Annotated in this window: 58 protein-coding genes and 1 pseudogene (2 of these 59 only partly in view); 15 read left to right on the forward strand and 44 right to left on the reverse strand. The window is 70.4% G+C overall.

Annotation, left to right across the window (positions count from 1 at the left end; genetic code table 11):
- The 15 genes from ACWF82_RS02175 to ACWF82_RS02245 form a co-directional block, all read right to left on the reverse strand.
- Window positions 1-74 carry the start of a cytochrome P450 gene (locus tag ACWF82_RS02175; RefSeq protein ID WP_452497696.1) on the reverse strand. It extends 1108 nt beyond the left edge of the window, so the window shows 74 of its 1182 coding nt (coding positions 1-74); the start codon lies at window positions 72-74; the stop codon falls past the left edge of the window.
- A 100-nt stretch (window positions 75-174) separates the two neighbouring features.
- Window positions 175-369: a ferredoxin gene (locus ACWF82_RS02180; RefSeq protein ID WP_452497089.1), complete on the reverse strand. Its 195-nt coding sequence runs from the start codon at window positions 367-369 to the stop codon at window positions 175-177.
- Complete coding sequence (locus ACWF82_RS02185) at window positions 366-1562, reverse strand: NAD(P)/FAD-dependent oxidoreductase (protein ID WP_452497090.1); 1197 nt, start codon at window positions 1560-1562, stop codon at window positions 366-368. Before ACWF82_RS02185 ends, ACWF82_RS02180 begins: the two co-directional genes overlap by 4 nt.
- Window positions 1559-2386: an SDR family NAD(P)-dependent oxidoreductase gene (locus tag ACWF82_RS02190; protein WP_452497092.1), complete on the reverse strand. Its 828-nt coding sequence runs from the start codon at window positions 2384-2386 to the stop codon at window positions 1559-1561. Before ACWF82_RS02190 ends, ACWF82_RS02185 begins: the two co-directional genes overlap by 4 nt.
- 23 nt (window positions 2387-2409) lie before the next feature.
- Window positions 2410-3276, reverse strand: coding sequence for an alpha/beta fold hydrolase (locus ACWF82_RS02195; RefSeq protein WP_452497094.1), 867 nt, complete (start codon window positions 3274-3276; stop codon window positions 2410-2412).
- Window positions 3273-4409 carry a 3,4-dihydroxy-2-butanone-4-phosphate synthase gene (locus tag ACWF82_RS02200; protein WP_452497096.1) on the reverse strand — a complete coding sequence of 379 codons (1137 nt, stop codon included), beginning with the start codon at window positions 4407-4409 and terminating at the stop codon, window positions 3273-3275. The genes ACWF82_RS02195 and ACWF82_RS02200 overlap by 4 nt, the downstream gene beginning before the upstream one ends.
- Window positions 4406-5020 carry an NADPH-dependent FMN reductase gene (locus ACWF82_RS02205; RefSeq protein WP_452497098.1) on the reverse strand — a complete coding sequence of 205 codons (615 nt, stop codon included), beginning with the start codon at window positions 5018-5020 and terminating at the stop codon, window positions 4406-4408. Before ACWF82_RS02205 ends, ACWF82_RS02200 begins: the two co-directional genes overlap by 4 nt.
- A 15-nt stretch (window positions 5021-5035) precedes the next feature.
- Entirely contained in the window at window positions 5036-6025 is a 990-nt protein-coding gene (locus ACWF82_RS02210) for a cyclase family protein (protein ID WP_452497100.1), read from the reverse strand.
- Between the two features lie 19 nt (window positions 6026-6044).
- On the reverse strand, window positions 6045-6884 hold the full coding sequence (locus ACWF82_RS02215) for a coniferyl-alcohol dehydrogenase (protein ID WP_452497102.1): 840 nt from the start codon (window positions 6882-6884) through the stop codon (window positions 6045-6047).
- Window positions 6885-6888: 4 nt separating this feature from the next.
- On the reverse strand, window positions 6889-8214 hold the full coding sequence (locus tag ACWF82_RS02220; RefSeq protein ID WP_452497104.1) for an LLM class flavin-dependent oxidoreductase: 1326 nt from the start codon (window positions 8212-8214) through the stop codon (window positions 6889-6891).
- Window positions 8211-9968, reverse strand: a complete 1758-nt coding sequence (locus tag ACWF82_RS02225) for an FAD-binding protein (protein WP_452497106.1) — start codon at window positions 9966-9968, stop codon at window positions 8211-8213. The genes ACWF82_RS02220 and ACWF82_RS02225 overlap by 4 nt, the downstream gene beginning before the upstream one ends.
- Window positions 9965-10936, reverse strand: coding sequence for a 3-carboxyethylcatechol 2,3-dioxygenase (locus tag ACWF82_RS02230; RefSeq protein ID WP_452497108.1), 972 nt, complete (start codon window positions 10934-10936; stop codon window positions 9965-9967). The genes ACWF82_RS02225 and ACWF82_RS02230 overlap by 4 nt, the downstream gene beginning before the upstream one ends.
- A complete protein-coding gene (locus ACWF82_RS02235) occupies window positions 10893-12539 on the reverse strand; it encodes a bifunctional 3-(3-hydroxy-phenyl)propionate/3-hydroxycinnamic acid hydroxylase (RefSeq protein WP_452497110.1) in 1647 nt (548 codons plus the stop codon). The genes ACWF82_RS02230 and ACWF82_RS02235 overlap by 44 nt, the downstream gene beginning before the upstream one ends.
- 1 nt (window position 12540) lies before the next feature.
- The gene (locus ACWF82_RS02240) at window positions 12541-13404 is read right to left on the reverse strand and encodes an alpha/beta fold hydrolase (RefSeq protein WP_452497698.1); all 864 of its coding nucleotides are present in this window, start codon (window positions 13402-13404) and stop codon (window positions 12541-12543) included.
- A 38-nt stretch (window positions 13405-13442) separates the two neighbouring features.
- Window positions 13443-15059 carry an FAD-dependent oxidoreductase gene (locus ACWF82_RS02245; protein WP_452497700.1) on the reverse strand — a complete coding sequence of 539 codons (1617 nt, stop codon included), beginning with the start codon at window positions 15057-15059 and terminating at the stop codon, window positions 13443-13445.
- A gap of 288 nt (window positions 15060-15347) precedes the next feature.
- Here ACWF82_RS02245 and ACWF82_RS02250 point away from each other — a divergent pair, with 288 nt between their 5' ends.
- From ACWF82_RS02250 to ACWF82_RS02270, 5 genes are read left to right on the forward strand one after another with little or no spacing between them, the layout of a single operon-like run.
- Entirely contained in the window at window positions 15348-16709 is a 1362-nt protein-coding gene (locus tag ACWF82_RS02250; protein ID WP_452497112.1) for a cytochrome P450, read from the forward strand.
- The gene (locus tag ACWF82_RS02255; protein WP_452497114.1) at window positions 16709-17806 is read left to right on the forward strand and encodes an amidohydrolase family protein; all 1098 of its coding nucleotides are present in this window, start codon (window positions 16709-16711) and stop codon (window positions 17804-17806) included. The genes ACWF82_RS02250 and ACWF82_RS02255 overlap by 1 nt, the downstream gene beginning before the upstream one ends.
- 17 nt (window positions 17807-17823) lie before the next feature.
- A complete protein-coding gene (locus tag ACWF82_RS02260) occupies window positions 17824-18969 on the forward strand; it encodes an amidohydrolase family protein (protein WP_452497116.1) in 1146 nt (381 codons plus the stop codon).
- 1 nt (window position 18970) lies between these two features.
- Window positions 18971-19375, forward strand: coding sequence for a Rieske (2Fe-2S) protein (locus tag ACWF82_RS02265; RefSeq protein WP_452497118.1), 405 nt, complete (start codon window positions 18971-18973; stop codon window positions 19373-19375).
- Between the two features lie 11 nt (window positions 19376-19386).
- On the forward strand, window positions 19387-20256 hold the full coding sequence (locus ACWF82_RS02270) for an alpha/beta fold hydrolase (protein WP_452497120.1): 870 nt from the start codon (window positions 19387-19389) through the stop codon (window positions 20254-20256).
- A 14-nt stretch (window positions 20257-20270) separates the two neighbouring features.
- Here ACWF82_RS02270 and ACWF82_RS02275 read toward each other — a convergent pair whose 3' ends face one another.
- On the reverse strand, window positions 20271-20708 hold the full coding sequence (locus ACWF82_RS02275; RefSeq protein ID WP_452497122.1) for a hypothetical protein: 438 nt from the start codon (window positions 20706-20708) through the stop codon (window positions 20271-20273).
- A 104-nt stretch (window positions 20709-20812) separates the two neighbouring features.
- On the opposite strand from ACWF82_RS02275, the pseudogene ACWF82_RS02280 reads away from it, so the two are divergent.
- Window positions 20813-20989, forward strand: a pseudogene (locus ACWF82_RS02280) (ferredoxin); the annotation flags it as partial.
- Between the two features lie 15 nt (window positions 20990-21004).
- On the opposite strand, the gene ACWF82_RS02285 reads toward ACWF82_RS02280, so the two are convergent.
- Both ACWF82_RS02285 and ACWF82_RS02290 read right to left on the reverse strand, forming a co-directional pair.
- Window positions 21005-21487: a nitroreductase family deazaflavin-dependent oxidoreductase gene (locus tag ACWF82_RS02285; RefSeq protein ID WP_452497123.1), complete on the reverse strand. Its 483-nt coding sequence runs from the start codon at window positions 21485-21487 to the stop codon at window positions 21005-21007.
- Window positions 21488-21518: 31 nt separating this feature from the next.
- Window positions 21519-22691, reverse strand: coding sequence for an aromatic ring-hydroxylating oxygenase subunit alpha (locus ACWF82_RS02290; RefSeq protein ID WP_452497125.1), 1173 nt, complete (start codon window positions 22689-22691; stop codon window positions 21519-21521).
- Window positions 22692-22823: 132 nt separating this feature from the next.
- On the opposite strand from ACWF82_RS02290, the gene ACWF82_RS02295 reads away from it, so the two are divergent.
- Window positions 22824-23429, forward strand: coding sequence for a TetR/AcrR family transcriptional regulator (locus ACWF82_RS02295; protein ID WP_452497127.1), 606 nt, complete (start codon window positions 22824-22826; stop codon window positions 23427-23429).
- A 1-nt stretch (window position 23430) separates the two neighbouring features.
- Here the strand turns inward: ACWF82_RS02295 and ACWF82_RS02300 are convergent, their stop codons facing one another.
- Both ACWF82_RS02300 and ACWF82_RS02305 read right to left on the reverse strand, forming a co-directional pair.
- On the reverse strand, window positions 23431-24606 hold the full coding sequence (locus ACWF82_RS02300; protein ID WP_452497129.1) for an acyl-CoA dehydrogenase family protein: 1176 nt from the start codon (window positions 24604-24606) through the stop codon (window positions 23431-23433).
- Complete coding sequence (locus ACWF82_RS02305) at window positions 24590-25582, reverse strand: acyl-CoA dehydrogenase family protein (RefSeq protein ID WP_452497131.1); 993 nt, start codon at window positions 25580-25582, stop codon at window positions 24590-24592. The genes ACWF82_RS02300 and ACWF82_RS02305 overlap by 17 nt, the downstream gene beginning before the upstream one ends.
- Window positions 25583-25687: 105 nt before the next feature.
- Between ACWF82_RS02305 and ACWF82_RS02310 the strand changes: the two genes are divergently transcribed.
- On the forward strand, window positions 25688-27289 hold the full coding sequence (locus tag ACWF82_RS02310; RefSeq protein ID WP_452497132.1) for an FAD-dependent oxidoreductase: 1602 nt from the start codon (window positions 25688-25690) through the stop codon (window positions 27287-27289).
- On the opposite strand, the gene ACWF82_RS02315 is transcribed toward ACWF82_RS02310, so the two are convergent.
- The 11 genes from ACWF82_RS02315 to ACWF82_RS02365 all read right to left on the reverse strand — a co-directional run bounded on the left by ACWF82_RS02315 (window position 27290) and on the right by ACWF82_RS02365 (window position 36910).
- Complete coding sequence (locus ACWF82_RS02315) at window positions 27290-27613, reverse strand: hypothetical protein (RefSeq protein ID WP_452497134.1); 324 nt, start codon at window positions 27611-27613, stop codon at window positions 27290-27292.
- Between the two features lie 157 nt (window positions 27614-27770).
- Window positions 27771-29213: an MCE family protein gene (locus ACWF82_RS02320; RefSeq protein WP_452497136.1), complete on the reverse strand. Its 1443-nt coding sequence runs from the start codon at window positions 29211-29213 to the stop codon at window positions 27771-27773.
- The gene (locus ACWF82_RS02325) at window positions 29213-30352 is read right to left on the reverse strand and encodes an MCE family protein (protein ID WP_452497138.1); all 1140 of its coding nucleotides are present in this window, start codon (window positions 30350-30352) and stop codon (window positions 29213-29215) included. Before ACWF82_RS02325 ends, ACWF82_RS02320 begins: the two co-directional genes overlap by 1 nt.
- On the reverse strand, window positions 30349-31599 hold the full coding sequence (locus tag ACWF82_RS02330; protein ID WP_452497140.1) for an MCE family protein: 1251 nt from the start codon (window positions 31597-31599) through the stop codon (window positions 30349-30351). The genes ACWF82_RS02325 and ACWF82_RS02330 overlap by 4 nt, the downstream gene beginning before the upstream one ends.
- Entirely contained in the window at window positions 31596-32630 is a 1035-nt protein-coding gene (locus tag ACWF82_RS02335; RefSeq protein WP_452497702.1) for an MCE family protein, read from the reverse strand. Before ACWF82_RS02335 ends, ACWF82_RS02330 begins: the two co-directional genes overlap by 4 nt.
- A 2-nt stretch (window positions 32631-32632) precedes the next feature.
- Window positions 32633-33655, reverse strand: a complete 1023-nt coding sequence (locus tag ACWF82_RS02340; RefSeq protein ID WP_452497142.1) for an MCE family protein — start codon at window positions 33653-33655, stop codon at window positions 32633-32635.
- Window positions 33652-34797: an MCE family protein gene (locus ACWF82_RS02345; RefSeq protein WP_452497144.1), complete on the reverse strand. Its 1146-nt coding sequence runs from the start codon at window positions 34795-34797 to the stop codon at window positions 33652-33654. The genes ACWF82_RS02340 and ACWF82_RS02345 overlap by 4 nt, the downstream gene beginning before the upstream one ends.
- 9 nt (window positions 34798-34806) lie before the next feature.
- Entirely contained in the window at window positions 34807-35622 is an 816-nt protein-coding gene (locus ACWF82_RS02350) for an MlaE family ABC transporter permease (protein ID WP_452497146.1), read from the reverse strand.
- Window positions 35623-35635: 13 nt separating this feature from the next.
- The gene (locus ACWF82_RS02355) at window positions 35636-36433 is read right to left on the reverse strand and encodes an MlaE family ABC transporter permease (RefSeq protein WP_452497148.1); all 798 of its coding nucleotides are present in this window, start codon (window positions 36431-36433) and stop codon (window positions 35636-35638) included.
- Window positions 36430-36606, reverse strand: a complete 177-nt coding sequence (locus tag ACWF82_RS02360; protein WP_452497150.1) for a hypothetical protein — start codon at window positions 36604-36606, stop codon at window positions 36430-36432. Before ACWF82_RS02360 ends, ACWF82_RS02355 begins: the two co-directional genes overlap by 4 nt.
- Window position 36607: 1 nt before the next feature.
- Window positions 36608-36910 (reverse strand): hypothetical protein, encoded by a 303-nt coding sequence (locus tag ACWF82_RS02365; RefSeq protein ID WP_452497151.1) that lies wholly within the window; start codon window positions 36908-36910, stop codon window positions 36608-36610.
- A 160-nt stretch (window positions 36911-37070) separates the two neighbouring features.
- Here ACWF82_RS02365 and ACWF82_RS02370 point away from each other — a divergent pair, with 160 nt between their 5' ends.
- From ACWF82_RS02370 to ACWF82_RS02380, 3 genes are read left to right on the forward strand one after another with little or no spacing between them, the layout of a single operon-like run.
- On the forward strand, window positions 37071-37799 hold the full coding sequence (locus tag ACWF82_RS02370; protein WP_452497153.1) for a hypothetical protein: 729 nt from the start codon (window positions 37071-37073) through the stop codon (window positions 37797-37799).
- A complete protein-coding gene (locus ACWF82_RS02375; protein ID WP_452497155.1) occupies window positions 37796-38362 on the forward strand; it encodes a twin-arginine translocation pathway signal in 567 nt (188 codons plus the stop codon). The genes ACWF82_RS02370 and ACWF82_RS02375 overlap by 4 nt, the downstream gene beginning before the upstream one ends.
- A 27-nt stretch (window positions 38363-38389) precedes the next feature.
- Window positions 38390-39310: a hypothetical protein gene (locus ACWF82_RS02380; RefSeq protein ID WP_452497157.1), complete on the forward strand. Its 921-nt coding sequence runs from the start codon at window positions 38390-38392 to the stop codon at window positions 39308-39310.
- Here ACWF82_RS02380 and ACWF82_RS02385 read toward each other — a convergent pair.
- Window positions 39249-40094, reverse strand: a complete 846-nt coding sequence (locus tag ACWF82_RS02385) for an HpcH/HpaI aldolase/citrate lyase family protein (RefSeq protein ID WP_452497159.1) — start codon at window positions 40092-40094, stop codon at window positions 39249-39251. The two genes, ACWF82_RS02380 and ACWF82_RS02385, sit on opposite strands and share 62 nt — an antisense overlap.
- Before the next feature lie 128 nt (window positions 40095-40222).
- Here ACWF82_RS02385 and ACWF82_RS02390 point away from each other — a divergent pair, with 128 nt between their 5' ends.
- A complete protein-coding gene (locus tag ACWF82_RS02390; protein WP_452497160.1) occupies window positions 40223-40600 on the forward strand; it encodes a hypothetical protein in 378 nt (125 codons plus the stop codon).
- Here the strand turns inward: ACWF82_RS02390 and ACWF82_RS02395 are convergent.
- A complete protein-coding gene (locus ACWF82_RS02395; protein ID WP_452497162.1) occupies window positions 40543-40935 on the reverse strand; it encodes a DUF427 domain-containing protein in 393 nt (130 codons plus the stop codon). The genes ACWF82_RS02390 and ACWF82_RS02395 overlap by 58 nt on opposite strands.
- A gap of 15 nt (window positions 40936-40950) precedes the next feature.
- Window positions 40951-41823, reverse strand: a complete 873-nt coding sequence (locus ACWF82_RS02400; protein ID WP_452497164.1) for an acyl-CoA thioesterase — start codon at window positions 41821-41823, stop codon at window positions 40951-40953.
- Window positions 41824-41923: 100 nt separating this feature from the next.
- Between ACWF82_RS02400 and ACWF82_RS02405 the strand changes: the two genes are divergently transcribed.
- Both ACWF82_RS02405 and ACWF82_RS02410 read left to right on the forward strand, forming a co-directional pair.
- Window positions 41924-42601, forward strand: a complete 678-nt coding sequence (locus ACWF82_RS02405; RefSeq protein WP_452497166.1) for a TetR/AcrR family transcriptional regulator — start codon at window positions 41924-41926, stop codon at window positions 42599-42601.
- A 10-nt stretch (window positions 42602-42611) separates the two neighbouring features.
- Entirely contained in the window at window positions 42612-43418 is an 807-nt protein-coding gene (locus ACWF82_RS02410; protein WP_452497168.1) for an acyl-CoA thioesterase, read from the forward strand.
- Window positions 43419-43457: 39 nt separating this feature from the next.
- Here the strand turns inward: ACWF82_RS02410 and ACWF82_RS02415 are convergent, their stop codons facing one another.
- Window positions 43458-44951 (reverse strand): class I adenylate-forming enzyme family protein, encoded by a 1494-nt coding sequence (locus tag ACWF82_RS02415; RefSeq protein ID WP_452497170.1) that lies wholly within the window; start codon window positions 44949-44951, stop codon window positions 43458-43460.
- A 111-nt stretch (window positions 44952-45062) separates the two neighbouring features.
- Window positions 45063-45647, reverse strand: a complete 585-nt coding sequence (locus tag ACWF82_RS02420; RefSeq protein WP_452497172.1) for a hypothetical protein — start codon at window positions 45645-45647, stop codon at window positions 45063-45065.
- 79 nt (window positions 45648-45726) lie between these two features.
- On the opposite strand from ACWF82_RS02420, the gene ACWF82_RS02425 reads away from it, so the two are divergent.
- The gene (locus ACWF82_RS02425) at window positions 45727-46275 is read left to right on the forward strand and encodes a carboxymuconolactone decarboxylase family protein (protein WP_452497174.1); all 549 of its coding nucleotides are present in this window, start codon (window positions 45727-45729) and stop codon (window positions 46273-46275) included.
- 86 nt (window positions 46276-46361) lie between these two features.
- Here the strand turns inward: ACWF82_RS02425 and ACWF82_RS02430 are convergent, their stop codons facing one another.
- The 8 genes in view from ACWF82_RS02430 to ACWF82_RS02465 are tightly spaced (at most 50 nt apart) and all read right to left on the reverse strand, a layout consistent with a single transcriptional unit that may run on beyond the window.
- Window positions 46362-47537, reverse strand: a complete 1176-nt coding sequence (locus tag ACWF82_RS02430; RefSeq protein WP_452497176.1) for an acyl-CoA dehydrogenase family protein — start codon at window positions 47535-47537, stop codon at window positions 46362-46364.
- Window positions 47521-48519, reverse strand: coding sequence for an acyl-CoA dehydrogenase family protein (locus tag ACWF82_RS02435; RefSeq protein ID WP_452497178.1), 999 nt, complete (start codon window positions 48517-48519; stop codon window positions 47521-47523). Before ACWF82_RS02435 ends, ACWF82_RS02430 begins: the two co-directional genes overlap by 17 nt.
- Window positions 48520-48531: 12 nt before the next feature.
- Complete coding sequence (locus ACWF82_RS02440; protein ID WP_452497180.1) at window positions 48532-49365, reverse strand: mycofactocin-coupled SDR family oxidoreductase; 834 nt, start codon at window positions 49363-49365, stop codon at window positions 48532-48534.
- On the reverse strand, window positions 49362-50651 hold the full coding sequence (locus tag ACWF82_RS02445) for a cytochrome P450 (protein ID WP_452497182.1): 1290 nt from the start codon (window positions 50649-50651) through the stop codon (window positions 49362-49364). The genes ACWF82_RS02440 and ACWF82_RS02445 overlap by 4 nt, the downstream gene beginning before the upstream one ends.
- A 29-nt stretch (window positions 50652-50680) precedes the next feature.
- A complete protein-coding gene (locus ACWF82_RS02450) occupies window positions 50681-51319 on the reverse strand; it encodes a hypothetical protein (protein ID WP_452497184.1) in 639 nt (212 codons plus the stop codon).
- A 50-nt stretch (window positions 51320-51369) separates the two neighbouring features.
- Entirely contained in the window at window positions 51370-52638 is a 1269-nt protein-coding gene (locus tag ACWF82_RS02455; protein WP_452497186.1) for an MlaD family protein, read from the reverse strand.
- 8 nt (window positions 52639-52646) lie between these two features.
- Window positions 52647-53753, reverse strand: a complete 1107-nt coding sequence (locus ACWF82_RS02460) for an MlaD family protein (RefSeq protein WP_452497188.1) — start codon at window positions 53751-53753, stop codon at window positions 52647-52649.
- Window positions 53750-54700, reverse strand: the 3' portion of a protein-coding gene (locus ACWF82_RS02465; protein WP_452497190.1) for an MCE family protein. It continues 153 nt past the right edge of the window; only the last 951 of its 1104 coding nucleotides appear in the window; its start codon lies off the right edge, out of view; it ends in the stop codon at window positions 53750-53752. Before ACWF82_RS02465 ends, ACWF82_RS02460 begins: the two co-directional genes overlap by 4 nt.

Here is a 54700-nt window from a genome sequence, read left to right on the forward strand (position 1 = left end):
TGCAGCGGGTCGGCGCGGCCGAGCCGCAAGGTCTCGGCGGGTGGGGCGAACGGGCAGCCCGGTGCGCGGAGCATGGGGTACTCGGGGGCTGGCGCGGTGGCGGTGGTCTCGGCCGGTGTTTCGGACACGGTTCACTCCTTCGGTGGGCGCCGCGGCGGAACCGCGGGCGCGCGGTCATTCCTCGATGTGGATGGCCATGGCGGGGCACACGGCGGCGGCTGTGCGCACGTCGTCGGCGAGTGCGGCCGGTGGCTCGGCGTCGAGCAGCACGACGACGCCGTCCTCGTCGCGCTGGTCGAACACCTCGTCGGCGTGCATCACGCAGTGGCCCGCGGCCACGCACTTGACCTGGTCGACTGTCACCTTCATCGGGACCTGCTCTCCTGGGGGACGGGGTCAGCCCGCCCGTCGATCAATTCCTGGCGGCGAATCCTGGCCTGTTTCGCCATGTTCCAGCCGAGGATCGCGGTCACCGCGCCCTCCTGCTCGTACCGGACGACAAAGCGCCCGTCGGCCGGGTCGCCGTCCACCACCCGGGCGGATGCCGCACGCGTCACCGTGCCGTGGACCTGGATCTTCGTGCCGAACTGGTCGGTCCAGAAGTAGGAGATCGGCGCGTGCGGGCGCGGGGTGCCCGCGATGGCGGCGGCGACGACCGCGGCCTGTTCGGTGGCGTTGGTGCGGTTCTCCCACCTGACCTCGGTGCCGAGCCAAGGGTGGTGCCAGCGGGCGACGTCACCCGCCGCGTAGATCCCTTCGGCCGCACGGCAATACGCGTCGCAGACGATGCCGTCGCGGATCGGCAGTCCGCTGCCGTCGAGCCAGCCGGTGACCGGTGCCGCGCCGATCGCCACGACGACCAGGTCGGCGGGCAGCACGGTGCCGCCGGCGAGGGCGACTCCGGTGACCGCCCCGTCGCGGTCGGTCAGCCCGTCGACCGCGGCGCCGAGTTCGAGGCGCACACCGTTGTCCCGGTGCAGCGCGCCGAGCCGGGCGCTCACCAGGTCACCGAGCTGACCGGCCATCGGCGCGGACAGCGGCCCGCACAGCGTCACGTCGCGGCCGAGTTCGCGTGCGGTGGCGGCGATCTCGCTGCCGAGGACGCCTTCGCCGACGACCACCACGCGCTGTGCGTCGTTCAGCCCGGCCCGCAGGGCGAGCGCGTCGTCGAGGGTGCGCAGGACGTGGACGCCGCGCAGGCCGGGTGGGCCGGGCAGGGTCCGAGGGGCCGCACCGGTGGTGATCACCACGTGGTCGGCGGTGATCGTTCCACGACCGATGCGCACGGTCCGGTTCGCGGCGTCAAGGGCCAGTGCGGGCGAGCCCAGGATCAGTTCGAGGTCCAGCCCGGCCAGGAGCCGGGGCGGGCGCAACAGCGTGCGTTCGGCACGCCACTGGCCCGACAGGATCTGTTTCGACAGCGGCGGCCGGTCGTAGGGCAGGTGCGGCTCGGCGCCGAGGACGGTGATCCGCCCCGGAAAGCCTTCGCGCCGAAGAGCTTCCGCCGTCGCCAGGCCCGCCGTCGACGCGCCGACCACCAGCACATCGGTGCCACGCTTCATCGCGCACTCCCCTGCTCGGCGGGTGTGCGGCGGCGCAGCGGTTTGCCCGCCACGGTGCCGCCGTCGACCGGCAGGACGGTCCCGGTGACGTAACGGGACAGGTCGCTGCCGAAGTAGACGGCCGCTTCGGCCACGTCTCCGGGCTCACCGTCGCGCCGCAGCGGCCGATCCTCGCGCATGGACTCGCGGACCATGCGGGTGAACTTCTCGCTCACGCCGCTCGGCATCCGGTCGGCCGAGGAGGCCAGCAGCGGTGTCGGGATGCTGCCGGGCGCGATGCAGTTGACCCGGATCCCGTACTGCGCCAGCTCGATCGCCGCGGACTTGGTGAAGTGGATGACCGCGGCCTTGGACGCGCGGTAGCTCTGCACGCCGCCGCCGGCCTGGATGCCGCCGATCGAGGACACGTTGATGATCGACCCGCCCTCGGCCGCGGCCATGTGCGCGGCGGCGAAGCGGGTGCCCGCCATCACGCCGAGCAGGTTCACCCCGAGTACCCGGTGGAAATCGAGCAGGTCGTCGTGCAGGAAGTCCTTGTGCATCACCCCGGAGATGCCCGCGTTGTTGCACATCACATCGAGCCGCCCGAACGTCTCGACACCGCGGTCGACCAGCCGCCGCACCTGCTCGGGGTCGGCGACGTCGATCTGCTCGAACACCGCGGCGCCGCCGTAGCCCGTGATCGAGGCGCGGCCCCGCTCGGTGTCGACGTCACCGACGACCACCCGGGCGCCCGCGGCGACGAAGCGCGCGACGATCGCCCCACCGATGCCGGAGGCGCCGCCCGTGACGACGGCGACCCGGCCTGCCAGTTCGTCGGTCATCCGTTCTCCCTTCTCTGATCCGGTCATCGCGCCACGACCGGCGCACCCGCGAGTGGCTGCACCGAATGGGCGTGGCGGGCAAGGAAATCCAGGAGCAGCGCGTTGAGCACGTCGGGCTGCTCGAGCTGGGGGCAGTGCCCCGCGTCCGGCACCACCGCACTCACACCGTGCGGCACCCGCCGCGCCAGCTCCTGCGCCCAGCCCGCGGGCAGCAGCTTGTCGCGGGCCCCTTCGACGAACAGGGTGGGCACCGTGATGCGGTGGTAGGCGCGATCACCGGACGGCGTAGCCGGCGCGTCGGCGCCGGGACGGCGGAACCGGGCGGCCGCCAGCGCCTCCCAGGCGCCCGGCGCGACACTGGACTCGTAGCGGCGCCGGACGTAGGCGACATCGGCGGGATAGGCGCCCGAATGGAACAGGGCCGCCACGATGCGGCGCATCCCCTCGGTGGTCGCGTCGTAGTCGTAGAGCGCGTCGACGTGTTCGTTGCGCAGGATGTCGCCGCCGCCGCAGATCGCGACCAGGCTGCGCGCCCGCAGCCGGGGTCGCGCGACGGTCTGGTCGACCAGCAGGTTGATCGCGCCCATCGAGTTGCCCACGAAATGCGCGGTGTCGACGCCGAGGACGGCCAGCAGGGCGGCGAGGTGACGGATGCGCAGCCCGCGCCCGTCGGTGAAGTCGACGACCTTGGCCGAACGGCCGAAGCCGAGCATGTCCGGGGCGATCACCCGGTGGTGGCGGGCGAGCGCGTCGACGGCGTGTTCCCACCCGAGTGCGGCGTCGGCGCCGAATTCGCCGCCGTGCAGCAGAACCACCGGTTCGCCGGAACCGGTGTCGAGATAGGCGGTTTCGTGCCCGTCGACAACGAGACGGCGGTAGCCGGCGATCACGAGGCCCGCTCCACCCGCTCGGCCGCCGAGAGCGCGACGCGTTCGACGACACGCACGTGCCCGGGGACGGCGTGGGTCTCGCCGGGTTCGGTGAGCAGCCGGATCTCGCGCATCCCGAGGTCGTCGAGGATGTCGAAGGCGGACTGCAGATCGCTGTGTCCCACCGGATGCGCCTGGGGCACCGCCGATTCCGCACCGTGCGCGCTCGCCCGGAGCGTGGCACCGATGGCGGCCGCGCCGGACCGCACATAGATCAGCACGCCGCAGCCGGCGGCCACGATCCGGGCGAGGGCACCGTGCAGCGCGTCCCGGCAGCCGCACGCCCGTGACCCGAGGACATCGCCGACGAGGCATTCGAAGTGCAACCGGACCAGGGGCGCGCTCGCGCGGGCGGGGTCACCGTGGACGAAGGCGACGTGTTCGCGGTCGAGGCCGTCGGTGAACCCGATGGCCCGGAATTCCCCGAGCGGCACCGGGATACGCGCGGCACCGTGGCGGGTCACCCGGCACAGCTCACGGCGCCGGTAGGCGACCAGCTCGGCGACCGAGATCACCGGGAAACCGTGGGTGCGGCCCAGTTCGGCCAGTTCCGTCCAGGTCGGGTATTCGCCGTCGGCGCCGGTGATCTCGCACAGCACCCCGGCGGGCCGCAGGCCGGCGAGTTCGGTGACATCGACGGCGGCTTCCGGAATCCCGGGTAGCTCGAGCACGCCGTCGGCGGCGGTGCCGATCGGGAAGACGTTGCCCGGCCTGGTGAATTCGGCCGCGTTCGCGTCGGCCGAGGCGAGCGCGCGCACGGTGGCCGCGCGCTGGGAGGCACCGATCCCGGCCGCGCCGGACAGGCCGACCGAGACCCGGTAGCGCGATCGGTCCGGGCCGGTACCCGCCGGGTCGGCCGGTGGGAAGGCGAGGGCGTCGAGGGTCGCGGCGCGCAGGGCGACCTGCACGAGCCCGCAGCCCAGCCTGCTCAGCACGGTGACGGCGGTGGCGGTGACGTGTTCGGCGGCCAGCACCAGATGCCCGCGCACCCCGTCGGCCGCCGGGTCGGCGACGACGATCACGCGGCCCGCCCGCAGCGCGGCCAGGGCGGTGGACACCGCCGGATGCCCGGTCTCCGTGCGGTTCTCACTCATGACAGCCCGCCGCCCGCCGGGACGAAGGACAGCAGCTGCCCGGCGAGCATGTCCAGCTGCGCCTCGATGCCGGTGTCGGTGAGCGCGCCCTCGGCGTCCCAGATCGGTTCGGCCGAGTTGATCGCCACCCCGAGCGGCGTCGGCCAGGCGCGCAGGGCGTGGCCGATGACGCGCAGCTGGCCGAGCGTGCCGACCGCGGCCTGCCACCCGTAGGCGCAGGTGATGCAGCCCCACGGCTTGTTGTCCAGATACACCGTGGTGTCACCGCGCATGTCCTCGATGTAGTCGAGGGCGTTCTTCACCAGGCCGGACACTCCGCCGTGATAGCCGGGTGACCCGACGAGTACGGCGTCGGCCTGTCGCAGTGCGTCGACCAGGGCCGCCGCGCGCGGGGTGCGGTCCGGTTCGTGCGGGCTGTACATCGGCAGGTCGATGTCGGTGCCGCTGAACAGGGCGGTGCGCCCACCGCGCCGCTCGACCGCGGCCAGGCAGTGCCGCAGTGCGCGTTCGGTCGAGGAGTCCTCACGCAGGGTGCCGCCGATACCGACGACGAACGGGCGTCCGTCGGCGACCGGCGTGGCGGTGGGCTCGCTCGTCGTGCTGACAGTCATCGTCTTCGACCTCCGCTACTTGATCGCGAGGGGATTCAGGGGCGACCCGACCGCGCCGATGACGCGCAACGGCGGTGCGACGAGCTGGAATTCGTAGACCCCGTCGGCGGCGCAGTCGGCGGCAAGGGCGGCGAAGTCCCAGTACTCGCCGAGCATCAGGCCCATGTCGCGCAGGCACAGCATGTGCAGCGGCAGGAAGGTGCCGTCGACCCCGGAGGTGGGGTCCTCGACCATCAGGTTGTCGGCGGCGACCGCGGCGACCTCGTGCTCGTGCAACCACAGCGCGCAGGTCCAGTCCAGGCCGGAATAGGGTTCGGCACCGTCGCGGGCCTCGCGGTAGCGGTCCCACCAGCCGGTGCGCACCAGCACGATGTCGCCGGATTCGATGGTGACGCCTTGGCGGGCGGCGCATTCGTCGAGTTCGTCGGCGGTGACGGGCGCGCCCGGTGCGAGGTAGGTGTCCGCGCCGCGGTGTCGCACGAGGTCGAGCAGGACGCCACGGCTGGTGATGCCCTTGCCGTCGACCTTGTCGATGCCGCAGTGGAAGGCGCCCTGGCTGGTCACCGATTCCGCGGGGAAGCCGTTGTAGAGCTGGTCGGCGTAGTAGACATGCGACAGCGCGTCCCACTGGGTGGCGGCCTGCAGCGGCATGATGATCAGGTCGTCGTTGAAGCGGAACGGGTTGTCGGCGAAGAAGCTGCTCAGTTCGCCTGCGACGCTGTTGCGCAACCACTTCGGGCCGTAGTCGGCCAGGGTCCTGGCGTCGCCGCCGTCGACGGTCATCAGGTGCACCGGGTTCTGCCGGAACTGGAAGGCGCCCTGCGGGCCGCTGGCGCCGAAGTCGATCCCGAGCGGGAAGACTTTGCCGTGCCGGACGAGTCCGGCGGCGGCGGCGATCTTGGCCGGGGTGATGAAGTTCAGGGTGCCCAGCTCGTCGCCGGCGCCCCAGCGGCCCCAGTTGCGGACCCGCTCGGCGAGCGAGTGGAAATCGGTGAGAGTTGCCACGGCGGTGGATTCCTTCCAGTTATTGCCGGGTGGCCGGGGCGGGGCCGGCCAGTTCGTTCGCCAGTCGCGCGGCGAGCGTGCCGCCGTCGACCCACAGCACCTGGCCGGTGATGTAGGCGGCCGCCCGGCTGTTGAGGAACAGCAGCGCCGTCGCCTGCTCGGCCGGGTCAGCGGAACGGCCGAGCGGTTTCGGGATGCTGTCGAGGTACTGCGGGCCGTAGGTGGCGCGCAGCTGATCCAGGATGGGGGTGTCGGTGACGCCGGGCCCGGTGCAGTTCATCCGGATGCCCGCGGCGGCCAGGCCCGCCGAACGCCGCATCGTGTAGAGGATCAGCGCTTCCTTGGCCAGGCGGTAGCCGCCGCCGTCGGCGACGATCTCCGGATGCCGTGCGCACCAGGCCAGCCCGTCGGCGAAGGACGCGGTGTCGAGTAATCCGGCGGTGTCCCAACGGTTCTCGTGGTAGGCCGAGGCCGCGAGGGAGGACACCGAGACGACCGCGGCACCGGGCGCCATGCCCGCGACGATCGCCTCGGTGAACTGCCGCAGTCCCAGGAAGTTCACCGCGACCACCTGGTGCGGGTCGCCGATGCCCGAGGACACTCCCGCGACGTTGAACAGCGCGTCGATCGTGCCCCCGATCCGGGCGAGCGCGGCATCGATGGAGGCGGGGTCGCCCTGGTCCATCGCGACGAACTCGTCGAAGACCTCGTCGCGGCCCGGTTCGCGCAGGTCGACACCGACGACGCGCGCACCGAGGCGCGACACCTCGGCGGCGGCACACGCGCCGATGCCCGACGCGCAGCCGGTGACCACCACCCGCTGCCCGTCGAATCGGCACCGCTGCTCGAAGGTCTCCATCGCCTCAGCCCCGGCCGCGTTCTTCCAGCAGCCGCTGCTGCTCTTCGAGCCGGGCCGCGGCCTGCTTCTGACCCTCTTCGATCTCGGCCATCGCCTCGGGGATCTCGCCGGCGGTGAAGGTACCGCCGCGACCGGTCGGCAGTCCGCCGAAGGCGTAGTCCTCGTCGAAGGCGGGCGAGGGCATCGGCACGCGCCGGGCTTCGGCCTTCGCCAGGATCGGCGCCATCCGCTTCGCCTTCTCGGCGACGGCCTTCTCGTCGCGTTCGATGAACTCGGGCAGTACCTCTGTGCCCATGATCTCGAGCGATTCCATGGTGGCCTCGTGGCTGCGCGGGTTGAGCAGCAGGATGATCTCGTCGACGCCGCTGGCCTCGTAGCCGCGCAGGAATTCGCGCACGGTGCCGGGGGAACCGATCGCGCCGCGGCCAGGACCGTAGGCGACCGACGGGTCGTCCCCGACCGCGTCGAGGTAGGACTGCCACACTTGGGTCCGGCCGGGGGTGTGCATGCCGGTCATGTAGTAGTGCATGATCCCGTAGGAGAAGAACCCGCCACCGACACCGAGGCGCTCGATCGCCTGTTCGTCGGTGGGGGCGACCATCATCGACAGGTCGCCGCCGATGGCGAGGATGTTCGGGTTCATCCGCGGCACCATCGGCGCGGCGTGGTCCTCGAATTCCTGGTAATAGCCGCGCACCCGGTCGCCCAGTGCCTCGGGCCCGGTGTAGGCGAAACTCAGTGCGCCGATACCCATCCGGGCGGCCATCTGCACCGACGAGGGCCTGGTGCAGGCCACCCACAGCGGCGGGTGCGGGGTCTGGCGCGGCTTGGGGATGACATTGCGGGCGGGCATCTCGAGGTGGTTGCCCTTGAAACCGGTGAACGGCGCCTCGGTCATGCAGCGCACGGTGACCTGCAGCGCCTCTTCCCACTGCGCGCGCTTGTCGGCCGGGTCGATGGCGAACCCGCCGAGCTCACCGACCGAGGACGATTCGCCGGTACCGAATTCGACGCGGCCGTTGGACAGATGGTCCAGGGTGGCGACCCGTTCGGCGGCGCGGGCCGGATGGTTGATCGCCGGCGGCAGGTGCATGATGCCGAAGCCGAGGCGGATGTTCTCGGTGCGCTGGCTCGCGGCGGCCAGGAACATCTCCGGTGCGGTGGAGTGACAGTACTCCTCCAGGAAGTGGTGCTCGGTGAGCCAGACCGTGGCGAAGCCGGCCTGGTCGGCGAGTTCGACCTCGTCCAAACCGTCTTGGAACATCTGGTATTCGTCGTCGTCGGTCCACGGCCGCGGCAGCGCGAATTCGTAGAAGAGCGAAATTTTCATCGGGTACCTCCAGAGGGGGCGGCGGGTGCCGGGTGCTGCGTCAGGTGCTCGGCCGCGATGTAGCCGAAGGTCATGGCCGGGCCGATGGTCGCGCCCGCGCCCGCGTAGCTGCGGCCCATGACCGCGGCCGAGGTGTTGCCGATCGCGTACAGGCCCGCGATCGCGGTGCCGTCGGCGCGCAGGACCCTGGCGTGTTCGTCGGTGCGCAAGCCGCCCGAGGTGCCGAGATCGCCGAGGATGACGCGGAAGGCGTAGTACGGCGGCTTGCCGATCGGGTGGAGGTTCGGGTTCGGCAGGGTGGGGTCGCCGTAGTAGTTGTCGTAGACGCTGTCACCGCGGCCGAAGTCGTCGTCGTGGCCCGCTTCGGCCAGTGTGTTGAAGCGAGTCGCGGTGTACCGCAACGCTTCCGCGGGGACACCGATCTGCGCGGCGAGCTCGGACCAGCTGCCTGCGGCCTTGACCACGCCCGATTCCAGCCAGGCGGCGGGGATCGTGAAACCGGTGGGTACCGGCGCGAGCGGAATCCTCGGCAGCGGCAGATGGCCGCCGATGACGTAGCGCTTCCAGGAGCGGTGGTCGGTGATCAGCCAGCACGGGATGTGGGTGACGCCGGATTTCTGGCCGTCGATCATGGCGTGGCCGAAGTCCATGTAGGGCGCCGCCTCGTTGATGAAGCGCTCGCCCGCGCCGTTGACCATGAACTGGGCGGGCATCATCCGCTCGTTGAGCAGGAACTGCAGCCTGCCGTCGGGCCACTGGATGGCCGGGAACCACCAGGCCTCGTCCATCAGCGCGGTGTCGCCGCCCGCCTCGCGGCCGAGGCGGATGCCGTCGCCGAGGGCGAGTTTGTTGCCGAAACTCCAGTCCTGGTCCACGGCAGGCTGTTCGGCGGTGCGCCAGGCCATGTCGTGGTCGAAGCCGCCGGTCGCCAGGATCACCCCGCGCCGGGCCCGCACCCGCACCGGGACACCGTCGCGCTCGACAGTCGCGCCGACGACCCGGCCGTCCTCGATGTGCAGGGCGGTGATCGGGGCGTCGAGCCACAGCGGGACACCGTGTTCGCGCAGCGCCAGGCGCAGCCGCGCCACCAGGGACTGGCCGATGGTGACGATGCGGTCGCCGAAGACGTGTGCGCGTACCATCCGCCAGATCAGCTTCAGCAGGATCGCCTTGCCCCGCCAGTTCTGCCGGACCTGGTAGAACAGCCGCAGATCCTTGGGCCCCAGCCAGATGCCCTTGGGAGCCAGGGCTAGTGGCGCGAGCAGGGTGCTCTCGTCCTCGCCGAGTTCGCGCAGGTCGATGGGCGGGACATTGATGGTGCTGCCCTGGGCGGAACCGCCTGGCAGCTCCGGGTAGTAGTCGGCGTAGCCCGGCTTCCAGACGAATTCCAGCCAGCGGCTGCGGTTTTCGAGGAACTCCATCATCTCGGGGGCCTTGGTGACGTAGCCGCGCAGGCGCGCGGTGTCGACCAGACCTTCGGTGATGGTCGCCAGATAGGCGACGACATCGTCGGGGTCGAGGGCGAAGCCCGCGCGCCGCTGCGCGGGGGCGTTGGGCACCCAGATGCCGCCGCCGGACAGCGCGGTCGAGCCGCCGTAGGCGGCGCCCTTCTCGACGATCAGCACCGACAGGCCTTCGGCCTCGGCCTTGAGCGCGGCGGTGAGCCCGCCGCCGCCGGAGCCGGCGATCAGGACGTCGACCTCGTCGTCGAATGCGGTGGCGGACTGTGGGTCCGGTGCGGAGTCGGCGGTCACGCGCGGCCCTCCTTCGTCGTCGGGTCCGGGTCGGCGGGCACGGCGGCGCGCACCGCGAAACCGGCGATGAGCGCGGGGGCGGCCCGGTAGTAGCGCACCGGTGTCCGGTACGGGCCCTGCTGGGCCAGCGCCGCGAATGCCGCGACCCAGGTGCGGATCTCGTGGGCGGAATTGCCTGCGGCGGCGGTGATGGCCGCGTTGTCCCAGTTCGCGACCTCGGCGAGCTTGCCGTCGTCGAGCAGGGTCAGGAATTCGTTGTCCCACCGCGGGTTCAGCGGTCGCAGGGCGCCTTCGCCCGCGGCGAATTCGCGGGCGGCCTCGACCACCGCGGCACTGCGGGCGGCGCGCTGCTCGGGTGACATCGGCCCGCCGTGCACGATCCGGTCGCGGACCGCGCCGGTCGCCGTGGCCAGGCGCGGTACCGGCGGATCGTGGGACAGCCCACCGGATCCGAGCACCAGCACCCGCGCGTCGAGCGTCGACAGGAACGCGCCGACCGCGGTGCCGAGGGCCGCGGCCCGGTGCGGCGGCCCGAGCGGCACGGCGACAGCGTTGACGAAGATCGGGATCACCGGGCGGGCGGTGACCGCGCCGAACAATCGCGCCAAGGGCTGCACGGTGCCGTGGTCGACGTCCATCGCCGTCGATATCGCGACGTCGACACCCGCGGCCAGCACCGCCTCGGCGAGCTCGGTCGCCAGCGCTGCCGGAACGTCGAGCGGCCCGGCGTGGGTGCCGTAGTCGCCGACGCCGCAAGCGGCTGTGCCGATACAGAATGGGGGCATCGTCCGGTAGAAGAAGCCGTTGTAGTGGTCGGGTGCGAAGGTCACCACCAGTTCGGGATCGAACTCGCGCGCGAAGCGGGCGGCGTCGTCGAGCGCCGCCCCGATCTCGGTGCGCAGTTCCGGTGACGGACCGGGCAGATCAAGAAGAGGGCTGTGCGAGACGCAGCACACGGCCAGCGGCATCGGGACCTCCTCGGGTCGAGGCGAAGGTGTCGAGCAGCTCGGTGCCGAGTTCGGGGGCGAACTGCGCGATGGACGACCCGGCGACGACCCGGTCCGGGCGCAGGAAGAGCACCGAGTCGGCCTGACCGTCGAACCAGCGCTCGAGCGCGCCGGTGCCGTCACCGACGACGGTCACGTCCTCGTGATCCTGTCCGGCCCAAGACAATTGGGTAGCGGGCCGGGCCGCGACGAACCGGGCGCCGAACTCCCGCCAGCGCGCGAACACCTCGTCGCCGAGCACCGCGCGCGGGTCGTTGTTCCAGCACAGCACCGCGAACCACGGGCCGAGCACCTCGTCGAGCAGCACCTCCGGCTGTGTCCTGGTGCGCACCACCGGCTGCACGAACAGCGTCCCGACCGGTGAGGGCTCCGACCGCGACCAGCGGTGCACCACCGCACCCCGCTCGTAGCGGGGCATCGGCTTGAACTTCATCCCGAGGACGTAGCTGCGCACCGGCGGGATCGCCGCCGCTGCCCGCACCAGCACGTCCCTGATCGCGGCGACCCGGCGGTCGGTCGGCGAGATGACCCGCCCCACCAGGGTCGACAGGTCGATCATGGCGCGGGCGTGGGCGCGGCGTTCGGTGTCGTAGGAGTCGAGCAGGGCGGCATCGGCCCGGCCGGTCACCACGGCCGCCAGCTTCCAGCCCAGATTCGCGGCGTCGCGGATACCGCTGTTGTAGCCCTGGCCCTGCCAGACCGGCATCAGATGCGCGGCGTCGCCGGCCAGCAGCATCCGGCCGGCGCGGAAGGCGCCCGCGATGCGCGAGTGGTGGGTGTAGACGCGGCGGCGGATGATGTCGAGGCGTTCGGGATAGGGCACCAGCGGTGCGGTCATCCTGGCCACGAACGCCGGATCCTCGGCCAGCTCGTCGGACTCGTCGTCGTGGATCATGAACTCGAAGCGGCGGATTCCGTGCGCGATCGACACCGACACGTTCGGTCGCGCGGGGTCGGCGGCGACCTCGATATTGGGGTGGCCGAGCGGGTCGGCGGCGATGTCGACCACCAGCCACCGGGTCGGTGAGGTGGTGCCGTCGAAGCTCACGCCCATGGCCTTGCGGGTGACGCTGCGCCCGCCGTCGCACCCGACGACATACCGAGCCCGCACCACATCGGGGCCGGTGCCGGTGCCGATCCCGACGTCGACGTGCGTGCCCTTGTCGGCACAGGACCTCACCGCCGCCGACCACAGCACCCGCACGCACGGATACCGGTCGAGCCCGGCGAGCAGTTCCGCGTCGACGAGCGGCTGCACGAAGCCGTTGCGCTTGGGCCAGCCGAACGAGGTGTCCGCCGGCGCGATCTCGGCCAGCAGCCGACGCCGGGCGTCGACGAAACGCAGGATCTGGTTCGGGGTGGTGTGCGGCAGGATCCGCTCGATCAGGCCGATCGATTGGAAGGTCCGCAGCGACTCGTCGTCGAGACCGACACCGCGCGGGTAGTCGATCAGCGTCGCGCGCTCCTCGACCACCAGGGTGCGCACGCCTGCGGCGCCCAGGATATTGGCCAGCGTCAGGCCGACCGGTCCCGCGCCGACGATGAGGACATCGGTGCCGGTCATCTCAGGCCCCGAGCAGGAAGTCGAGATGCAGGGCGTCGAAGGTCGCGGCGTCCTCGTACTGCGGCCAGTGCCCGCAGTTCTGCATCACGACGAACCGGGCGCCGGGGATCATCGCGGCCATCCGCCGCCCCTCGGCCACATCGGCGGTCGGGTCGTGGCTGGTCCACACCACCAGAGTCGGCGCGGTGATCTGCCCGTATTCCTTCTCCCCCAAAAGGTTCCGCTCCCGGATCACCGGGTCCTGCAGGGCCATGATGTCGTGCATCGCGGCGGGGAACCCGGGCTGCCGGTAGATGCGCTGCCTGCTGGCGACCAGGTCGGCGTAGTCCTTGGACTTGTCGGCCATCAACCAGGTGATCCGCGCCCGCACGGTCTCCCAGGTGGGTTCGGTGGCCGCGGCCATCGACAGCGTGACGATGCGGCGCATCACCTCGGGGTCGGCCTGGGAGCCGCCCGCGGTGTTGAGCACCAGGCGGTCGACCCGGTCGGGGTGGTCGACGGCGGCGCGCGCGGCGACCCAGCCGCCCAGCGACTCCCCGCTCAGCGACGCCTGCCGCACCCCGATGGTGTCGAGGAAGCTCATCAGATGGTCGACGTAGTGCGCGATCTCGAGTGCGTGACCTGGCTTGCCGGTGTAGCCGTGGCCGAGCATGTCGATCGACCAGGTGGAGAAGTGCGCGGCATGGGCGGCCAGATTGCGGACATAGGCCTCCGCGTGCCCGCCGGACCCGTGCAGCAGCACCAGGGTGGGCAGGTCCTCGGCGCCCGCGTGCAGGTAGCGGGTGCGTACCCCGCCCACGTCGAGATAACCCTGACTGAACGGCACGCCCTGCAGGTCGCTCCACACGCTCTCGTGTTCGGACAACTTCGTCACTCCCTCTGTCCGTCGGCTGTTCACCGCGCTCAGCACTCCACCGATTTGCCGGTCGCCGCCGCGTGCCCGGCCCGGTGGCCCCACACCATGGCGGGGCCGATGGTGCCGCCCGCGCCGCCGTAGGCCCGGCCGGTCACCCCGGCCATGGCATTGCCCGCCGCGAACAGCCCGGGGATGACCGAGCCGTCGACGTGCAGCACCCGCCCGTCGCGGTCGGTGCGCGGCCCGCCTTTGGTGCCCATCGCGCCGACCGTCACCGGCACCGCGTAGTAGGGCCCGGTATCGATCGGGCCGAGGGTGCGGCCCACCGCGGTCGGCGCGTCCTGGTCGCCCCACCAGCCGTCGTAGGCGCTCGCGCCGCGGCCGAAGGCCGGATCGTGGCCCGCCGCGACGTCGCGGTTCCAGCCGGCCACGGTGGCGGCCAGGCCGTCCGCGTCGACCCCGATGCGCCCGGCCAGGGCGGGCAGGTCCGCGGATTCGTTGAACCAGGCGGGGACCGGCTCGCCCGGCGCGATACCGAGGAAGCCGTAGCGGCGCAGGTGTTCGGCGTCGAAGACGATCCAGCCGGGATCGTTGACGTAGCCCTCGCGCGGGTCCAGGTAGTGGAAGGCACCGGCCATCGAGTTGTACTCCGAGGCCTCGTTGACGAAGCGGCGCCCGAGCCGGTTGACCATGATGCTGCGCGGCCTGGTGCGTTCGAGCCGGACGCTGCGGCTGCGCGGATGGCCGTCGATGGTGTCGTCGGGGATCCGCACCACCGGCACCCACCAGGCCTCGCTCATGGTGCCCAGATCCGCGCCGTGCGCCATGGCCATCCGCAGGCCGTCGCCGGTGTTGCCGGGCGGTGAGACCGGGCCCCGCATGGGTCCGCGCAGATAGGCCTTGACCAGAATCGGGTCCCACTCGAAGCCGCCGGTCGCCAGGATCACACCCTGGCGGGCGCGCACGGTGGAATCTCCTGCCGCCGTGGCGATCCGGACCCCGGTGATCGCGCCGTCGCCGGCGATCAGCTCGACCGCGCGGGCACCGGTGCGCGGCACCACGCCCAAGGCGAGCACGCCCGCGAGCAGGCCTGCCACCAGGGCGGTACCCGCCACACACAGGTCGGCGGCGCTGTCCTCGCCCACCGCGGCGTGCAGCCGGGCCCTGGTCTCGGCGTCGAAACCGACATTGCTCCAGTCGGCGGGGAAGCTGGTGATCCGATCGCGCCACGGGCCGAGCTCGGCCGGATCGAAGGCGACCGGGCTCAGCGAGCGGCCGCCGCCCGGCTTGCCACCGGGGAGTTCGGGCTTGTAGTCGGGGAACCCGTCGGCGATCCCGAACCGCACACCGCTGTGTTCCTCGACGAAAGCGACGGTGGCCGCGCCGGTTTCGACGAAGGTGCGCACCAGGTCCTCGTCCATCGAACCGAAGGACTGCGCGCGCAGATAGGCCATCGCGTCCGCGACAGTCAGCGGTTCCCCGGATGCCCGGTCGTGCGCGGGAATCCAGGCGATACCGCCGGAGACCGCGCTCGTGCCGCCGACGGTCGGCGCCTTCTCGAACACCGCCACCGACGCGCCCGCGCTCGCCGCGCTCAGTGCGGCGGTGAGGCCGGCCGCGCCGCTGCCGAGAACGACGACATCGACCTCGGTGTCCCACGTCAGGGATGACGGTTCCTGCTGCGAAGTCACTGTCCCGCTCTCCTTCTCGACCGCTCTCACCTCGCCGAATGACGCAGTACCGAGCGAGATTGAAGTTATCGTATGACGAGAATGTCATTCTCCGCCAGCGAGTGCCGAAATCTTTTCGGAGCCACGGCCCGCCACTTTCGCTTGCGGCGCATCGCGGCGAGAGAGTACGGTTCTCTCATCCGGCAAGTCTTGTTCTTGCACGGAATTTCCTGTCGTGCCGCTCCGATCGCGCGACAGCTGCGCTGGAACAGGAGAGCATCCGTGAGCATCGACGATGCCGCCGACCGGGACCGCAAGGCGAACCGATACCACTTCGACCGGCACACCCCGGAATATCGGCACCGCTTCACCGAGATCACCCACGACCTGCACGCGAAGTGCCCGGTCGCCTGGACCGACACCTACGACGGCCACTGGGTGGCGGCCGGGGCCAACGCGGTCTTCGAACTCGCCCGCTGCCCGCACGTGTCCAACGACCACGACCTCACCGGCCAACGCAACGGGTACAAGGGCATCTCGATTCCGACCGCGCAGCGCGCGCAACTCGTGCGCGGCGGGATTCTCGAGATGGACGATCCCGAGCACCGGCTCTACCGGCAGGTGCTCAACCCGTACCTGTCGCCGGCCGCGGTGCGCCGCTGGGAACCGGTGATCGACGAGATCGTGCGGGCCGCGCTCGACGAGAAGATCGAGTCGGGCCGCATCGATTTCGTCGACGACCTCGCCAATGTCGTGCCTGCGGTGCTCACGCTCGCCATGCTCGGTATCCCGCTGACGAAGTGGTCGCTCTACAGCGAACCGGTGCACGCCGCGGTGTACACCCCGGAGGACTCCCCAGATGCCGCGCGTGTGGCCGAGTTGCACCGCGCGATGGGCATCGACCTGCTGACGAGTCTGGCCGAGGTCAAACAGCATCCGCGCCCCGGTCTGCTCGAGGCGCTCACCGAACTGCGCATCGACGGCGAACCCGCGCCCGATCTCGAACTGCTCGGCATGCTCGGCCTGATCATCGGCGGCGGTTTCGACACCACGACCGCGCTCACCGCGCACGCGCTCGAGTGGTTGTCGCAGAATCCCGGCGAACGCGCCCGGCTCAGCCGTGACCGCGACACCCTGCTCGCGCCCGCGACCGAGGAATTCCTGCGCTACTTCACCCCGGCTCCCGGCGACGGGCGCACCATCTCGGCCGACGTCGAGATCGAGGGCACCGCATTCAAAGAGGGCGAGCGGCTCTGGCTGTCCTGGGCGATGGCCAACCGCGATGCCGAGGTGTTCCCCGATCCGGACGACATCGTGCTGGACCGGCGCGGCAACCGGCACTTCAGCTTCGGGCTCGGCGTGCACCGCTGTATCGGGTCCAATGTGGCGCGCACGGTGTTCAAGTCGATGCTCACCGCCGTGCTCGACCGGATGCCCGACTTCGTCTGCGATCCGGCGGGCACCGTGCACTACGACACGATCGGTGTCATCCAGGGCATGCGCAAGCTGCCCGCCACCTTCGCCCCTGGCCCGCGGCTCGGCGCCGGGCTGGACGAGACGCTGGCCAAACTCCAGATCATCTGCGACGAGCAGCAGCTGGCGGCTTCGGTGACGGTGCGGCCCGAGATGGCCCGGATCGACTGATGCGCACCAACGCCGACGGCACCACCACCCCGTACATCGATGCGAGCGTGCACGTCTTCTTCGCCTCGAACCGGGACCTGCGCGATCACCTGCGCGAGCCGTTCAAGAGCCGGGGCGTGCCCGATGTGGAGCTGGACTGGTACGGGGCGCCGGGCGGTGAATACCTCGCCGGCGCAGCGAGTTCCGGCCGCCGGGCACCCGGTTCGGACCCGGCCGTGGTCGCCGGGCAGCTGTTCACCGACCGCGGCGTGGACGTGGCGATCCTGCATCCGATGACCAGGGGCATCCTGCCCGACCGGCATCTGACCTCGGCGGTGCTGGCCGCGCACAACGACATGCTGGTCACCCGCTGGCTCGGGCACGAGGAGTTCGGCGACCGGTTCCGCGGCACCCTGCGGGTCAACCCGGAGGACATTCCCGGCGCACTGCGCGAGATCGCCCGCTACGGGCAGCATCCGTCGATCGTGCAGGTCGGGGTGCCGCTGCAGGCGCGCGAGCTCTACGGCAAACCCCAGTTCTGGCCGCTGTGGGAAGCGGCCGCCGCGGCCGGGCTGCCGGTGGCGGTGCACATCGAGACCGGGGAGAGCATCGCCTTCCCGCCGACGCCGTCGGGCCACACCCGGACCTATGAGCAGTACCTGGGGTTCATGTCGCTCAACTACATCTATCACCTGCTGAACATGATCGCCGAAGGCGTCTTCGAGCGATTCCCCGAGCTGCGCTTCGTCTGGGCCGACGGCGGCGCGGATCTGCTGACGCCGTTCAGCTGGCGGATGGACACCTTCGGCAGGCCGCATCTCGAGCAGACCCCGTGGGCACCGCGGATGCCGAGCGAATACCTGCCCGACCACGTGTATTTCGTCCAGGACCGCCACGACGGCCCGCCCGCCGACGCCGAATTCGCCGCCGAATGGCTGGGTTTCACCGGCAAGGACGACATGGTGATGTTCGGCTCGAGCTATCCGCACTGGCAGGCCGTCGACGTGGACTCCCTGTCACCGGGCCTGACGGCCGAGCAGCGCGACAAGCTCAGCTGGCGTAACGCGGCCCGGCTCTACGGCATCGAGGTACCGACCGCGGCCGCGGTCCCCAGATAGTTCCAGGAAGGACGCGTATGCCGCCGATCCAGCACGAGCAGCGGGCCGACGCACCCGAGCAGGTCGCCGTCCGGGTCGTCGACTCCGACGTGCATCCGGTGCCCCGCCGCGGCGAACTCGTCGAGTACATCCCCGAACCGCACCGCAGCGACTACTTCCTCAGTCACCGCGTCGGCGACACGATCATCTACGACGCCCCCGACTACGCGCATTCCTACGCGATGCGCGTCGACGCGTTCCCCGCGGACGGCCAGTTCCCCGGCAGCGATCCCGAGCTCGCCTACCGGCAGCTGATCGTGGAGGCCGGCTCCGACATCGCCATCCTGGAACCGACCGTGCGGGCGACCCGGCTGCCGCAGGCGACCCAGGCCATGGCCACCGGCATCAATCACTGGCAGGCCAACCACTGGCTCGATCCGGTCACCAACCGGCATCAGCGCTGGCGCGGGTCGATCTGTGTCGCCGTGGACGATCCGATCGGCGCGGTCGCCGAGATCGAGCAGTGGGCCGGGCATCCGTACATGGCGCAGATCCTGCTCAAGGCCGAACCGCGGCCGTCCTGGGGTGATCCGAAGTACGACCCGATCTGGGCGGCGGCGACCCGGCACGACCTGGTGGTGAGCTGTCATCTCGGGCGCGGCGCGTTCGAGACGATGCCCATGTCGCCGGTCGGATTCCCCAGCTACAACCACGATTTCATGGTCAGCTACTCGTTGCTGGCCGCCAATCAGATCATGAGCCTGATCTTCGACGGCACCTTCGACCGTTTCCCGGCGCTGCGCTTCGTGTTCGTCGAGCACGCGTTCACCTGGATTCTGCCGCTGATGTGGCGGATGGACGCGATCTACGCCTCGCGCAAGCAGTGGATGACGATCGGGCGCAAGCCCTCGGAGTACGTCAAGGAGCACATCCGGTTCACCACCCAGCCGCTGGACTACCCCGAGGACAAGACCGAGCTGACGCGGGCGCTGGAATGGATGGACGCGGGCCGGATCCTGCTGTTCTCCTCGGACTATCCGCACTGGACCTTCGACGATCCGCGCTGGCTGGTCAAGCATCTGCCCGCGGCGGCTCGCGACCGGGTGATGTTCCGCAACGGCATCGAGACCTACCACCTGCCGGAATTCGTTCCGGCACTGCCCGATCCGCGGCGGAGGCGCTGAGATGACCGAGGACAGCGCGACATCCGGTGAGCAGCCGCGCCTGGCGCAGGGCCGCGAGCACGTGGTCGCCACCGTCGAGGAGATTCCGCCCGGATCGTCGAAGGTGGTGCCGATCGGCCGGTTCGGTGTCGGGGTCTACAACGTCGGCGGCACCTTCTACGCCATCGCCAACTATTGCCCGCACGAGGGCGGACCGCTGTGTTCCGGGCGGACGCGGGGCCGGACCGTGGTGGACGAGAGTGTCCCCGGCGACGCGGTGATGGTGCGCGACAACGAGTTCCTCTACTGCCCGTGGCACCAGTGGGGCTTCGAGCTGGCCACCGGGACCACGGCGGTCAAGCCCGAGTGGAGCATCCGGACCTACCCGGTGCGCGTGGTCGACGGCGCCGTCGTCGTCCAGGCCTGAGCGGACCTGCCATGCCCGCTGTGACGGTGAACGGCGGCCGCGTCGTCTACGAGATCCTCGGCACGACAGGCCCCCCGGTGGTGCTGACGCCCGGCGGCCGGTTCGGGATGGACATTCCAGGGCTGCGGCCACTGGCCGAAGCCCTGGTCGAGCACGGGCACACCGTGCTGCTGTGGGACCGGCCCAACTGTGGCGCCTCCGACGTCCAGTTCTACGGGGTGAGCGAATCCCATATGCGGGCCGAGACGCTGGCGGGTCTGCTCACCGAGCTGGATCTGGGTCCGTGCGTGCTGGCCGGCGGGTCCGGTGGCGCCCGGGATTCGCTGCTGACCGCGATCGAGTATCCGGAGCTGGTCACCCGGCTCGTGCTGTGGAACATCGTCGGCGGGACCTACGGCCTGTTCAATCTCGGTGCGCACTACATCCTGCCGAGCCTGCAGGTGGTCCGTGGTGCCGGGATTCCCGGGCTGCTGAAACTGCGGGAGTGGCGCGAACGCGTCGCCGAGAATCCCGGCAACGAGCAGCGGCTGCTGGCCATGGACCGCGACGAGTTCGTGAAGCTGTCGTTGCGCTGGCTCAATGCCTACGTGCAGAAACCCGGCCAGACCGTGCCGGGTGTCGACGACGAGCTCTTCGACCGGATCCGGGTGCCCACCTTGATCATTCGCGGCGGCACCGGGGATCTGGATCATCCGCGGCGCACCTCGCTGGAGATCTCGTGTCTGATCGACGGCGCGGAGCTGATCGATCCGCCGTGGCCCGAGGACGCCTGGGAGCGGGCCATGGAAGATCGGGCGACCGGGCGGGTCGACCGGTTCAACCTGTTCGACACGTGGGTGCTGGCCGCACCGGCGATCGCCGAGTTCCTGGCCCGCCCATGAGTCGCCCGGCCGGATCAGCGCACCAGCAGGCGCACCTCGGCGTTCAGTGCCGCCTCGAGCGCGGTCAGCACCCGGCTCTCCGGAATCCGTGTCAGGTCGGCCGCGCGCAGGGTCACGGTGACGACGTCGAAGCCGGCGGCGCCGGCGACCCGGCCTACGTCACCGGTGAGGCCGAACCCGGCCAGCACGCCGTGCGCGTCGTCGTCGGTGCCGCGGCTGAGGAAGGTCACCGCGCCCGGTACCGGTTCGGTCCCGAACGCACGCGCGCACGCGTCGACCAGGTCGCGCACGGTGGCAGCGGGGTCGTCGGTGGCGATCTGGAATCGCAGTTCAGGGCCCGCGCTCGGTCCCGGTGGGGCGTCGGCCCGCAGCGCGCGCAGCCCGGCTGCCCGCCGCGCCGGGGTCAGCGTCCGGTCGGGGTCGACATCGATGCGTACAACCGCGGTCCTCATGTCCCCAAGCCTAACCGCGCGGACCACACCCACCTTCGTATTTGAACACCTGAAATGACTTGTGCCACAGATCATTTCGAACCACAACCCAAGGGGCGGCAACCATGAAAGTCACGGTCGATCCGCGGATCTGCGAGGCCAACGGCGTCTGTATGGGCATCGCGCCGGCGATCTTCGCCCTGGACGAGGACGACGTCCTGCACGTCGGCGATCCCGATCTGCACCCCGGCACCGAGGCCCTGATCCGCGACGCGGTCGCGCAATGCCCGCGGGCCGCGCTGTCGATCGTGGACAGCTCACGACCGCGGGCGCAGCACGATGACCGGAATCTCCCGTTCGGTCCACGACTGATAGGTGTCGAAGTCGGCGTAGATGTCCACCAGCAGCGGCCAGAGCCGGGCACGCTGCCCGGCATCGGCGACCTCAGCGCGCACCGGCAGCCGATCGCGGCGGATCTGGATGTGGGTATCGGGTTCGGCGCGCAGATTGTGGTACCACTGCGGATGTTTCGGCAGCCCGCCCTGCGAGGCGACGATCACGGTGTCCGCGCCGTCGACCAGGTAGAGCAGCGGGGTCGTGTACCACACCCCGGACTTGCGGCCCCGGTGCTCGAGCAACAGGGTGGGGACCGGTTTACGCCACCCCGCGCCGACCCGCCACAGTCCGCCGATCCTGCCACCGGTCAACCGGTAGAGCCGCACGTGCGCCTTTCCCGCGAGGGAGAAGAGCTTCGGCAACAGCGGGGAGTCGAGCTGGGCGGGCCGGGGTGGGTGGGTCATGGTTCCTCGTTCCAGGAGAAGGGGGCGGGCGTCAGCCGAGCGCGACACCGAGTTCGGTGGCGAAGGTACGGATCATGTGCTGCACGCCGATCTCGTTGCGGCCGATGATCATATGGTCGTGCTGGCCACGGCGCACCCCTTCACCGCACTGCGGCAACATGGCGAAGTCCTCGTCCCTGACCGCGGCGTGCACCTGCTGGTAGATGCTGTCGTACACCGCGCGCTGGGCGTCGTCGGCGGCGGGAATCCTGGCCATCCAGCTGTGGCGCACGGTACAGCGCGTCGGCGCGCCCGCGGGCAGCATGTCCAGGATCTCCACCCCGACCGGGCTGTTGGCCAGCACGAGGTTCGGGTAGATCCAGTAGATCACGCCCATGTTCATCAGCGGACTCCAGTCGCCGGCGGGCTCGGCGTCCAGGTTGCGGATCCAGGTGAACGGGAAGCCCATGCGGTGGTGGCGGCCGAAGGCATCGTGGATGGAGGTGTCGGCGACGGTGTTCTGCCCGATCACGCTCTCGCCGTGCACGAACGGGAAGTGGTAGCTCTCGGCGAAGGCCTCCAGCGCGCCCTTCCAGCTGACCTCGGAGACGAACTCGCGTTCGTCGTGGTACCCGTAGGAGGCGTAGTCGAGCTGCGCGAGCTCCGGCCCCATCGCGCCGAGGTGAGCATCGACATCGATCTCGCCACCCGCGGTCAGCACCGTCCAGATGAAGCCGTGCCGCTCCTGGCTGGGCAGTTCCACCAGGCCGTAGTCGCCGCGGTCCATCCCGGTGAACCCGGCCTTGCCCGGCACGCCGACGAGTTCGCCGGTATTGCGGTAGGTCCAGGCGTGATAGGGGCAAGTGAAGCGGGCGGCCTTGCCCGATCCGCAGGCGGGTTGCGCACCGCGGTGCCTGCAGTAGTTCAGCAGCACGTGCGCGGTGCCGGTCCGATCACGGGTGATCAGCAGCGAATCGCCGAGGACGGTGCGGACCACGTAGTCGTCGGGTTCGGGGATGCGGGCCGAGGGCATGACCGCCAGTGGCGTGCGGCGCAGGATCTGCGATTCCTCCACCTCGGTGATCTTCGGATCCCGGTAGTAGTGCAGCGGGACGCGCAGGGTGGATTCGGCCATGTCGGTGGTGCCGTCGAGCACCAACCGCAGGGCGCGGCGGGTCAGATCGTCGGTGAGTCCTGCGGCGGTCAGGTCGGGCCGGTGCGGCATGGGCTGTCCTTTCACGAGATCGTTCAGACCATACATATCAACTCAGATGTATGGTCTGAATCGACGAGAACCCGTGACAACGGCACTCAGCCGATAGGGTCGGCGACACACCGGTTTCCCAGGGAGGTTCGCTTGCGCAGGCATGGCTGGTCGGGCACAGTGCCGAGCACCGACGCCGAGGCGGTCGACCGCATCCTGACGGCCGCGCGGGCGGTCATAGAGCGGTCCGGCGCGGCCTTCACCATGGCCGAGATCGCCAGGGAACTGGGCGTCACCCGGCAGACGGTCTACCGCTACTTCCCCAACGCCGACGCGCTGATCGCGGCGACCGCGCTGGCCGAGACCGGGCGATTCCTCGATGTCCTTGCCGCGAAACTCGACCGCATCACCGATCCCGCCGAGGCGGTGGTGGAGGGCATCGCGTACACACTCGAGACGCTGCCGGAGGACCGCTACCTCAGCCTGCTGCTGACTCCCGGCCGCGCCAGTTCGTTCCCCGCCGAGGTCACCTCGGATACGGCGCTGGCACTGGGCCGCAGCATCCTGGAACGCTTCGCCGTCGACTGGGAGCAGGCGGGCATCACCGGCGGCCGCCTCGACGACCTTGTCGAGCACATGCTCCGCATCGTCGGATCCTTCGTGCTCGATCCAGGGCGCCCACCTCGCCGCGGCACCGAACTGCGCGACTATCTCACCATCTGGGTCGCCCCCGCGGTGCGCGGTCTGCAGCGCCCCTGACTCAGGGCCGGGGCAGGCCGAGGATGCGTTCGGCGATGATCGTGCGCTGGATCTCGGAGGTGCCGCCGGCGATGGTGCCGGCGAAGGAGCGGACGTAGCGTTCGAACCAGCCGGGGGCCGACTCCTCGAGGCTGAGCGGGCTGTAGCGGGCGGTGACGTCGGGGTGGACGAGCCCGCGCGGGCCCGCGGCGGTCAGCGCGGCGGACGCACCGGCCTGGACCGCTTCGGAGCCGAGCAGTTTCAGTACCGACAGGCCCGCGATGTCGTCCTCGCCGCGGGCGGCGCCGGCGAGTGCGCGTGAACCGAGCAGGCGCATGGCCTGGGCGTCGAGGGCGAGAGTGGCGTAGCGGTCGGCGTCGAGCGGGGTCGCCGGATGGAAGTCGGCGAGCAGGCCGTCGAGCCTGCCGGCGAAACTCAGCCAGAGCAGGGTGCGTTCGTGGCCGAGCGAGCCGTTGGCCACCTTCCAGCCCTGGTTCACCTCGCCCACGATGTTCGCCGCGGGCACCCGGACCTCGGTGCAGAACACCTCGTTGAAGTCCAGGTCGTCCGGGTCGGCCACCGAGGCGAACGGTCGCCGCTCGACGCCGGGCAGATCGGTGGGGATCAGGATGGCCGAGATGCCACGGTGTTTCGGCGCGTCCGGATCGGTGCGCACGAAGGCCAGCAGCACGTCGGCATCATGGGCACCCGAAGTCCACACCTTCTGCCCGGTGACGACGAAGTGGTCGCCGTCGCGCACGGCCCTGGTACTCAGCCCGGCCAGATCCGAGCCGGCGCCGGGCTCGCTCATGCCCAGCGCCGCGGTCAGGTCGCCGCGCAGCACCGGAATCGCCCAGCGGCGTTGCTGTTCGGCGGTGCCGAAGGTGATCAGCGAGGCGGCCACGATGCCGACGCCCTGCGGGTTGAAGTTCTCGTGGATGCCGCGCCGGGCCAGTTCCTCGCGGTGCACGTACTGCTGCACGATCCCGGCGTCGCGGCCGCCGAACTCCGGCGGATACCCCGGCACCAGCCAGCCCGCGTCGAACTGAACCCGCTGCCATCGGCGCGCCCAGTCCGGCAGGTGCGCGCTGGAGCGCGGGCGTGGCGCCGCGCCCGCGTCGGTGGGCAGGTGCTCGTCGAGGAAGGCGATCAGGTCGGCACGGAAGTCCTCCACGTCCTGGTCAAACCGCAGTCGCACGGTACTGCCTCGCGATCGTCGCCCGGTGCTCGTCGGTTCCGCCGAGCAGCATCTCCCCCGCCTTGGCCCGCTTCAGCGCGAACTGCAGGTCGTTCTCCCACGTGTAGCCCATCGCGCCGAACAGTTGCAGCCCGTGCCGGAAGACCAGTTCCTGGCACTCACCGGCGGCCGCCTTGGCCATCACCGCGGCGAGCCCGGCGCGCTCGTCGGCCTCGGCCAGCGTCAGCGCGGCCCAGTAGGTGAGCGCGCCTGCCCGCTCGACGGCGACGTGCATGTCGGCGGCCTTGTGCGCCACCGCCTGGAAAGACCCGAGGGGAGCACCGAATTGGCGGCGTTCGCGCACGTGCGCCACGACCAGGTCGAGTACGCGCCTGCAGGCGCCGACCATGGTCGCTGCCAGCCCGGTCAACGCGCTCGCACGGGCCGTCGCGACATCGGCTCCGGTGGCACTGCCTGCCGCGACCCGCACGTGGTCGAAGGTGACGGTGGCCAGGTGCAGGACCGGATCGAAGATCGCCGAGCGGCGCGTGCGCACCCGCCCCGCCTCGACCACGAAGACCCCGGCGCCGGTGACGACGGCGAGCAGTTCGGCACGATCACCGTCGAGCACCTCGGCCGAACCGTGCAGCACCCACTCGGCGCCCTCGCGCCGGGCCGCGATGCCGCCGAACACCGCGGCACCGGCCACCTCGGCGGGCGCCTGCGGCACGAGCGGCGCGAACTGGCTGGTGGTCGCCAAGTATGGCGTCGGATCGCAGGCCCGGCCCAGTTCCTCGTGCACGATGGTCAATTCGACGGCGTTCTCCCGGTCGGTCATCGCCGTCCAGCCGTGCTCGACATAGCGCTGCCACAGCGGACCGGGGTCCGCGCCCTGGTCGGCGACGGCCCGGACCAGCGTGGGCGGACAGTGTTTCGCGACCACCTCGCGCACGGTGTGCTGCCACAACCGCTGATCGTCGTCGAACTCGAGCAACATCCGACCGGACTCCTCTCCCACCCACGGTGAGAATGCCATTCTTATACTCAGGATAGTATGTACTCTTCAGATAAGAAGATGATTTCCGGACTCCGAGGAACCGCCGTGGCCTACGTCATCACCCAGAACTGCTGCAAGGACGCCTCGTGCATCGCGGCCTGCCCGGTGGACTGCATCCGCCCGAGCGAGGGCGACGACGGCACCCAGATGCTGTTCATCGACCCCGAGACCTGCATCGACTGCGGCGCGTGCGCCGACGAGTGCCCGGTCGACGCGATCTACTCCGAACACGATCTGCCGCCGGAACAGGAGCGGTTCCGTGAGCTCAATGCCGCCTATTTCCAACGGCATCCGCTCGAGATGGGTGACATCACCGCCCCCGCGCAGCGGGCCGCCGTCACGCCAGGCGCCCTGCGGGTCGCGATCGTCGGTGCCGGTCCAGCGGCCTGCTACGCCGCCACCGAGTTGCTCGGCATCGACGGCATCGAGGTCGACATGTTCGACCGGCTACCCACGCCCTACGGTCTGGTCCGCTTCGGGGTCGCGCCGGATCATCAGCGCACCAAATCGGTGGTCCGGGTGTTCGACAACGCTTTTCGCACCGAGCGTTTCGGCTGCCATCTCGCGGTGGAGATCGGCGCCGCGCTGACCCACCGGGACCTGCTGGACCATCATCACGCCGTGATCTACGCCGTCGGCGCCCCGGACAGCCGCGAGCTCGGTATCCCCGGCGAGCAGCTGTCCGGGCATCACGCCGCCGCCGATTTCGTCGGCTGGTACAACGGGCATCCCGACCACGCCGCCCACCGATTCGACCTGACGACCCGGCGGGCGGTCCTGATCGGCAACGGCAATGTCGCCCTCGATGTCGCCCGGATGCTGCTGGCCGATCCGGCCACGCTGGCCGCGACCGACATCGCCGACCACGCGCTGACAGCCTTGTCGGAGCGGCACATCGAGGAGGTGGTGATCCTCGGCAGGCGCGGGCCGCGCGAGGCGGCCTTCTCCGTCGGAGAGTTCGGCGCGCTCGGTCATCTCGACGGGATCGATATCGTGATCGAGGGCGGGGACCTGGCACCGGATCCCGACGACGACGTCGAGACCGCGGCGAAACTGGAGCTGGCCCGCGAGTACGCCGACCGCCCGCCGACGCCGGGCAGCAAGCGCATCGTCTTCCGATTCCATGCCGCACCCACCGCCTTGGTCGGCACCGAGCATGTCGAAGCGCTGCGGGTGAGCGGCGATCCGGAGCCGATCGAGACCGCCCTCGTCTTCCGCTCGATCGGCTATCGCGGCCGGCCGGTCGACGGCCTGCCCTACGACGCGCGCACCGGCACCGTCCCGCACCGGGCGGGCCGGGTGGTCGACACCGACGGCGCCGCGGTGCCAGGGGTATACGTGACCGGCTGGATCAAGCGCGGGCCGCGCGGTGTCATCGGCACCAACCGGAGCTGCGCCGCCGAGACTGTCGCGGGCCTGCTGGCCGATCACGCGAACGGCGAGCTGGATCGCCCGGTCGCGGATCGCCTGGCCCTGCTGGCAACGATGTCCGACCGGGGACTGACGCCGGTGGACTGGCCGGGCTGGCGCGCCATCGATGCCGCCGAGCGGGACCGCGGCGCGGCACGGTCCCGCCCACGGGTCAAGCTCGTCTCGGTCGCCGAACTCCTCGACACCGCGCGCCGCCGACCACAGCTGCTGGCCTGACTATTCGCGGGCGCGCCACACCGTGACGACGAGCGAGGCGAGATCGAGAGCCGGACTGAGCCCGACCTTGCCCGCGGCCGCGCTCTCCTGGAAGGCCTGGACGACCTTGTCCGGGTCGTCGTCGAGTTCGTAGACGGCCAGGTAGCTCTGCCCGGCGGAACCGGCACCCGGCAGCTGGGCGGGCACCCGCCCGTACCGTTCACCGGCCACCACGCCGGGGACCGCGAGCACCTCACCGAGGTGCACGGTGTCGTACCACTCGTTGAATTCGGTCTCCTGACCTGCCACCGGATTCGAGAACACGAGCATCTTCGATCGGGCCATCGCTGTTCCCCTTCAAGGGTCGAGAATTGAAATTTTGAACTGAGAGAACCAGCGTCTCATAGGGAGTTGATCATGACCAGTGGCACCGACCGCCGGGTACTCGTCCTCACCGGCGCGGGTGATCGGTCGTTCTGCTCCGAGATGCCCGCTGAGCTGGTCAGCCCGTCGGGAGCAGGCGCTGCCACTGCCCGGCGGGCGGCTCGGCGAGATCGCCCTGCCGGTACAGCTTGCCGTCGGGACCGACGTAGTTGCCGGTCCGCGGATCGTATTCGGCCAGACCTGCCCCGATTCCCGGCGGCACGGCATTGGACGGCCGATCGCCCGGCGGCGGCACCGGCCGGGTATCCGAGGGCACCCCCTGCTCCTCGAGGCCCGGATCACGGGGATAGGGACCGGTTTCCGGCTGGGTGGCGGCCAGCGGGACGTACTCCTCGTCGCTGTTGCACAGCGCCGCCGTCGCCGCCCGCTTCCCCGGGCGCGCGGCACACGGGATGTTGCGGGCGCCGCGGACCGCGATATCGGAGTCCTGGGGCAGCTTGCAGTACATGCCGTCGGGGGTGTCGATGGTCTCGGTGTCCTCCGGTGACCGCCAGAGCGCGGGCGGCAGGAAGCCGACGGTGCAGGTCACCGGATCGGACAGATTGCCGAAGCGGAAGTCACCCAGGCCGAGGCCCGAGGCGTTGCGGGAGGGCTGGACCGCCTGGATCATCGAGATCGCCGGTGGCAGCAGGACCAGGATCTGCTCGAGGCCGGCGTTGTAGGTCACGGCGAGCTGCCCGATCGTGGTGAGATTCGCCAGCAGCACCGGCAGCGTCAGCTCGACGGACCCGAACAGCGCGCCGACCTCGTTCGCGAAGCCAGGCCCGGTCTGCAGCAGCGAGCGGACCTGCGGATCGTCGGCGACGAGTTGTCCGGTGACACCGGCCAGGCTGCGCGTCCACACTTGGACGGCATCGGTGGTGCGGGCCTGCGCGTCCAGCAGCGGCACACTGTCGGTGATCAGCGTCGCGGTCGAATCCGACACGGAGTTCAGGCTTTCGGTGATGGTCGCGGCCGAGGCGAGCAGCGAGTCCAGCTCGGGTCCCGCCCCGTTGACACCCTGGAACAACCGGTCGAGCAGGTCGTGCAGCCGGTCGACGGGAACGGTTCCGACCAGGGCGCTGAGCCGGTCCAGCATCGGACCGACCTGCTGGGGCACGGTGGCGTCGGCGGCGGTGATCACCGACCCGTCCCGCAGGTAGGGCCCGGCGTCGGTGCGCGGCCGCAGATCGACGTACTGCTCCCCCACCGCCGAGACACTGCGCACCTGCGCCTCGAGATCCGCCGGAATCGGCCGCCCGGCATCCACGGTCATGGTCGCCCTGACCCCGGTCGCGGTCAGCTCCACGGCGGTGACCTCGCCGACCTGCACGCCGCGATAGGTGACATTGCCGAACCGGTACAGGCCACCGGATTCGGGCAGCTCGAGGTAGACGGTGTGCGTACCGACCCCCAGCAGCGCGGGCAGGCGCACGTACACCGTCAGCAGCACCGTCGCCCCGATCACCGACAGCACCGCGAAGATCACCAACTGGGCGCGGACGAGTCTCGACAGCAGCATCAGCGTTCTCCCGGAACAGGTTCGACGCCGACCCCGAGCGGATCGGTCGTCGGCCTGGCATAGCCCGGATCGCCGACGGCCGCCTGCACGACGGCGGTCGGGTCGCCCCACGGTGTGCCGAGCAGCAGTTCCCGGCGCAACCGCGGCACGGTGAGGTCGACCGTGGCGTGCAGATTGAGATAGTCGCCGCGCACCGCGCGATCGATCACCGACTGCCCGTAGGGGTACACCGTGGCGTAGGCCAGCGCGGCGTCGATGTTCGGGCCGACGTCGGCGAGCGCGCGCAGGGTCGGTTCGAGATTGCGCAGGTTGGCCACCAGATCCGACCGTACCTCGGTCACCACGGAATTCGCGGTGTCGCCGAAGACCCGCAGCCGGTCCAGCGCGGTGGTCAGGGCTGGTCGTTCGGCCAGCAGGACGTCGAGGGCGGCGGGCAGTTCCCGCAGTGCGCCGGTGAGCACGTCGCGCTGACCGGCGAAGGTAGCCGAGAGCCGTTCCAGTCCGCGCAGGGCGGCGACGATGTCGTCGCGCTGGTTCGCCAGCGTGCCCATGACGGTGTCGAGCCGGGTGAGCAGCGTGCCGATCTGCTGCTGACGGCCGTCGAAGGCGTCACCGAGACCGGAGACGATGTCGTCGAGCTGACCGAGCCCGCCACCGTTGAGCACCACCGACAGCGAGGCCAGGGTCTGCTCGGTCGACGGATAGGTCGAGGCCTGGTCGAGCCCGATCGTGCTGCCCGGCGCCAGCGCACCGGCGGGGGCGACACCGTCGGGGATGCCGAGGGCGAGATGGCTCGACCCGAGCAGACTGGTCTGGCCGATCGTTGCGACCGCGTTGCCCGGCACGGTGGTTTCGGGGCGGATGTCGACGTCGACCACGGCGTGCCAACCGGCCAGCCGGATCCGGCGCACGCTGCCGACCACCACATCGTCGACGAGCACCGGCGAATTGGCCACCAGTGTCCCGGCATCGGCGATCTCGATCGACAGTGTCACCGACCCGGGCCCGCCCTCGGCGCCGGGCAGTGGCAGCGAATTCACGCCCTGCCAGCCACAGCCGGTGAGCGACAGCAGGACGGTCGTGGCGGCCAGCGCGCTGATCTTCTTGCGCCCGTCTGTGATTCGCGTCCGTGTGGTCATCGGGGTCCTCCCGGGAACAGGATGTCGGCCAGCGTCGGCAGCGGCGACGACGGCGGCGCGGGCGTTCCGACGGCCTCCGGCACGAGGTCGGGCTCGGTGTAGATCAGGTTCTCCGGCCGGGCGGCCGGGCTGAGCAGCGGAGTGATCGGGATCGGCAGATTGTTCAGCTCGGCGGTGTTCAGCAGGGGCAGGACCGGGCCGAGGTACTGGTGACATTTCCGGGCCGATTCCGCCGAGGTGGTGTTCTCGATGGCCGCGATCGCCGAGCACACCAGCTGCACCGGATTCGAGAAGTTGTTGAGCCCGAAGACGCCCGCTTCCGTACCGGTGTCCGGGTTGTAGATGTTGTAGAAGTTGGCCATGCTCGTCGGGAAGATGTGCAGCAACTGCTCGAGATCGTCGCGATGGTCCACGAGGTTCTGGGTGACGTTCACCAGTCCCCGCAACTGCTGTCCGGCCCGGTCGCGGTTGTCGCGGACGAAGCGCTGCACCTCGGTGACCGCGTGCGCGAGTTCGGTCAGGGCGGAGTCCAGGGCTGTGCGGCTGTCGTCTAGCACGCTGGTCAGCGAGGCCAGCCGGTTCTGGAATTCGACGACCTGGACATTGCTGTCGCGCAGCGCGGTGACGAAACGCTGGAGATTCTGGATGATCCCGACGATGTCGCCGCTGCCGTCGGCGAGGATCCGCCCGATCCCGGACAGCTCGGTGAGTGCCTGGCGCAGGGTGTCGCCGTTGCCCGCCATCGCGTTCGCCGCGCTGTCGACGAACTGCCCGAGCGAACTGGACGAGACCTCGCTGCCGGGGCCCAGATCGGTGGCCAGGCGGGTGAGCTGGGTCTTGATCTCGTCCCATTCGACCGGTACCGCGGTGCGCTCCAGGGGGATCGTCGCGCCGTGGGCCAGCTGTGGGCCGGTGTCGCGGTAGGCGGGGGTGAGCTGCACGTAGCGGGAGTCGACGAGGCTCTGCGCAATGATCACCGCGCGCGCGGCGGCGGGGACGGGCACCGCGCGGTCGACTTCGAGGACGAGTTCGGTGGTGGTGCCGTGCGGTTCGATCGACACGATCGAGCCCACCTTCACCCCGGACACGCGGACGTCGTCGCCGGGGTAGATCGCGGTGGCGGAGGTGAACACCGCCCGAATCGTGTACGGCCCGAACAGCTCTCGCCAGCCGGCCAGGGCACCCGCGAGCAGCGCCACGGCCACGGCCAGCGCGACACCGCCGCGCAGGAGCCACCGGCGGGTCATCGGGGGGCCGCCGGCGTCGGCACCGGGAACTGGCTCTGCGGTTGCACACCGAAGGCCTGATCGATGAAGGGCTGGAGCAGATGACCGTCGAGCAGGTTCACCACGAACGCGTTGTAGAACGGGCCGCCGGAGACCGCTTCGCCCTGTGTCAGGGATACTTTCGCCAGGCCGGGCAGCGCGGCGGCGATAGTGTCGCGATTCTGCTCGAGCATGGCCGTGATCGAGTTGAGCCGGTCCAGCGTCGGCGCGAGTTCGGCCTCGTTGTCGGCCACCACGCCCGACAGCTGGGCGGCCACGGCCGCGACGTTCGCCAGCAGGTCCACGATCGCCTGCCGTCGTTGCGCGAGCACCTGCAGCAGCGAATTCGCGTCCAGCAGCATGGTGTTCAGCCTGCTGCCGCGTTCGCCGATGATGCCCGAGACCTCGGCGGTGGCGGCCAGCAGGCCGCGCAGCGACTGGTCGCGGCTGTTGACCGACCGGGACACCTCGGTGAGCCCGGTCAGTGCCGGGCCGAGGTGTGGCGCGATCTGGTCGAGGGTCTGTGAGAGCAGGGTCAGGGATCGGTCCAGGGCGGCGGTGTCGATCTCGCGCACGTTGGTGGTCAGGTCGCCCACGGCGTCGGTCAGCGAATAGGGCGAGGAGGTCCGCTCCACCGGGATCACCCGGTACGGTCGCAGGGTGTGCTCGCCGCGCGAGGTGAGTTCCAGTATTCGCTGGCCGAGCAGGGAACCGGTTTTGATCCTGGCCTCGGTGTCGGCGCCGAGCACGATGTCGTCCTGGACGGCGAAGTCGACGCGGGCGTTTCCGTCGTCGAGGCGCACCCCGACGACCCGGCCGACGGTGACCCCGGACAGGACCACCTCGTCACCCACCGTCAGCCCGCCTGCCTCCTCGAAGACCGCGCCGTAGCGGACGGTGGTCGCCAGCAGGATGAACTGCTGGGACTGCAGACCGATGGCGATCACGCACACGGCCAGCGCGAGGCCGACCAGGCCCGGCCGCGCCAGGTGCGCACCGCGATACTGCGCCATACTCACGGGCTGCACCGTCCTGTCGTCTGTTCGATCCACGGCATGACGAGCACCTCGCCGTTCGCGTCGGTCACCCGGACGGTGATCGCGCAGATGTAGTACTGGATGAAGTTGCCGTAGGCGCCGGTGCGCACGAGTTTGCGGAAGTTCTCCGGCGCGCGCCGCAGGGCGGCGTCGAGGGTGGCTTTGTCGTCGTCGACCAGCGGCGCCAGCCGGGCCAGTTCGTTCACCGTGCCCGCCAACGGCGTTCGCGCCTGCCCCAGCAGATCAGCGACCGAGGCGGTGCCGCGATCCAGTGCGTCGATGGCGGCACCGATCGGTTCCCGTTCGCGCGCCAGTTCGGTGGTGAGGCTCTGCAGGCGATCGAGAGTGCCCGCGAACTGGCCGCCTTGGTCGGCCAGGGTGGTCATCACCGTGTTCAGGTGGTCGATGAGCTGCTCGACCACGGCGTTGTTCCGCGCCAGGGTCGTGGTGAACGCCGCGGTCCCGGCGGTCAGCGAGTTCACGGTGCCCTCCCTGCCCTGCACGATCTCGAGCAGCGACCAGGTCAGCGCGTTGACCTCCTGGGCGCTGAGGCCCTGCACGACCGGCTTCAGCCCGCCGAGCAGCAGGTCGAGATCCAGTGCGCCCGCGGTGCGTTCGCGGGGGATCTCCGCGCCGGGACCGAGCCGCTCGTGCACGCCTGCGGCGTCGGTCAGTTCCAGGTAGCGATCGCCGACGAGATTCAGGTAGCGCACCGCGGCGGTGGTGCCGGTGCTCAGGTGGAGGGTGGTGTCGGCGTCGAAGCCGACCCGCACGGTGTGGTCGGCGAGCAGTTCGATGCTGTGCACGCTGCCCACCCGCACGCCCGCGACCCGCACCGAGTCGCCGGTGCGCAGCCGCGACACGTCGGTGAACAGCGCGGTGTACCGGTCGGTGTCGCCGCCGCGGTACTGCCCGAACACCACCACCAGGAAGCCCGACAGCACCACCATCACGGCCGCGAAGATCCCGAATTTCACCAGTGGCGCGTTGCGGCGGCTCATCGCGCACCGCCGAACAGCAGCTGGGACAGGTTGTCCACGTTGAGGATCACCGATTCGTTGCCGCGCGCGAACGGGTTGGCGCCGATATCGGCCACCACGAACGGTGGCTTCTCCTCGTAGCCGACCGGCAGCACCGAGCACTGCGACCCACCGGTCGCGGCGACCTTGGGCAGGTTCTCCGGATACCGGTACGGGTCGATGCCCCACAGGAAGTTCGCCGAGAGACCGAGGCCGGGGACGTCGACGGGCTCGGAGTGGGCGAGCAGGCCGAAGCCGTCGAGCGAACAGAACAGCGCCGCACGGTATTCGCTGGTGAGCGCGGTGGTGGGCACCAGCAGATCCAGGGACCGGGCCAGCGCCGGGGCATTGGTGTCCAGTACCCGGTTGCCGGTGTCGGCGAACCCGATCAGCGAGACCAGCAGGGCGTCGAGATTGCGTTGCTCGTCGATCAGCGTGCGGCTGATCGCGGTGGCGTTGCGCGCCGTATCCACCAGTGCGCCCGCGGAATTCGCATAGGCGTCCAGCACCGGTGGCGCCAGGGCGAGATCGGTGCGCAGGGCGGGCAGTGCCGGTTCGAGCGTCGCCAGGAACTGTTCGAGATCACCCAGCATCGCGCCGACCTCGGCGCCGCGTCCCCTGGTCGCGGTGGCGATCGCGCCGAGGGTCGCGTTCAGTTTCGCCGGTTCGACGGCCGCCAGCACCGTGGTCAATTGTTCGAAGACGGTGTTGATCTCGACCGTCACCCGATCGGCCGTGAGCACCTGACCGGCCCGCAGCGACCCCGCCACCGACCGCTCGGGCGGACTCAGCTGCACGTACTTGGCGCCGAACACCGTGGTCGAGGCGATGGCGACCCGCACGTCCGCGGGGATCAGAGCGAGGGCATCGGTGTCGACCGCCAGTTCCAGTGCCGCGGTGCCGTCGGGTCGCTCCCTGATGGTGGTGACCCGCCCGACGGTGACCCCGCGCATCTTCACATCGGCGTCCGGGTTCAGCACCAGTCCCGCGCGGTGCGCGATCACGGTCACCACCGCGGTGCCGGCGAGTCCGCCGCGGAACAACACGAAGCTGCCCGCCAGCACCGCACAGCCGCAGCCGATCGCGATCAGCCCGGCGACGACCCGGCCCAGGGTGCGTAGCATCGGCCCTCCCTAACCCGTGAGATCGAAGTTGCCGTCGGCGCCGTAGACGGCCAACGAGACCAGCAGCGTCACCGAGACGACCGCGATCAGCGAGGTGCGCACCGCGTTGCCCACCGCCAGACCGACACCGGCCGGACCGCCCGCGGCGTGGAAACCGAAGTAGGTGTGGATGATCAGCACCGTCAACGCCATCAGCAGCGCCTGCGCGAACGACCACGCCAGGTCGGCGGGGTTGAGGAAGGTCGTGAAGTAGTGGTCGTAGAGACCGGGTGACTGGCCGAGCAGGAACACCGTGGTGAACCGGCTCGCGACGAACGAGGCGACCACCGCGAGCGCGTACAGCGGGGTGATGGCGATCATCCCGGCCACGATCCGCGTACCCACCAGATACGAGACCGGTTCGATCGCCATGGATTCCAGCGCGTCGATCTCCTCGTTGACGCGCATCGCCCCCAGTTGCGCGGTGGTCCCGGCGCCGAAGGTCGCCGCCAGCCCGATCCCGGCCACCACCGGCGCGGAGATCCGAACATTGATGAAGGCGGCCAGGAATCCGGTGAGCGCCTCGATCCCGATGTCGCCGAGGGAGCTGTAGCCCTGCACCGCCAGGGTGCCGCCGGTGGCCAGGGTCAGGAACCCGACGATCACGACCGTGCCGCCGAAGACCGCGAGCGCGCCGGCGCCCATGCTGATCTCGGCGATGAGCCGGACGGTCTCGCGCCGGTGATGGATCGCCGCGAAAGGCGCGTACACCAGTGCTTTCAGGGAGAAGATGGCGTAGTCGCCGATCCTGGCCAGGCTCAGGAACGGTCGTGCGATCAGTGTCATACGTCCCCCTCGCTCATCGCCCGGTCAGCTGGATCCCGACCGCGGTGACGACGACATTGATGACGAACAGCGACATGAACGCGTAGACCACCGTCTCGTTCACCGCATTGCCCACCGCCTTGGCGCCACCGGTCACGATCAGCCCGCGATAGCAGGCAACCAGCCCGGCGACGAAGCCGAACAGCAGCGCCTTCACCGCGGAGATCAGCAGTTCCCCGAGCCCGGTCAGCAGCGTGATGCCCGCGGCGAACGCGCCGGGATTCACGTCCTGGACGAAGACCGAGAACGTGTAGCCGCCGAGGATCCCGATCAGGCAGACCAGGCTGTTGAGCAGCAGCGCGACCAGCCCGGAGGCGAGCATGCGCGGGGTCACCAACCGCTGGACCGGATCGATGCCGAGTACCTGCATGGCGTCGATCTCCTCGCGGATGGTGCGCGAGCCGAGGTCGGCGCACATGGCGGTGGCCCCGGAGCCCGCCACGATCAGCACCGTCACCATCGGCCCCACCTGGGTCACCGCGCCGAAAGCCGCGCCGGCGCCGCTCAGATCGGCGGCACCGAGTTCGCGCAGCAGGATATTGAGGGTGAAACTCACCAGGACGGTGAACGGGATCGCCACCAGCACCGTCGGCAGCATCGACACCCGGACGATGAACCAGGCCTGCTCGACGAACTCGCGCGCCTGGAACGGCCGCCGGAAGGCGAAACGCACCGCGTCGGCCGACATCGCGAACAACCCGCCCACCGCGGTCAGCGGTCCGGCCGCGCGCGCGGCCATCGCGCGGCCCCAGCGGGAGGTCCCGGGAGTCATCGGGGGTCCGGCGTGTCCGGCCCGGCGGCGGAGCACACCGGATAGTCCAGGCGCTGGTCCTCGACCGGACACAGCGAGATCGCCAGATGCTGTAGCGCCACCACGGTCCGCACCAGCACCAGCTGGACCCACCGGTCGCGCACGAGGCGCGGGGTGACCGTGCCGGCACGCATGTCAGTCGCTCGCAGGCAACGGCTCGGCGCCCTTGAGCGCCAGCCGGACCGTGCCGATGCTCAGCGCGCCTGCCCCGGGTTTGGTCACCAGGACCTCGGCGCCGGAGCCGTCGACGTAGCGCTTGCCGAGCACGTTCCCGTCGGCGAAGTCGGCGTCGAGGCCGACCCCGGCGGCGACGGCTGTCCCCAGCGGCACCATCGGCACGCCACCGGCGCGCAGATCGTCGAGACTGTCGGCCGGACGGACCACGATGACCTCGGTGTCACAGACCTGACTGCGTAGCCTCGTCCCGCTGGTGACCATTGTTCGACCTCCCTACCCGTGCCGACCTGCGATATCGGCATTCTTATTTGGCGAGAATAACATATTCACTTTCTGCTCAAACTGATTCTGATAATGTCGTCCGTACTGCTGGAGCAGGCGTGAGGTGTTGACCCGATCGATCGAAAGCGGACGCGACACAATGGAACTCGACGAGCACGGCACCGACACCCTGCACCTCGAGGCGCTGGAAGCCGAACAGGAGGCGATCGCCGCCGACGCGGTCGCCGAGGCCGCCCGCGCCAGGGCCCGCGCGGCCCGGTTACGCCGCCGCGCCGCCACCACCGACCGAGCCCCGGTCGTCACACCGCCCGACGATCCGCCCGCGGAGCCCGAGCCGGAGGACCCACCGGCCACCGAGCCACCGGCCCCGCAAGCTCCGACCCACCGACGACGGCGCCGAATGCTCACGGCGGCAGCCACTCTCGTGCTGATCTCCGCCGTTGTGGCGAGCGGCTATCTCACCTGGCACCACCAGCGGACAGCCGGTGAAGCCGACCGGATCGCGGAGTTCGCCGCTGCCGCCGAGCACGGTGTCGTCGCGCTGACCTCGCTCGATTTCAGCCACGCCGATCAGGACGTGCGCCGTGTGCTCGACCTCTCGACCGGCGCCTTCCGCAGCGACTTCGAGGGCAGAGCAACGGATTTCACCACCGTGATCGAGCAGTCGAAGGTCGCCACCGCGGGCCGGGTGACCGCCGCGGCCGTGGAATCCATGACCGGGGATACCGCGGTGGTGCTCGTCGCGGCCACCTCCCAGGTCACCAATTCCGCGGGCGCCCAACAGGAACCGCGCACGTGGCGCCTGAGTGTCACGGTGACCCGTGACGGCGGTCAGCTCAAGATGTCGAAGGTCGAGTTCGTCCCATGAGCACCGATTTCCCGGCACCCCGGCAGCAGTCCGGCCGCAGCCGGTTCATCGCCGGAGCACGCGGCGCCCTCGGCCTGCTCCGCGCCGAAGCGCGCATCGCGGCACTGCTCGCGCTGACCACCGTGGCGGCGATCGTGGCCGTGGTCCTGTGGTCGGTGCAGTACCGTCCGGACAGTGCCGTGGACACCTCGGCACAGCGGGCCGCGGTCGAGGCTGCCACGACCGGAACCGTCGCGCTGCTCTCCTACAAGCCGGACACGGTCGACCAGGACTTCGCCTCCGCCAGAACTCATCTCACCGGTGATTTCCTGGCCTACTACAGCCAGTTCACCCAGCAGGTCGTCGCGCCGGCGGCCAAGGAGAAGGCGGTGTCCACCGCCGCGGCCGTCGTGCGCGCGGCGGCCGCGGAGATCGGCCCCGAGCGGGCGGTGGTCCTGGTGTTCGTCAACCAGACCACCACCAGCGCCGAGAAGCCCGATCCGTCGATCACGGCGAGCAGTGTCCGGGTCACCCTGACCAGAGTCGACACGCACTGGCGCATCTCCTCGTTCGAACCCGTCTGACACGGGCGGCTACCGAAAGGCTCTGCCGTGGAACCGGATACCTTGTACCGCAGCGCGATACGACCGACCCCACGCCGCTACACGGTGGTCGTGTGGTCCGCAGGCCGGCTCGCGCGCCACCTCGCGGCCGCGGTCGGCGAGCACCCGGGCCTGGACCTGCTGGCCGTCCGCACCGACCCCCATCCGGGCGCGGCCGCGCACGGCGAGCAGACCGCCACCCTGCGCACCACCGAGGACGTGCTGACCCTCGCCCCGGACTGCGTGCTCTACATGCCGCGGGTGCTCGACACCGACACGGTGTGCCGGATGCTGATGGCCGGGATCAATGTGATCACCACCCGCAGCGACCTGCACCATCCCGACAGCATGGAGCGCACGCTGTGCGCCCGCCTGGAATCCGCCTGCTGGGCGGGCCGCGCCTCGCTGCACAGCACCGGCGTCAGCCCGGGCTCCGTGACCGAGCTGATGCCGATCACGATCGGCGCGGTGCAACGCCGCGTCGACACCGTGACGATCGAGGAGTACACCGATCTCACCCACAGCGACCCGGCCGCACCGCTGCCCGGCATCGCCGGCTGCAGGCAGCCACGCCACGGTCCCGCGCGTCGTCTACCGGGCGACCTGGTACCGCGTGCCGGACCTCGACCCCGCGTGGCCGCTCGAACACAACGGCTGGCGCGCCACACTCACCGGCGACAGCGGGCCCGTCGAGATCACCGTGCGCACGCCCGCCCCCGAACGGTCACCCGCCGGGCTCTCCCCCGCGCACACCGCCCAGCACGCGGCCCACACGATCCCGGCCCTGTGCACGGCACCGCCCGGTATCCGCACCAGCCTCGACCTGCCGCCGTCGGCGGTGACCACCGGCTGATCCCCCGCCGGGTGGTCACCGCCCGACGCGGGTCGCGTCCGCCCTGGCGACGATCCGGCGGGCGTGACTCAGGATAGGGGCGTCGACCATCCGGCCGTCGACCGCGAAGACGCCCCGGGAATGCTCCGCCGCGGCCAGCACGCGCCGCGCCCATTCCATCTCGTCCGCCTCGGGGCGGAAGGCGTCGGCGATGACCGGAACCTGGGTGGGGTGCAGGGCGACCTTGATGTCGTAGCCGGAGGCGACGGCGTCCTCCGCTTCGGCGGCCAGTCCGCCGAGATCGGGGATGTCGAGGTAGACACCGTCGACGGCGAGTTTGCCCTGCGCCTTGGCCGCGACGAGTGTCGTCGCGCGCAAGTGCCGGGCGACATCACGGTAGGTCCCGTCGGCCCGCCGCGACGCGCTGCCGCCCAGGGCGGCGACCAGGTCCTCGGCACCCCACATCACCGCGACCACACCCGGGGATCCGGCGATCTCGTCGACCCGCCGCAGACCGGCCGGGGTCTCGACCAGCGCGATGATGTCGTATCCGTCCAGAACCGGAGGCAGGTCACCGGTTTCGGCCTTCGGGAGCATGAGCACGCGGTAGGGCGTCCGCTCGAGCAGCCGCAGGTCGAGGTCGACCTGCGGTGAATCGAGGGGGTTGATCCGGATGACCGTGCGCGCCGGATCGAGGCGGCTGCCCCGGATCGCCTCGCGTGCCACGGCTTTCGCGTCCGCACCGACACCGTCTTCCAGATCCAGGATCACGACGTCGGCGCAGGCCGCCGCCTTGGCGAACCGTTCGGGCCGGTCCGCCGGGCAGAACAGCCACACGGGCCCGGCTGGTTCCCATCGATCGACTTCGGCAGATCGTTCCATGGATCAGACGATAACGTCATTCTCGCTGCTATAGCAACGCTTTTCAATCAGTTTTCCCAGCATCGCGCAGAAATTCGTGGATATAGTGGAAATATCATTCTCACGCGATCGAGAGATACGGAACGATCATGCGCACTCGAATCGATCCCCGCGATGTCACCGGACGTTCGGGCCCACCCCGCAGCCACCGTCGCCCGACCGCCACCCCCGCCGAGGCGGCCACACCACGGGCACGCGTGCTGGTGCGCCAGGCACTCGACTTCTTCGAGCGGTGCCCGGCGTGCGACTACCCCGCCGAGGCCACCGAGACCGTCGTCGTCCTCGCGGACGGACGCGTCGCCACCACCCTACTGCCGACGTGCGGGCTGCCGTGTGGCTGGCACGGAACGCCGCGTCCGCGCAACGCCGCCGGCGAGCAGGCCAGGACCGAAGCCCCCGCTCCGGTCGCTCAGCGGCCGCTCACCGCGGGCGTGGCGACACCGATCCGCAGCGTCACCCGATCCTGATAGAAGGCCACATGGCCCTGCAGCCGCGCCACCTGCGGGGCCGGATCCTCATAGCTCCAGACCACCGGTTCACCACCGTCGCCCTCGAAGCGCCAGTAGGTCGCCTCGCCCTTGAACGGACAGGTGCTGGTGAACCCCTCCGCACGCGACAGCGGCACGCGGACATCGGCGCGCGGCACATAGAAGACCAGGCCGTGGTCCTGTTCGTCGACCAGCAGGGTCCTGATCGATTCCGCGAGCAGCGCGCCGTCGAGCTGCACGGTGACGAGATTGCGGCGGAGATGGATGTCGACCCGATAGTCGGGGCGCTCGAGGAATCCTCGGTGTGCGGTCATCGGTGTCCTCACTCCTCAGAGCCGGGCCGCGGCGGGCACGGCGACGTCGTCGACACGCAGGTCGCGGATCATCGCCTCCTGCGTGAAGGAGGCGAGCAGCCTGCCGTCCTCGGTGTGCACCAGGCCGCGCACGCACGACATGCCGGCACCGACCTGAATGCTCTCGTGGGAATACAGTAGCCAGCCGCGCCAGTCCGCCGGTTCGTGGAATCGCACAGCGACCGTCAGTACCGCCGTCGACAGGGTGTGATGCGCTTGGGCGGTACCGATTCCGGGATGCGCGCGCAAGGTGGTGGAGACCGACAGATGTCCGGTGAAGTGGGCCAGTAGCGCCTTGGCCAGGTCGTCGCGCACGGGCACCGGGTCGTAGCGCAGCCAGGCGTGCAGTTCGGGCGGGCCGACCTCGCCGGGATCGTTGACGTCGGCGACCCCGACGACGCGCAGCTCCCGGCCGGTCATCGGCATGTCCGCGGGCAGCGCCGCCGCGGGCGCCGCCACCGCGGGGCGGGGAACGTGGTGGCGCACGACATCGGGCGCCGGCACATCAGCGAGCACCGAGACGGTGGCGCATCGCCTGCCCGCCTGCTCGACCGAGACCACCGCGGCGGCCGTGCTCCGGCCGCGATGGGTCACCTCGACCGCGAACCGCACCGGGACGGCGGGGTCGACCGCACGGGTGAACACCGCGTGCGCGGAGCGAAGTACCTTCTCCGGCAGCGTCTTCGCGGTCGCGACCAGCGCTTGGGCCAGCAGCTGGGTGCCGTCCACCACCTGGCGCGATCCGCCGTCGCTGACGCCGGTGAAACAGTCAGGGCCGTCGGGTGCGACATCGAAGATGCGCAGCATCCGCGCCACCGACGACGTCTCCTGCTCGGGCGTGATCGTCATAATGCCCCCTCGGCTGTTCCGGTTATTCGGCGAGAATGTCATTCTTGCAATACGGTAATGGATACTCCATACAGTCGCCAGACGCGAACGGAGGCACCCTGTGTCGATCCGCCAGGACCCACCCCACGGCGCCAAGAGCAGCCGCGCTGAGCAGCCGGCATGGAAGCAGCGCGCCGTCGAGCGGTCACTGCGCACCGCGACCCAGCGGGCAGGCGAACGGGTACAGCGCTTCCTCGACGCCGCCCAGGCCATCATCACCGAGCGGGGCACCACCGACTTCACGGTGCAGGAGGTCGTCGACCGCTCGCGGCAATCGCTGCGCAGTTTCTACCTGCAGTTCGACGGCAAGCACGAGCTGCTGCTAGCTCTCTACGAGGACGCCGTCGGCAGGACGACGACACAGATCAGGGCAGCCACCGCGAGCCGCACCGATCCGCTCGAAAAGCTGCGCACCGCAGTGGTATTGCTGTTCCAGCTGTGCCGCCCCGACCCCGACGCGCACCGGCCGCTGTTCGCGGAATTCGCGCCGCAGCTCACCGGATCCGATCCGGCCGAGGTGCGCTCGGCGCACGCCGCGCTGTTCACGATGTTCGCCGAATTGATGACCGAGGCGGGCGACGCCGCCCGCCTGCGCGGCGACCTGCACCCGCGCCGGATGGCCGCCATGACGATGCACATGGCCATGACCCCTGGCGCCTCGGTGGGCGAGGGACGGCCGCTCACCGCCGAGGAGATCTGGACCTTCTGCGCGCGTGGCATCACCGCACCGACCGAATGAGAGAACAGCTATGCCTGACATGTGGAACGACCTGCTCGCCTGCCTCGACCTGAAACCGGTGGTCGGCATCGACACCATCGCACTGGAAGGCGGGAACCAGACCCTCCCGTATCACCGGGTCTTCGGCGGCCAGGTCCTCGGACAGCTGATGGTGGCGGCCCAGCTCTCCTTTCCGGACAGGGCGGTGAAGTCGCTGCACACCGCGTTCCCGCGGGAAGGGCGCTCCGACACCCCGATTCGGTATTTCGTGGACACGCTGCACGAGGGCCGCTCCTTCGCCACCGCCTCGATCCGCGCGTGCCAGGGCGAACAGGTGATCGCGACAGCCCTTGCCTCCCTGCATGTTCCCGAGGAAGGGGCGCAGCGCCAGAGCCTGCCCGAGGCCGGTCCACTGCTCGGTCCCGAGCATCGGGTGGAGATGCCGCTGCTGCCCTGGGAGGCGCGCGCGGCCGACGACCTCGACAGCACCGAGGTCGCGTCGCCGGACTACACCCTGTGGATGCGCACTCCCCCGATCGAACCGGAGCTGGGCGCGGCGCTCACCGCGTACGCCACCGATCTCACGCTGATCGGCACCGCGCTGCGCGCCGAGGCGGGAATCAGCCACACCGGCAACGGCACCGACTTCCTGTCCGCGGTCACCACCCACACCCTGTGGTTCCACCGGCCCGTCCGCAGCGACGTCTGGCAGGTCCTGCGCCAGCACAGCCCGATCCTGGCGGGCGGCCGCATCTTCGGCCGCGGCGACATCCTCACCGAGGACGGACAGCTGGTGGCCTCCTACGCGCAGGAAGCGATGTTCCGGCCGCGGTCGTGAATGTCGCCGCCCGGGCCGTCACCGGCCCGGGCCCGCCGGTCACTGTCCGCTGTACTCGGCGACCAGGTCGCGCCGCAGGATCTTCCCGGTCGGGGTGGCGGGCAGCGAGTCCCGGAAGACGACCCGGTCCGGGGTGCGCGAGCCACGCAGGCCCGCGCGGGCGAAACCGCGCAGCTCCTCCGGGTCCGGCGCGTGGTCGCCGCCGGGCACGACGACAGCCACGATGATCTGGCCCCACTGCACGTCGTCGACGCCGATCACCGCGACCTCACGGACCTGCGGATGCTCCACCAGCACGTCCTCGATCTCGGCGGGCGCGATGTTCTCGCCGCCGCGGATGATGGTGTCGTCGGAACGGCCACCGAGGTACAGGAATCCGTCGCTGTCGAGCAGGGCCACGTCCCTGGTCGGGAACCAGCCGTTCGCGTCGAGGACCGAGCCGATGCCGGTGTAGCGGCCCGACACCTGCGCCCCGCGCACATAGAGCTCACCGGTCACACCGGGAGGCAGCACGGTGCCGTGCTCGTCGCGGATCTGCAGTTCGATGCCGGGGACGGGAGTACCGACCGACCCCAGCCTGCGGGCCAGCGCCGGGTCGTCGGCGGCCAGGGCCGCGCGGTGCTCCTCGGGCCCGAGAACCGCGATGGTGGAACTGGTTTCGGTCAGGCCGTAGGCATTGACGAAGCCGACCTCGGGTAGCAGCCGCAGGGCGGTCCGCAGCAGCGGCAGGGCGACCTTGGAGCCGCCGTAGGCGAGGGTCCGCAGCGAGGGCAGCGTCGCGCCGGTGCGCTCGAGCTCGGCGACGATGCGGGCGAGCATGGTCGGCACGACGGTGGCCGTTGTCACCGATTCCCGGCGCACCGCGGCGATCCAGCCTGCCGCGTCGAAGTTCCGCAGGTACACCACTTTCCGGCCCGCGTACAGGTGCGACATGGCGGCGCCGATGCCCGCGACATGGTAGGGCGGCACGCACACCAGCGCCGCGTCCCGCGGTGCGGCGGCGGCGAATTCGATGGTGCCGGTGATGTAGCTGAACAGGTTGTTGTGGGTCAGCTCGACGGCTTTGGGCGTCGAGGTGGTCCCCGAGGTGAACAGCACGACCGCCACCTGGTCGGGGTCCGCGTCCACCGTGGCGGGTTCGGCGGCTGTGGCCTGTGCCAGGAACTCCGCCGAGCGCACCACGGCGACACCGGGGACCTCGCGCGCGACGATGTCGCGGTACTCGTCGTCGCAGACCAGCAGCGGCGTGTCCAGCCGGGCGACGAGCGCACCGAGCGCCGCGGCGCCGAGGCGGTAGTTCAACGGCGTGAACGGCACCGCCGCGCCGGCGGCCGCGAACAGCAGCAGCGGCAGCAGATGCCCGCCGGTGCCCACATAGGCGAGGCTGCGGGCCCCGGAGCCGGTCAGCACCGCGGCGCCGCCCCCGACCAGGCCGCTCAATTCGGCTGCCGTCCACTGCGTTTCGCCGCAGGCCACCGCACAGCGGTCCGGGTCGCTCGACGTCGCCATGTCCAGCAGCAGCGAAATGCTCATGTCGCACCCTCTCCACGCGCACCGTCCGACGGCATGCCGATGTCCGTCGCCGCAAACAGTGCTGCGATATCGCATTCTCCGTTCAGGAGAATATCATATTCACGAGGCAGCTCACCCGGCCGAGACGAGATCCGTTGTGCCCCAGCCTCCGGTGACCAGGAGTTCGCCGCAGCGGAACCGCTCGCTCGTCTCGCCCGCGACCACGGGCAACCCCACTGCCGTCAGCGCACAGTCCTTGAAGGTCTGTGCCGCCACGCTGATCCGGTGGTGCACGGTGTCGAGGCGGTCGTCCAGGCTCGCCGGGACCGATTCGCCCCACACCACGACTTCGGCCCGGCGGTGATCGAGGCAGTCGAGCAGCCCGGCGCGGACTCGCGCATCGGCGGTGAACGGGTCCGCGGCGACGGCCAGCGCATGGGGCCACGGATCATGGACCGCCGCGGCGAGCGAGGCATCCAGGTCGAGCACGCTCGCGCCGAGGATCTCCACCGCGTCGGCGTCGCGCGGATCGGCCAGCACCACGGTGACTTCCCAGCCCGCCATCGTGCGGTCACACAGCCAGCCACCGGCGTGCCGCACCACATCGACGGCGGTGCCGGCGACCACGGCGAGCCGGTAGCGCAGATGGTGCCGCCGGATCTCGGCTCGCCGCCGCGGCGCCGATCGGGTCGCTCCACGAAAGTCCTGTGCAGTCATTGGAGAAGTATATTCTCATTTGAGAAGAATCAAACCGTCAACGGCGTGTGGTTGTTCCCGCGCCGGAGAGGAGGCCGTCATGGCCCTGCCCCCGCTTCCCGAGGACCGATGGGACGACGAGGTGGATGCGGCGCTGTCGCGCATGCTGCCCAAGGAGCGGCGCAACCCGGCGCAGGCGGGCAACGCGCTGTCGGTCCTGGTCCGCCATCCCCGGCTGACCCGCGCCTTCCTCGGGTTCAACACGCATCTGCTGTTCGGCTCCACCCTCGAACCCCGGTTGCGTGAGCTGGCGGTGCTGCGCGTGGCACACCGCCGCGACTGCGCCTACGAATGGCAGCATCACGCCGAAATGGGCAGGGAAGCCGGTCTTTCCGATGCCGAGATCGACGCGGCCCGCCGGGTCGGCACCGCGCCCGACGAGTTCGATCGGCTCGTTCTCGACGCGGTCGACGAACTGGACGAGAAGTCCGCGCTGTCCGACGCGACGTGGACCGCACTGGGCGCCCGGCTCGACGACCGTCAGCGCATGGATTTCGTCTTCACCGTGGGCTGCTACACGACATTGGCCATGGCGTTCAACACCTTCGGCGTCACACCGGACGAAACCGCGGGACGGCCGCGGCACTGACGCGCGGGTCGCGCGGGCCCCACCGGCACGCGCGATCCTCCCTGAGCCGGGCCCGAGCACGGAACCCGGGCCGCGGCCGGACCGGTTCAGCTCCTCGGCAGGCCGAGGACGCGTTGCGCGATGATGTTGCGCTGGATCTCGGAGGTCCCGCCGGCGATGGTCCCGGAGAAACTGCGCAGGTAGCGCTCGAACCAGCCGCTGGAGAAGTGCTCCAGATTCAGCGGATTCGGCGGCGAGGTCACCGCCGGATGCGCCAGCCCGTCCGCACCGACAGCGTCGAGCGCCCGCTCGGCGGCCGACTGCACCGCCTCGGACCCGAGCACCTTGAGCACGGACAGCGCGGGCACGTCCTGTTCGCCGCGTGATTCCCTGGCCAGCGCGGCCGAGCCGAGCAGGCGCAACGCGTAGCTGTCCATCACCAGCCGTGCGTAGGCGTCACGGTCGAGTTCGGTGCGCGGCCGGAAGTCGCCGAGCAGATCCTCCAGGCGATCGGCGAATCCCAGCCACAGCAGGGTGCGTTCGTGCCCGAGCGACCCATTGGCCACCGACCAGCCCTCGTTCTCGGGCCCGACCCGATTGGCCACCGGCACCCGGACACCGTCGAAGTAGACCTCGTTGAAGTCCAGATCCTCGGGCGCGCACGCCGACGGGAACGGCCGCCGGGTGACACCCGGGATGTCGGTCGGGATCAGCAACACGCTGATCCCCTTGTGCTTGGGGGCATCCGGGTCGGTGCGCACGAAGGTGAGCAGCACATCGGCGTGGTGGGCGCCGGAGGTCCAGACCTTCTGCCCGTCCACCACGTAGTGGTCACCGTCGCGGACCGCCTTGGTCCGCAGTCCCGCCAGATCCGAACCGGCGCCCGGCTCGCTCATGCCGAGCGCGGCGGTGATCTCGGCGCGCAGGATCGGGATCGCCCACTGCCGTTGCTGTTCGGCGGTGCCGAACGACAGCAGCGAGGCGGCGATGATGCCGACCCCCTGCGGGTTGAAACTGTGGTAGATCCGCCGCTTGGACAGCTCCTCGTGGAAGACGTACTGCTGCAGCACCGAGGCGTCGCGGCCGCCGAACTCCGGGGTGTTGCCGGGCAGCAGCCACCCGTTGTCGAAGAGCAGCCGCTGCCAGCGCCGGGCCCAGTCCGGTACGTGCGCACTGGATTCCGAGCGCTGCGCCGCCTCGTCCGCGCCGGGCAGATGCTCGGTGAGGAAGGCGACGAACTCCGCGCGGAAGGCCTCGACCTCGGAATCAAAGCTGAGTTGCACGGTATTCCTCCGTCACGAGTGCTCGATGCTCGGCGGCGCCACCGAGCAGCAGTTCGCCCGCCTTCGCGCGTTTGAGCGCGAACTGCAGGTCGTTTTCCCAGGTGAAACCCATGGCGCCGAAGAGCTGGAGGCCGTGCCGGAATACCAGCGACTGACATTCTCCCGCAGCGGCTTTGGCCATCGACGCCGCCAGCCGCCGCCGGGGATCGTCGGCCGCCAGGCACAGCGCGGCGAAGAAGCCCAGCGCCTGCGCCCGTTCGATCGCTACATGCATGTCGGCGGCCTTGTGCTGCACCGCCTGGAACGACCCGATCGGCACCCCGAACTGAGTGCGGTCCCGAACATGGTCGAGCGCCAGCTCCAGGATCCGGCGGCAGGCACCGACGGTGGCCAGTGCCACCCCGGTGAGCGCGACCTGACGGGCCCGCGCCACCTCGACCTCGACCCGGTCGGCACCGCCCACCGCGACACCGTCGAAGGTGACCTCGGCCAGATGCAGCACCGGGTCGAAAACCGGTGTGCGGCGGGTGATCACCGACTCGGCGCCGACAACGAACACCCCGGCGCCGGTGACCACCGCGAGCTGCTCGGCCCGGTCACCGTCGAGCACCTGGTGGGCCGTGCCGGACAACCGCCAGCCCGCACCGTCGCGGGCGGCGGTGATCCCGCCGTACACCGCGGCCCCCGGCCGGTCGAGGCAGGCCGCGGCCGGTGCCAACGGCGCGAACTGGGTCATCGTCGCGAGAAACGGTGTCGGGTCGGTGGCGCGGCCCAGTTCCTCGCAGACGATGCCCAGCTCGACCGCGGCGCCGGGCTCGCCGAGTTCGGTCCAGCCGAGACCGACATAGGTCCGCCACAGCGCGGCGTGGTCGGCACCCTTGTCCGCGATGTCCCTGATCAGGGACGGCGGGCAGTGCTTGGCGGCGACCTCACGCACGATCTCGCGCAGCAGCCGCTGCTCGGAGTCGAACTCGAACAGCATCGCTCGGCTCCGCTACTTCAGCATGCTGCCGGCATCGACCGGCAGCGAGACACCGGTGATGAACCGCGCCTCGTCGGAGACCAGATACAGGATCGCGTTGCTGACATCCACCGGATCCACCCACGGCGTCGGCAGGGTATGGAACATCTGGCAGATCGGCTTCAGATCATCCGGACCCGGGCTCTCCAGGTCGGGGCGGAACAGCTTGTAGGTGCCCTCGTTGAGCAGCATGGAGGTGCTGACGTGGGTGGGGTGCACCGAGTTGACGCGAATGGACTGGTGCCCGTGCTCCACGGCGAAGGTGCGCATCAGCCCGACCACGCCGTGCTTGGCCGCCACGTAGTGCCCGACGTTCGGGTAGGCCTTGAGCCCGCCCACCGAGCCGGTCAGCACGACCGCGCCGCCACCGGCCGCGACCAGGTGCGGGACACCGGCTTTCACGCTCTTCCAGACGCCGCCGAGGTTGACGGCGATCATGTCGTCCCACAGCGTCTCGTCGAGCTCGGCCAGTGCGCCGCCCTCGTTGCCGATGCCCGCGTTGGCGACGATGATGTCGAGCTTGCCCAGCTGCTCGACACCGCTGTCCACCGCCGCTTTGAGCGCGTCGTAGTCGCGCACGTCGACCTCGGCGGTGACCACCCGCCTGCCTTCGGCTTTCACCAGCTCGGCGGTCTCGGCCAGGTCCGCGGGGGTGGACATGGGGAAGGGCACGTTGTCGAGCTGCTTGCAGACATCGATGGCGATGATGTCGGCGCCCTCCTGCGCCAGCCGCACCGCGTGGCTGCGGCCCTGGCCGCGTGCCGCGCCGGTGATGAAGGCGACCTTGCCGTCTACTCGTCCGGTCATCGTGAACCTCTTTCTTCTGGGGTGAAGGTGATGTGCAGGTCGGACAGGCCGCGCAGGATGAAGGTCGGCTCGTAGCGGTAGGTCCGGTCACCGGCGGGGCCGTGCTTGTCCTCGTCGATGCGGATGTCGAGCATCCGGTCCAGGATCCGCTCGATCGACACGCGTCCCTCGACCCGCGCGAGCGGGGCGCCGGGGCAGGAGTGCACACCGCGTCCGAAGGCCATGTGCTCGCGGAAGTTGGTGCGGCCCAGCTGGAATTCGTGCGGGTTGTCGAAGCGGCGCGGATCGCGGTTGGCCGCACCGGGGCAGACCATCACCGTCGAGCCGACCGGGATCTCGACGTCACCGACGGTGGTGGCGCGCTTGGCGAGCCGGAAGCCGGACTTCACCGGTGCGTCCAGCCGCAGGGTCTCCTCGATGAACGCGGGGATCAGGCTGCGATCTTCACGCAGTGCCTGCTGTACCTCGGGGTGATCGCCGAGGATCCGCAGGGCGGCGCTGAGCAGTTTGGCGGTCGTCTCCTGGCCCGCGCCGAAGAGGAAGGTGGCCGAGCGGACCACGTCGATCACCTCGGGGGTGGAGCCGTCGGGGTACTTCGCCAGCGCGAGCGAGGTCAGCACGTCGTCGCGTGGGTTCTCGCGGCGCTCGGAGATGTAGCCGACGAACTTCTCGTCGAGCCATTCCAGCGGATTTGACGCGACGATCTCGTTGTCGAGCGCACCGACCCTGGCACCAGGACGCTCGGCACCGAGCACGATCCGGAACTGCTCGTGGTCCTCCTCCGGCACCCCGAGCATGTCGGCGACCACCAGCAGCGAGAACGGCTTGGCGTAGTCGACCAGGAACTCCGACTTGCCCGCCGCGAGGAACTCGTCGAGCTGGCGGTCGGCCAGCCGCCACATGAACGCCTCGTTCTCCTTCAGCCGGGCCGGGGTGAGCAGCCGGTTGAGCAGCGACCGCGCGTAGGTGTGCTGCGGCGGGTCCATGGTGACCATGTGCTCGTACATCGGCAGTTGCGAGCGGTGCTGTTCGAGCAGCTCGCTGATGTCGTCGCCCTCGATGGCGAAGGGCAGCGGCGGGAACGGGCCGCCGACGGAGATGGCCGAGGAGAACAGGTTCGCGTCGCGCAGCACCTCCACCGACTCGGCGTAGCCGGTCACCGCGTACACCCCGTACTGCGATTCCTTCGTCACCGGGCACTTCGCGCGCAGGTGGTCGAAGTACGGGTGGGGATCGGGCACCAGGGCCGGATCGGTGAAGTAGTCGACGGTGTCGAAATCAGTCATGCGGATACTCCTGGGGAAACATCGTTGGATCAGGGCAGATAGACCCGGCTCGCGAGCCAGCGTCCGTCGACGAGCCGCATGGTCATCAGGACCCGGCTGCGATCGACGCGGGGATCGGCGGAGGCCGCGTTGGTGACGGTCTGGTCGATGAACAGCAGGACCTCGACCTCGGTCTCGGTCGCCGACTTCACCGCGGCCTCGAGCACCGTGCCCTTGCCGGTCGCCTTGTTCTCCTGCAGCAGTTCGCGCAGCTGGCCGCTGGAGCGGGTGTACATGTCACGGAACTCGCCGGTCGAGCCGTCGAGCACGGCGGCGAAATCGCTGTCGAGACGGCCGGAGTCGACGCTGGTCAGGGTCACCGCGTAGGCACGGGCGGCCGCCAGTGCGGCGTCGGCGGCGGCGTCCACCGCCCGCTCCTGGCGCAGCTGCCAGCCCAGGATCGCGGCGGCGGCGAGGGCGACGACCGCGACGAGTCCGAGCGCGGGCAGCAGCGCGCGGCGGCCGCCCCGCAGTCGGCGCAGCAGACCCGCCAGGCGCGCGGGCCGTTCGGCCGGGGCGGTGCCGCCTGCCTTCGGCGACGAAACCTCTTCCTCGGCACTCTCTTTCGGCTCGTCGTCGGTGGTCTTATCGGTCTTCCGGTCGATTACTACTGTGTCGGTGTCACTCATGGTGTCGTTCCTCGCGGTAGGGATCGGGCTGGGGCTGTGATCTGGGCCGGTCATCGCACCGGTGCCGGGGGTGGGTCGGGCAGCGGCGGACCGGCGAAGGTGAGCGGCAGCGACAGCGGCCCGATCGGTGTCGAGAACGTCTGCCGGGTGGGGCTCTCCCCGGCAGGCGGGGCGCCCGGGATGACGGTGCCGGGCGGGCGGGGCGCGTTGGCGGCGCCGCGGATCAGCACCGACGGGTCGGTGTTCGGGCAGTACGTGTACACGTACGGCTCCGGGAAGTCGGGCAGCGACGGTGACCGGCGGGGCAGGTCGTAGTCGCAGGAGTAGCGGGGATACAGGTTCACCAGGCCCCAGACGCCACCGTCGTGGAAGGCGACAGCGATGGCCTCCAGGGTGGACCCGTCACGTTCGGTCGGGAAGAAGAATTCCCGCAGCGCGGGCACCCGGGCGCCGGTGACCTCGGCGACCACCCCGAGGTTGTCGAGGAGCTGCCCACCGGTGCCGCTGTTCTGCGCGATCACCGCGTCCAGCGCGCGCAGCGTGCCGGGTGCCGCGCCGAGCAGTTCCACATAGCCACCGGATTTCGCGCTCGCCCCGGTCAGCACCTGGTTCAGGTCGCCGGCGAAGCCGCCGAGTCCGGGGGTGAGATCGCGAATGGTCCCGAGCACCTGTCTGCTGTCGCGGATCAGGCCGACGGTCTGGGGCAGCACCGAGTCCAGGGTGGAGATCAGGAAGATGCCGCCGTCGATGAGGTCGGACAGCTTCCGCGCGCCCTGCGGGCCGACCCCGAACTCGTCGACGACGGCCGCCAGTTGGGCCGGATCCACTCGGGCCAGAGTGGAATCCAGCTGTCCGAGGGTCTGCCACAGCGGGGTCGGTGTGCTGGTCCGTTCCACCGCCACCTCGGCGCCGTCGGTCAGGAAGGGTCCGTCGTCGCGGGTCGGCCGGAAGTCCAGATACTGCTCACCGGCCAGCGACAGGCTCGCCACCCGCACCTCACCCTCGGCGGGGACGGCGGTCCCGGCGTCGATCACCGCGACCGCGACGAGGCCGCGCTCGGTGAGCGAGACCGACTCCACGGTGCCGATCGGTACCCCGCGCAGCGCGACGGTACGACCGGCCAGCAGCCCACCGGAATCGGCGAGGTCGACCCGGACCCGATAGGTCGCGGCGGCGGGATTCACGCCGAGCGCGCCGAAGGCCAGATAGCCGATGCCGAGCACCAGGATCACCACCAGCGACAGGGCCGAGGCCGTCGCGCGCCGCGCGCGGACCGCCCGTACCGCGTCGACCAGGCCGCGGGCCGCCGTCTCTCTCACGCCGGCGCTCATCGACCAGCTCCGGTGATCCGGCCCTGCAGGCGGAGCAGGGTGTAGGTGAGGGTGCCGACGAAGTTCGTCCAGTCCCGCGCGTCGGGCAGCCTGCTCTCCGGATCGCCGGGATGGTTGACGTCGGGCAGCACGCCGAGCGCCAGGTCCTGGAAGTCGGCGTCGGTGCTGGCCGCGGTGCTGGTGGTGACCGCGATCACCGGACCCAGCATCGAGTTCATCGCCGCCACACTGGCGTTCGGGTTCGTCGCGGCGGCGTTGAGCTGCTCGGCGATGCGGTTGATGTCGGCGATCATGCCGGTGGTCGCGGTGCCGTCGAGGCCGGGGAACTTCGCGAGCTGCCGCGAGAGCCGGTCGACCTCGCCCACCAGCGAGAGCGCTTGCGCGGAGTTGTCGCGCAGCGTGGTCAGCGCGGGCCCGGCCGAGGTGAGGACATCGTCGATGGTGCCGGTCTGCTCGTGCAGGGTGAGCGCGAGCCGGTCGACTTCGCCGAGGGTGGCGCGGATGTCGTCGGAGCGGGCCGCGAGCGACTGGACCACCCGGGTCGATTGCGCGATCAGCTCGGCCATCCGGTCGCCGCGATCGCCGACGGCGCGGCCGAGCCCGTTGACGATGGTCGTGAGATTGCGGATGGCGCCGCCGTTCACCAGCAGCGAGGCCGTGGTGAGCAGTTCCTCGACAGTGGCCGCGGCCGAGGTGTGCTCGCGGGCGATGCGGTCGCCGTCGGCCAGCGCCGGAGTGGCCGCGGTGGCGTCAGCGGGGGCGGTCAGCGCGACGAACACATCGCCGAGCGGGGTGGCGGTCCGCAGTTCGGCGGTGGTCCCCAGCGGGAGCCGCACATCCGGACGGACGCTCAGGGTCACCACGGCGGTGTAGTCGTGCACCGCCATCTCGGTCACCTCACCGACCTCGGCGCCGGAGAGCCGGACCTTCGCCTTCGCGGGCAGGTTGAGCGCGTTCGCGAAATCGGCTCGGACAGTGTAGTTCTCGCTGCCGCCGCCGGGCGCGGGCAGCGGCAGATCGCCGAGCCCGACGGCGCAACCGGTGCCCGAGCACAGGGCCGCGAGCGCGAGCGCCGCGAGACGGGAGCTACGCGGCGGCCTCATCGGGGCATCCTCGACATCGCGTCGAGCATGTCGGTGATCCCGAAGTCGGGGCCGAAGTCCTGCAATGTCCCGGTGGCGCAACCCAATTGGCGCAGCCCGAGGATATTGCAGACCTCCTTGACCAGCTGACCGTCGAAGAAGACCTTGTCCAGCAGGGCGTGCACGCGTACCCCGCGGTACTCGAAATCGACGGCCCGGTAGGCGTTGTTGAGCAGCAGCGGCGTCACATCGATGAACTCGGCGAGCTGACCGCGATAGTCGGCCAGCGCCTTGGTTACCGTGGCGGTATCGGCCACCGTCGTCCGCAGCACGCCGGCGTTCTCGGCGAGCAGGGTGTCGGTCTGGCGCAGGATCTCGACGAGCTGGGCGCCGGTGCCCCCGGTACCGATCCCGAGATCGGCGACGACATCGCCGAGTTGCCCGGTGGCGGTACCGAATTCGTGGATGGTCTGTTCGTTGGCCGCGGCGGCGCCCACCAGGGCGGCGAGCTGGTCGACCAGCTGGGTGAGGGTCTCGCGGGTGGCCTCGCCGCCGTCCTCCCCGAGCTTCACCGCCGCGGCGAGCTGATCGAGGGTGTCGCGCAGTTGCGGGCCGCTGCCGGTGGCGATCGCCGAGGACGCGCCGAGCAACCGCGCGACCGGCCCGTCACCCGGCTGCTCGCCCTCGAGCTCACCGGCCATCCGGTCGGCGGCGCCGAGCAGCCGGTCGAACTCCATCGGGGTGCGGGTGCGGTCCAGGCCGAGGCGCGCGCCGTCGGCGAGGGTGGGTCCGCCCCGGTAGACCGGGGTGAGTTCGACGTGGCGGTCGGTGAGCACCGACGTCGACAGCGTCACCGCCCGGACATCGGCGGGGATCTCGACATCGCGGTCCACCGCCAGGGTGACCTCCACATGCGACCCGCGCGGCTCCACGGCGGTGACCTCGCCCACCGACATGCCGAGCACCGC

It is taken from the genome of Nocardia sp. NPDC055053 (genome assembly GCF_053608285.1).

What these genes read in the sequence shown, in the direction of transcription:
- ACWF82_RS02275 (WP_452497122.1), bottom strand. Translation starts at nt 20,708, where the DNA reads ATGAGGACCGCGGTTGTACGCATCGATGTCGACCCCGACCGGACGCTG.
- ACWF82_RS02200 (WP_452497096.1), bottom strand. Translation starts at nt 4,409, where the DNA reads ATGAGTGAGAACCGCACGGAGACCGGGCATCCGGCGGTGTCCACCGCC.
- ACWF82_RS02435 (WP_452497178.1), bottom strand. Translation starts at nt 48,519, where the DNA reads ATGCTGTTCGAGTTCGACTCCGAGCAGCGGCTGCTGCGCGAGATCGTG.
- ACWF82_RS02220 (WP_452497104.1), bottom strand. Translation starts at nt 8,214, where the DNA reads ATGAAAATTTCGCTCTTCTACGAATTCGCGCTGCCGCGGCCGTGGACC.
- ACWF82_RS02370 (WP_452497153.1), top strand. Translation starts at nt 37,071, where the DNA reads ATGGAACTCGACGAGCACGGCACCGACACCCTGCACCTCGAGGCGCTG.
- ACWF82_RS02190 (WP_452497092.1), bottom strand. Translation starts at nt 2,386, where the DNA reads ATGACCGACGAACTGGCAGGCCGGGTCGCCGTCGTCACGGGCGGCGCC.
- ACWF82_RS02335 (WP_452497702.1), bottom strand. Translation starts at nt 32,630, where the DNA reads ATGGCGCAGTATCGCGGTGCGCACCTGGCGCGGCCGGGCCTGGTCGGC.
- ACWF82_RS02230 (WP_452497108.1), bottom strand. Translation starts at nt 10,936, where the DNA reads ATGCCGCTGGCCGTGTGCTGCGTCTCGCACAGCCCTCTTCTTGATCTG.
- ACWF82_RS02205 (WP_452497098.1), bottom strand. Translation starts at nt 5,020, where the DNA reads ATGACTGTCAGCACGACGAGCGAGCCCACCGCCACGCCGGTCGCCGAC.
- ACWF82_RS02330 (WP_452497140.1), bottom strand. Translation starts at nt 31,599, where the DNA reads ATGACCCGCCGGTGGCTCCTGCGCGGCGGTGTCGCGCTGGCCGTGGCC.
- ACWF82_RS02385 (WP_452497159.1), bottom strand. Translation starts at nt 40,094, where the DNA reads ATGGAACGATCTGCCGAAGTCGATCGATGGGAACCAGCCGGGCCCGTG.
- ACWF82_RS02255 (WP_452497114.1), top strand. Translation starts at nt 16,709, where the DNA reads ATGCGCACCAACGCCGACGGCACCACCACCCCGTACATCGATGCGAGC.
- ACWF82_RS02305 (WP_452497131.1), bottom strand. Translation starts at nt 25,582, where the DNA reads ATGTTGCTCGAGTTCGACGACGATCAGCGGTTGTGGCAGCACACCGTG.
- ACWF82_RS02400 (WP_452497164.1), bottom strand. Translation starts at nt 41,823, where the DNA reads ATGACGATCACGCCCGAGCAGGAGACGTCGTCGGTGGCGCGGATGCTG.
- ACWF82_RS02360 (WP_452497150.1), bottom strand. Translation starts at nt 36,606, where the DNA reads ATGCGTGCCGGCACGGTCACCCCGCGCCTCGTGCGCGACCGGTGGGTC.
- ACWF82_RS02185 (WP_452497090.1), bottom strand. Translation starts at nt 1,562, where the DNA reads ATGAAGCGTGGCACCGATGTGCTGGTGGTCGGCGCGTCGACGGCGGGC.
- ACWF82_RS02410 (WP_452497168.1), top strand. Translation starts at nt 42,612, where the DNA reads ATGCCTGACATGTGGAACGACCTGCTCGCCTGCCTCGACCTGAAACCG.
- ACWF82_RS02440 (WP_452497180.1), bottom strand. Translation starts at nt 49,365, where the DNA reads ATGACCGGACGAGTAGACGGCAAGGTCGCCTTCATCACCGGCGCGGCA.
- ACWF82_RS02270 (WP_452497120.1), top strand. Translation starts at nt 19,387, where the DNA reads ATGCCCGCTGTGACGGTGAACGGCGGCCGCGTCGTCTACGAGATCCTC.
- ACWF82_RS02445 (WP_452497182.1), bottom strand. Translation starts at nt 50,651, where the DNA reads ATGACTGATTTCGACACCGTCGACTACTTCACCGATCCGGCCCTGGTG.
- ACWF82_RS02180 (WP_452497089.1), bottom strand. Translation starts at nt 369, where the DNA reads ATGAAGGTGACAGTCGACCAGGTCAAGTGCGTGGCCGCGGGCCACTGC.
- ACWF82_RS02315 (WP_452497134.1), bottom strand. Translation starts at nt 27,613, where the DNA reads ATGGCCCGATCGAAGATGCTCGTGTTCTCGAATCCGGTGGCAGGTCAG.
- ACWF82_RS02390 (WP_452497160.1), top strand. Translation starts at nt 40,223, where the DNA reads ATGCGCACTCGAATCGATCCCCGCGATGTCACCGGACGTTCGGGCCCA.
- ACWF82_RS02395 (WP_452497162.1), bottom strand. Translation starts at nt 40,935, where the DNA reads ATGACCGCACACCGAGGATTCCTCGAGCGCCCCGACTATCGGGTCGAC.
- ACWF82_RS02345 (WP_452497144.1), bottom strand. Translation starts at nt 34,797, where the DNA reads ATGCTACGCACCCTGGGCCGGGTCGTCGCCGGGCTGATCGCGATCGGC.
- ACWF82_RS02425 (WP_452497174.1), top strand. Translation starts at nt 45,727, where the DNA reads ATGGCCCTGCCCCCGCTTCCCGAGGACCGATGGGACGACGAGGTGGAT.
- ACWF82_RS02340 (WP_452497142.1), bottom strand. Translation starts at nt 33,655, where the DNA reads ATGAGCCGCCGCAACGCGCCACTGGTGAAATTCGGGATCTTCGCGGCC.
- ACWF82_RS02350 (WP_452497146.1), bottom strand. Translation starts at nt 35,622, where the DNA reads ATGACACTGATCGCACGACCGTTCCTGAGCCTGGCCAGGATCGGCGAC.
- ACWF82_RS02260 (WP_452497116.1), top strand. Translation starts at nt 17,824, where the DNA reads ATGCCGCCGATCCAGCACGAGCAGCGGGCCGACGCACCCGAGCAGGTC.
- ACWF82_RS02285 (WP_452497123.1), bottom strand. Translation starts at nt 21,487, where the DNA reads ATGACCCACCCACCCCGGCCCGCCCAGCTCGACTCCCCGCTGTTGCCG.
- ACWF82_RS02365 (WP_452497151.1), bottom strand. Translation starts at nt 36,910, where the DNA reads ATGGTCACCAGCGGGACGAGGCTACGCAGTCAGGTCTGTGACACCGAG.
- ACWF82_RS02215 (WP_452497102.1), bottom strand. Translation starts at nt 6,884, where the DNA reads ATGGAGACCTTCGAGCAGCGGTGCCGATTCGACGGGCAGCGGGTGGTG.
- ACWF82_RS02265 (WP_452497118.1), top strand. Translation starts at nt 18,971, where the DNA reads ATGACCGAGGACAGCGCGACATCCGGTGAGCAGCCGCGCCTGGCGCAG.
- ACWF82_RS02375 (WP_452497155.1), top strand. Translation starts at nt 37,796, where the DNA reads ATGAGCACCGATTTCCCGGCACCCCGGCAGCAGTCCGGCCGCAGCCGG.
- ACWF82_RS02235 (WP_452497110.1), bottom strand. Translation starts at nt 12,539, where the DNA reads ATGACCGGCACCGATGTCCTCATCGTCGGCGCGGGACCGGTCGGCCTG.
- ACWF82_RS02460 (WP_452497188.1), bottom strand. Translation starts at nt 53,753, where the DNA reads ATGAGGCCGCCGCGTAGCTCCCGTCTCGCGGCGCTCGCGCTCGCGGCC.
- ACWF82_RS02290 (WP_452497125.1), bottom strand. Translation starts at nt 22,691, where the DNA reads ATGCCGCACCGGCCCGACCTGACCGCCGCAGGACTCACCGACGATCTG.
- ACWF82_RS02355 (WP_452497148.1), bottom strand. Translation starts at nt 36,433, where the DNA reads ATGACTCCCGGGACCTCCCGCTGGGGCCGCGCGATGGCCGCGCGCGCG.
- ACWF82_RS02325 (WP_452497138.1), bottom strand. Translation starts at nt 30,352, where the DNA reads ATGACCACACGGACGCGAATCACAGACGGGCGCAAGAAGATCAGCGCG.
- ACWF82_RS02450 (WP_452497184.1), bottom strand. Translation starts at nt 51,319, where the DNA reads ATGAGTGACACCGACACAGTAGTAATCGACCGGAAGACCGATAAGACC.
- ACWF82_RS02320 (WP_452497136.1), bottom strand. Translation starts at nt 29,213, where the DNA reads ATGCTGCTGTCGAGACTCGTCCGCGCCCAGTTGGTGATCTTCGCGGTG.
- ACWF82_RS02415 (WP_452497170.1), bottom strand. Translation starts at nt 44,951, where the DNA reads ATGAGCATTTCGCTGCTGCTGGACATGGCGACGTCGAGCGACCCGGAC.
- ACWF82_RS02420 (WP_452497172.1), bottom strand. Translation starts at nt 45,647, where the DNA reads ATGACTGCACAGGACTTTCGTGGAGCGACCCGATCGGCGCCGCGGCGG.